General features: G+C 47.9%; 53 protein-coding genes (1 of these 53 running past the window's edge). 14 read left to right on the top strand and 39 right to left on the bottom strand.

Going from position 1 to position 57,671, the window contains the following annotated elements:
- Positions 1-890: the 5' portion of a fumarate hydratase gene (locus BBG47_RS13460; RefSeq protein WP_065292136.1), read on the bottom strand. 661 nt of this gene lie to the left of the window's left edge; only the first 890 of its 1,551 coding nucleotides appear in the window; the start codon lies at positions 888-890; its stop codon lies off the left edge, out of view.
- A 241-nt stretch (positions 891-1,131) separates the two neighbouring features.
- On the opposite strand from BBG47_RS13460, the gene yfbR reads away from it, so the two are divergent.
- Both yfbR and ytvI (BBG47_RS13450) read left to right on the top strand, forming a co-directional pair.
- Complete coding sequence (yfbR, locus tag BBG47_RS13455; protein ID WP_065292126.1) at positions 1,132-1,761, top strand: 5'-deoxynucleotidase; 630 nt, start codon at positions 1,132-1,134, stop codon at positions 1,759-1,761.
- 108 nt (positions 1,762-1,869) lie between these two features.
- On the top strand, positions 1,870-3,018 hold the full coding sequence (ytvI, locus tag BBG47_RS13450; RefSeq protein WP_065292125.1) for a sporulation integral membrane protein YtvI: 1,149 nt from the start codon (positions 1,870-1,872) through the stop codon (positions 3,016-3,018).
- A 105-nt stretch (positions 3,019-3,123) separates the two neighbouring features.
- On the opposite strand, the gene BBG47_RS13445 is transcribed toward ytvI (BBG47_RS13450), so the two are convergent.
- The 4 genes from BBG47_RS13445 to BBG47_RS13430 all read right to left on the bottom strand — a co-directional run bounded on the left by BBG47_RS13445 (position 3,124) and on the right by BBG47_RS13430 (position 7,235).
- Complete coding sequence (locus tag BBG47_RS13445) at positions 3,124-3,567, bottom strand: hypothetical protein (protein WP_021258995.1); 444 nt, start codon at positions 3,565-3,567, stop codon at positions 3,124-3,126.
- A gap of 158 nt (positions 3,568-3,725) precedes the next feature.
- Positions 3,726-4,676 (bottom strand): malate dehydrogenase, encoded by a 951-nt coding sequence (gene mdh / locus BBG47_RS13440; RefSeq protein WP_065292124.1) that lies wholly within the window; start codon positions 4,674-4,676, stop codon positions 3,726-3,728.
- Positions 4,677-4,690: 14 nt separating this feature from the next.
- The gene (icd, locus tag BBG47_RS13435) at positions 4,691-5,989 is read right to left on the bottom strand and encodes an NADP-dependent isocitrate dehydrogenase (protein ID WP_065292123.1); all 1,299 of its coding nucleotides are present in this window, start codon (positions 5,987-5,989) and stop codon (positions 4,691-4,693) included.
- 133 nt (positions 5,990-6,122) lie between these two features.
- A complete protein-coding gene (locus BBG47_RS13430) occupies positions 6,123-7,235 on the bottom strand; it encodes a citrate/2-methylcitrate synthase (RefSeq protein WP_065292122.1) in 1,113 nt (370 codons plus the stop codon).
- A 349-nt stretch (positions 7,236-7,584) separates the two neighbouring features.
- Between BBG47_RS13430 and ytvI (BBG47_RS13425) the strand changes: the two genes are divergently transcribed.
- Positions 7,585-8,700, top strand: coding sequence for a sporulation integral membrane protein YtvI (gene ytvI, locus BBG47_RS13425; protein WP_065292121.1), 1,116 nt, complete (start codon positions 7,585-7,587; stop codon positions 8,698-8,700).
- A 78-nt stretch (positions 8,701-8,778) separates the two neighbouring features.
- On the opposite strand, the gene BBG47_RS13420 is transcribed toward ytvI (BBG47_RS13425), so the two are convergent.
- The 8 genes from BBG47_RS13420 to BBG47_RS13385 all read right to left on the bottom strand — a co-directional run bounded on the left by BBG47_RS13420 (position 8,779) and on the right by BBG47_RS13385 (position 18,285).
- A complete protein-coding gene (locus BBG47_RS13420; RefSeq protein WP_036590083.1) occupies positions 8,779-9,171 on the bottom strand; it encodes an FxsA family protein in 393 nt (130 codons plus the stop codon).
- Positions 9,172-9,323: 152 nt separating this feature from the next.
- Positions 9,324-9,824 carry an acyl-CoA thioesterase gene (locus BBG47_RS13415; RefSeq protein ID WP_065292120.1) on the bottom strand — a complete coding sequence of 167 codons (501 nt, stop codon included), beginning with the start codon at positions 9,822-9,824 and terminating at the stop codon, positions 9,324-9,326.
- 122 nt (positions 9,825-9,946) lie between these two features.
- The gene (gene pyk / locus BBG47_RS13410) at positions 9,947-11,377 is read right to left on the bottom strand and encodes a pyruvate kinase (protein WP_021252163.1); all 1,431 of its coding nucleotides are present in this window, start codon (positions 11,375-11,377) and stop codon (positions 9,947-9,949) included.
- 220 nt (positions 11,378-11,597) lie between these two features.
- On the bottom strand, positions 11,598-12,563 hold the full coding sequence (locus BBG47_RS13405; protein WP_065292119.1) for an acetyl-CoA carboxylase carboxyltransferase subunit alpha: 966 nt from the start codon (positions 12,561-12,563) through the stop codon (positions 11,598-11,600).
- On the bottom strand, positions 12,553-13,434 hold the full coding sequence (gene accD, locus BBG47_RS13400; protein WP_021252165.1) for an acetyl-CoA carboxylase, carboxyltransferase subunit beta: 882 nt from the start codon (positions 13,432-13,434) through the stop codon (positions 12,553-12,555). The genes BBG47_RS13405 and accD overlap by 11 nt, the downstream gene beginning before the upstream one ends.
- 137 nt (positions 13,435-13,571) lie before the next feature.
- Entirely contained in the window at positions 13,572-13,760 is a 189-nt protein-coding gene (locus tag BBG47_RS13395) for a hypothetical protein (RefSeq protein ID WP_021252166.1), read from the bottom strand.
- 169 nt (positions 13,761-13,929) lie between these two features.
- Positions 13,930-14,454: a phosphatidylglycerophosphatase A family protein gene (locus tag BBG47_RS13390; protein WP_065292118.1), complete on the bottom strand. Its 525-nt coding sequence runs from the start codon at positions 14,452-14,454 to the stop codon at positions 13,930-13,932.
- 120 nt (positions 14,455-14,574) lie between these two features.
- Positions 14,575-18,285, bottom strand: coding sequence for a DNA polymerase III subunit alpha (locus BBG47_RS13385; protein ID WP_065292117.1), 3,711 nt, complete (start codon positions 18,283-18,285; stop codon positions 14,575-14,577).
- Between the two features lie 123 nt (positions 18,286-18,408).
- Between BBG47_RS13385 and BBG47_RS13380 the strand changes: the two genes are divergently transcribed.
- From BBG47_RS13380 to BBG47_RS13370, 3 genes are all read left to right on the top strand, one after another.
- Positions 18,409-18,735, top strand: coding sequence for a YtrH family sporulation protein (locus tag BBG47_RS13380; protein ID WP_028532392.1), 327 nt, complete (start codon positions 18,409-18,411; stop codon positions 18,733-18,735).
- Between the two features lie 104 nt (positions 18,736-18,839).
- Positions 18,840-19,334: a sporulation membrane protein YtrI gene (locus BBG47_RS13375; RefSeq protein ID WP_021259007.1), complete on the top strand. Its 495-nt coding sequence runs from the start codon at positions 18,840-18,842 to the stop codon at positions 19,332-19,334.
- A gap of 124 nt (positions 19,335-19,458) precedes the next feature.
- Positions 19,459-19,764, top strand: a complete 306-nt coding sequence (locus BBG47_RS13370) for a YtpI family protein (protein WP_021252171.1) — start codon at positions 19,459-19,461, stop codon at positions 19,762-19,764.
- Between the two features lie 189 nt (positions 19,765-19,953).
- On the opposite strand, the gene BBG47_RS13365 is transcribed toward BBG47_RS13370, so the two are convergent.
- The 5 genes from BBG47_RS13365 to BBG47_RS13345 form a co-directional block, all read right to left on the bottom strand.
- Complete coding sequence (locus tag BBG47_RS13365) at positions 19,954-21,288, bottom strand: DRTGG domain-containing protein (RefSeq protein WP_065292116.1); 1,335 nt, start codon at positions 21,286-21,288, stop codon at positions 19,954-19,956.
- 141 nt (positions 21,289-21,429) lie between these two features.
- Positions 21,430-24,105 (bottom strand): YhgE/Pip domain-containing protein, encoded by a 2,676-nt coding sequence (locus tag BBG47_RS13360; RefSeq protein WP_065292115.1) that lies wholly within the window; start codon positions 24,103-24,105, stop codon positions 21,430-21,432.
- A gap of 296 nt (positions 24,106-24,401) precedes the next feature.
- Positions 24,402-24,707 (bottom strand): hypothetical protein, encoded by a 306-nt coding sequence (locus tag BBG47_RS13355; RefSeq protein ID WP_065292114.1) that lies wholly within the window; start codon positions 24,705-24,707, stop codon positions 24,402-24,404.
- Between the two features lie 112 nt (positions 24,708-24,819).
- Positions 24,820-25,155 (bottom strand): YlbF/YmcA family competence regulator, encoded by a 336-nt coding sequence (locus BBG47_RS13350; RefSeq protein WP_065292135.1) that lies wholly within the window; start codon positions 25,153-25,155, stop codon positions 24,820-24,822.
- Positions 25,156-25,233: 78 nt separating this feature from the next.
- A complete protein-coding gene (locus BBG47_RS13345; protein ID WP_065292113.1) occupies positions 25,234-26,412 on the bottom strand; it encodes a DUF445 family protein in 1,179 nt (392 codons plus the stop codon).
- A 152-nt stretch (positions 26,413-26,564) separates the two neighbouring features.
- Here BBG47_RS13345 and BBG47_RS13340 point away from each other — a divergent pair, with 152 nt between their 5' ends.
- From BBG47_RS13340 to BBG47_RS13320, 5 genes are read left to right on the top strand one after another with little or no spacing between them, the layout of a single operon-like run.
- Positions 26,565-27,932: a YheC/YheD family endospore coat-associated protein gene (locus BBG47_RS13340; RefSeq protein ID WP_065292112.1), complete on the top strand. Its 1,368-nt coding sequence runs from the start codon at positions 26,565-26,567 to the stop codon at positions 27,930-27,932.
- Between the two features lie 13 nt (positions 27,933-27,945).
- A complete protein-coding gene (locus tag BBG47_RS13335) occupies positions 27,946-29,112 on the top strand; it encodes a YheC/YheD family endospore coat-associated protein (protein WP_065292111.1) in 1,167 nt (388 codons plus the stop codon).
- Entirely contained in the window at positions 29,109-30,485 is a 1,377-nt protein-coding gene (locus BBG47_RS13330; protein ID WP_065292110.1) for a YheC/YheD family endospore coat-associated protein, read from the top strand. Before BBG47_RS13335 ends, BBG47_RS13330 begins: the two co-directional genes overlap by 4 nt.
- Positions 30,482-31,588: a YheC/YheD family endospore coat-associated protein gene (locus BBG47_RS13325; protein ID WP_021252180.1), complete on the top strand. Its 1,107-nt coding sequence runs from the start codon at positions 30,482-30,484 to the stop codon at positions 31,586-31,588. The genes BBG47_RS13330 and BBG47_RS13325 overlap by 4 nt, the downstream gene beginning before the upstream one ends.
- Before the next feature lie 24 nt (positions 31,589-31,612).
- Positions 31,613-32,779: a YheC/YheD family endospore coat-associated protein gene (locus BBG47_RS13320; RefSeq protein WP_065292109.1), complete on the top strand. Its 1,167-nt coding sequence runs from the start codon at positions 31,613-31,615 to the stop codon at positions 32,777-32,779.
- 62 nt (positions 32,780-32,841) lie between these two features.
- On the opposite strand, the gene BBG47_RS13315 is transcribed toward BBG47_RS13320, so the two are convergent.
- From BBG47_RS13315 to BBG47_RS13305, 3 genes are all read right to left on the bottom strand, one after another.
- Positions 32,842-33,891: a S66 peptidase family protein gene (locus tag BBG47_RS13315; protein WP_254659818.1), complete on the bottom strand. Its 1,050-nt coding sequence runs from the start codon at positions 33,889-33,891 to the stop codon at positions 32,842-32,844.
- A gap of 116 nt (positions 33,892-34,007) precedes the next feature.
- The gene (locus BBG47_RS13310) at positions 34,008-34,559 is read right to left on the bottom strand and encodes a delta-aminolevulinic acid dehydratase (protein WP_065292108.1); all 552 of its coding nucleotides are present in this window, start codon (positions 34,557-34,559) and stop codon (positions 34,008-34,010) included.
- A gap of 147 nt (positions 34,560-34,706) precedes the next feature.
- A complete protein-coding gene (locus BBG47_RS13305; RefSeq protein ID WP_065292107.1) occupies positions 34,707-35,417 on the bottom strand; it encodes an HAD family hydrolase in 711 nt (236 codons plus the stop codon).
- Positions 35,418-35,632: 215 nt separating this feature from the next.
- Between BBG47_RS13305 and BBG47_RS13300 the strand changes: the two genes are divergently transcribed.
- Positions 35,633-36,613 carry a YpdA family putative bacillithiol disulfide reductase gene (locus tag BBG47_RS13300; protein WP_065292106.1) on the top strand — a complete coding sequence of 327 codons (981 nt, stop codon included), beginning with the start codon at positions 35,633-35,635 and terminating at the stop codon, positions 36,611-36,613.
- Positions 36,614-36,660: 47 nt separating this feature from the next.
- On the opposite strand, the gene yfkAB is transcribed toward BBG47_RS13300, so the two are convergent.
- The 4 genes from yfkAB to BBG47_RS13280 all read right to left on the bottom strand — a co-directional run bounded on the left by yfkAB (position 36,661) and on the right by BBG47_RS13280 (position 42,274).
- Complete coding sequence (yfkAB, locus tag BBG47_RS13295; RefSeq protein WP_083189289.1) at positions 36,661-37,824, bottom strand: radical SAM/CxCxxxxC motif protein YfkAB; 1,164 nt, start codon at positions 37,822-37,824, stop codon at positions 36,661-36,663.
- Between the two features lie 69 nt (positions 37,825-37,893).
- Positions 37,894-40,140: an MMPL family transporter gene (locus tag BBG47_RS13290; RefSeq protein ID WP_083189287.1), complete on the bottom strand. Its 2,247-nt coding sequence runs from the start codon at positions 40,138-40,140 to the stop codon at positions 37,894-37,896.
- Between the two features lie 105 nt (positions 40,141-40,245).
- On the bottom strand, positions 40,246-41,340 hold the full coding sequence (locus BBG47_RS13285) for an HD-GYP domain-containing protein (protein WP_065292104.1): 1,095 nt from the start codon (positions 41,338-41,340) through the stop codon (positions 40,246-40,248).
- 109 nt (positions 41,341-41,449) lie between these two features.
- A complete protein-coding gene (locus BBG47_RS13280) occupies positions 41,450-42,274 on the bottom strand; it encodes an undecaprenyl-diphosphate phosphatase (RefSeq protein WP_065292103.1) in 825 nt (274 codons plus the stop codon).
- Positions 42,275-42,505: 231 nt separating this feature from the next.
- Between BBG47_RS13280 and BBG47_RS13275 the strand changes: the two genes are divergently transcribed.
- Entirely contained in the window at positions 42,506-43,576 is a 1,071-nt protein-coding gene (locus BBG47_RS13275) for an HD-GYP domain-containing protein (protein ID WP_065292132.1), read from the top strand.
- An 82-nt stretch (positions 43,577-43,658) separates the two neighbouring features.
- On the opposite strand, the gene BBG47_RS13270 is transcribed toward BBG47_RS13275, so the two are convergent.
- The 8 genes from BBG47_RS13270 to BBG47_RS13235 all read right to left on the bottom strand — a co-directional run bounded on the left by BBG47_RS13270 (position 43,659) and on the right by BBG47_RS13235 (position 51,415).
- Positions 43,659-44,492 (bottom strand): polysaccharide deacetylase family protein, encoded by an 834-nt coding sequence (locus tag BBG47_RS13270; RefSeq protein WP_065292102.1) that lies wholly within the window; start codon positions 44,490-44,492, stop codon positions 43,659-43,661.
- A 277-nt stretch (positions 44,493-44,769) separates the two neighbouring features.
- The gene (gene sufB, locus BBG47_RS13265; RefSeq protein WP_065292101.1) at positions 44,770-46,167 is read right to left on the bottom strand and encodes a Fe-S cluster assembly protein SufB; all 1,398 of its coding nucleotides are present in this window, start codon (positions 46,165-46,167) and stop codon (positions 44,770-44,772) included.
- Between the two features lie 41 nt (positions 46,168-46,208).
- Positions 46,209-46,631 carry a Fe-S cluster assembly sulfur transfer protein SufU gene (gene sufU / locus BBG47_RS13260; protein WP_065292100.1) on the bottom strand — a complete coding sequence of 141 codons (423 nt, stop codon included), beginning with the start codon at positions 46,629-46,631 and terminating at the stop codon, positions 46,209-46,211.
- Positions 46,618-47,844 carry a cysteine desulfurase gene (locus BBG47_RS13255; RefSeq protein ID WP_065292099.1) on the bottom strand — a complete coding sequence of 409 codons (1,227 nt, stop codon included), beginning with the start codon at positions 47,842-47,844 and terminating at the stop codon, positions 46,618-46,620. Before BBG47_RS13255 ends, sufU begins: the two co-directional genes overlap by 14 nt.
- On the bottom strand, positions 47,841-49,157 hold the full coding sequence (gene sufD / locus BBG47_RS13250) for a Fe-S cluster assembly protein SufD (RefSeq protein ID WP_065292098.1): 1,317 nt from the start codon (positions 49,155-49,157) through the stop codon (positions 47,841-47,843). Before sufD ends, BBG47_RS13255 begins: the two co-directional genes overlap by 4 nt.
- 40 nt (positions 49,158-49,197) lie before the next feature.
- Positions 49,198-49,980, bottom strand: coding sequence for a Fe-S cluster assembly ATPase SufC (gene sufC, locus BBG47_RS13245; RefSeq protein ID WP_021254151.1), 783 nt, complete (start codon positions 49,978-49,980; stop codon positions 49,198-49,200).
- 346 nt (positions 49,981-50,326) lie between these two features.
- Positions 50,327-50,770 (bottom strand): Dps family protein, encoded by a 444-nt coding sequence (locus BBG47_RS13240; protein WP_065292097.1) that lies wholly within the window; start codon positions 50,768-50,770, stop codon positions 50,327-50,329.
- 342 nt (positions 50,771-51,112) lie between these two features.
- Positions 51,113-51,415 carry a YunC family protein gene (locus BBG47_RS13235; RefSeq protein WP_021254153.1) on the bottom strand — a complete coding sequence of 101 codons (303 nt, stop codon included), beginning with the start codon at positions 51,413-51,415 and terminating at the stop codon, positions 51,113-51,115.
- A 177-nt stretch (positions 51,416-51,592) separates the two neighbouring features.
- Between BBG47_RS13235 and BBG47_RS13230 the strand changes: the two genes are divergently transcribed.
- Entirely contained in the window at positions 51,593-52,219 is a 627-nt protein-coding gene (locus tag BBG47_RS13230) for a hypothetical protein (protein WP_065292096.1), read from the top strand.
- An 88-nt stretch (positions 52,220-52,307) separates the two neighbouring features.
- On the opposite strand, the gene BBG47_RS13225 is transcribed toward BBG47_RS13230, so the two are convergent.
- From BBG47_RS13225 to map, 6 genes are all read right to left on the bottom strand, one after another.
- Complete coding sequence (locus tag BBG47_RS13225; RefSeq protein WP_254659817.1) at positions 52,308-54,281, bottom strand: sensor domain-containing protein; 1,974 nt, start codon at positions 54,279-54,281, stop codon at positions 52,308-52,310.
- Positions 54,282-54,320: 39 nt separating this feature from the next.
- Positions 54,321-54,689, bottom strand: coding sequence for a DUF423 domain-containing protein (locus BBG47_RS13220; RefSeq protein WP_021254156.1), 369 nt, complete (start codon positions 54,687-54,689; stop codon positions 54,321-54,323).
- Positions 54,690-54,818: 129 nt separating this feature from the next.
- Positions 54,819-55,373, bottom strand: coding sequence for a nitrous oxide-stimulated promoter family protein (locus BBG47_RS13215; protein WP_368072449.1), 555 nt, complete (start codon positions 55,371-55,373; stop codon positions 54,819-54,821).
- A 240-nt stretch (positions 55,374-55,613) separates the two neighbouring features.
- Positions 55,614-55,997 (bottom strand): ArsR/SmtB family transcription factor, encoded by a 384-nt coding sequence (locus BBG47_RS13210; RefSeq protein ID WP_065292095.1) that lies wholly within the window; start codon positions 55,995-55,997, stop codon positions 55,614-55,616.
- 1 nt (position 55,998) lies between these two features.
- Positions 55,999-56,424: an SRPBCC family protein gene (locus BBG47_RS13205; RefSeq protein ID WP_021259039.1), complete on the bottom strand. Its 426-nt coding sequence runs from the start codon at positions 56,422-56,424 to the stop codon at positions 55,999-56,001.
- 263 nt (positions 56,425-56,687) lie between these two features.
- Entirely contained in the window at positions 56,688-57,431 is a 744-nt protein-coding gene (map, locus tag BBG47_RS13200) for a type I methionyl aminopeptidase (RefSeq protein WP_065292094.1), read from the bottom strand.
- Between the last annotated feature and the right edge of the window lie 240 nt (positions 57,432-57,671).

The raw sequence follows: 57,671 nt of genomic DNA, 5'->3' as shown, positions 1-57,671 counted from the left end.
TCGTATATCCATTCGCGGATAGCTCCCGAATCGCTGTCGATAATCACGCCCTGGCGACGGAATGCCCAGCAGTTGTACGCAACAGATACGAAGAAGCTTGCTGGGAGACGGTTCATCACGCCAATTTTACATCCGAGCAGGGTGACCTCACCGCCGAAGCCCATCGTTCCAATCCCGAGTTCATTAGCTTTCTCCATAATATACTGCTCCAGCTGTGCCAAATCAGAATGGGGATTCACATCATCTGCCTTGCGGAACAGTTGATGCTTCGCAAGCTCGTATCCAGTCGTTCGGTCGCCACCGATACCAACACCGATGAAGCCTGCACTGCAGCCCTGCCCTTGAGCCTGATAGACAGCATGCAGGATACACTTGCGAATGCCGTCCAGATCACGGCCTGCCTTGCCGAGCCCTTCCAATTCCGCAGGGAGGCTGTATTGAATGTTCTTATTCTCGCATCCGCCACCCTTGAGAATCAGCTTCACTTCAATATCTTCACGTTCCCATTGCTCGAAGTGGATGACCGGCGTGCCCGGTCCTAAGTTATCTCCGCTGTTCGCTCCTGTTAGGGAATCAACAGAATTCGTACGAAGCTTGCCCTCTTTCGTTGCACGGCTAATCGCTTCGCGAATGTCTTTCTTCATTTGGATTTGATTCGCTCCAATGGGTGTATGTACAATAAAGGTTGGCATGCCTGTGTCCTGACAGATCGGCGACACATTTTTCTCAGCCATGGTGATGTTCCGAGCAATTGTGCTCAAGGACAAGCCGGAACGCGTTGCAGCATCCTCTTGTGCCTGTGCCTCTTGAATCGCGCGCCTTACATCCCCTGGCAAATTTGTAGACGTTTCTACAATTAAATCGTACACACTCTGCAAAAATGATGTCATCATGAACTTGCTCCTCTCATCTCTAATCATCCCGGGAAATGAGTGTTCTTGATGCAGATCTCGGAAGCAACGGGAAGTAGTCTTTGTTACAATTTCGTCAAATGAGTTCCAATGCTATTATAATATCACAAGGCGTGCACCTAATCGAAGCATTTTCCACGCCTATATCCTGCGACAATCCGCAGTCAACTGATTGCTGCAATTGTAGAGCGTCTAGATATCCCCTGAAAGGAAGGAACCTATGAGTACAACTGAGAATTCAACAACCAAACCCCATCATTTTCTCGCCTATATGTACCGGCTCAAGCATATCGAACGCTGGAGTCTCATGCGAAATACAGACAAAGAGAATGTTGCGGAGCATACCTTCCATGTTGCTATGACTACCCATATGCTGTGCACGATTGCTAATGAGGTGTTCCATAAGCAAATAGACACCGGGCAAGCTGTAGCATTGGCCTTATTTCATGATGCTACCGAAGTATTTACAGGCGACATTCCTACTCCTGTCAAGCACCACAACAGCCGACTGCTGAACAATTTCCGTGAAATTGAACAGTTGGCCGCCGAACGCTTAGTCGGCATGATTCCTCCCGAACTGCAAAGCATCTACACGCCCCTCATAGATCCGCAAGGAGATCATGAGTTGCGGAGTTATGTGAAGGCAGCCGATCTACTGGATGCCTACGTTAAATGCATCAGTGAGCTAGCTGCAGGCAATCGCGAGTTCGAAGTCGCCAAGCGCCAGACGGAACAGAAGCTGAAGCAGCTGAATATGCCAGAGGTACAATATTTCCTGACTACGCTCGCTCCGAGCTTCAACATGACTTTGGATGAAATATCTCTATCGGATGAAGAAGAGCATACCTAAGAGCTGATGTCATAGACACATATGTGAAGTCGAGTATGAATTCATGTGTTTGTTACAATAATGGAAATACCAACACCACAGATTGATTTCATAGAAAGGAAGTCATGAATGCCTATTTTTAATCCTACTCTCGTTCACCGCATCTTCCGAGCAACATGGGTGCTACTGATCATTGCTGCGTTTACAGCGGTATTCTATTTCGGTTTTTCGATCATTTGCCCGTTTCTGATTGCCTGGCTGCTTGCATACATGATGAATCCAATCGTTCGTTTTTTGGAGAAGCGTTGGAAGTTCCGCCGTGGATTTGCCGTGATGACGGCCCTACTGCTTTTCGCAGCCATCATCGCAGGAATTCTGTACCTATTCACGACGAAGATCATTTCCGAATCATGGCATATTATGGGGATCGTACAGAATCAGATTGTGGAATGGAGAATACAGGCTGAAGCCTATTTCTATTCTGCGGAGTTCCAGCATTTTCTCACCGACATGAATGATACATTCAATTTTGCAGATTTGAAATCATCGCTGTCAAAATACACAGGAACGATTGCTAGCGGAGGCACGTTAATTGTCGCCTACTTGTTTCATTTCTTGAAAGCTACCGTCTTATTCTTGCCTAAGCTTGCGGTTATCACAGTCATTGTCTTGGTAGCTACATTCTTAATCAGCAAACAGTGGAATACGATTTCATCCAAGGGCAACACACTCATTCCTAAACGGGTACGCCGCTCTCTTGGCGTCGTGACAAGTGATTTGCAGAACGCCGTGTTCGGATATATTAAAGGCCATATTATTCTCTCCAGTATTACCGCATTTGTCTTCTTTCTTGGCTTGCTTGTACTCGGAGTAGAATATGCATTCACCATCGCCCTTATTGGCGGCATTGTAGACCTGATCCCATTAGTCGGCATCCCTGCTATCGTTGTGCCATGGGCTGTATTCACCTATGTTGAAGGAAATGTATTTTTAGGAACAGGACTGCTCATTATGTGGCCTATCATTCTCGTTACTCGGCACGCCTTTGAACCGAAAGTATACGGGGACAGCATTGGACTGAATTCGCTTCTGCTTCTCATTTTTCTTTATGGTGGTTTGAAGCTGTTTGGCGTACCCGGCATCATTATTGGTATCCTCGCCCTCGTCGTGCTTACTGCGTTGCAGAAAGCTCATGTGTTCCGGGATGTATGGCGCTATATTATGACCGGCTCCTTTTTCAGTAAAGAAGACGATCAGGCTGTATCACTCATTGACTAAGGTTGGATAAGTACGCGTAAACGATTTTAGACCATTCATCAGGTGATTCAATCAAAAAAACAAAAAAATCGCCCGGCTAGACGTAAGTCTGACCGGGCGATTCTATTATCCTGCCGTTACCGTAATGAACTTATAGCTATAAACCATCAGAAGCACAATGACGATGAATAATACGAAGATAAGCGTACTGAAAGTGCGAACCTTGCCTGTAGCTGCTGCATCCGCTTTACCGCTTTTTGCGGACTGCGCTGCAAGCTTAATTTGCTTGCCCATGATGCCGCTAAATGCAGCAATCGCCAGGAAGACAACCGTTGTCAATACCATCCAGAGCACACTATACTTCGCTTGGCTCATGAGATAACCGCCTGTAATGAACTGAACGATTAAGAAATACTGTCCCAGACGATTCGCCGTTCCCACGCCCACGAGCAGCCCCTCTTGTCCTGCTGTAGACAGCTTGTTTAATTTCCCTACGATAAATGGAACAATGGCATAGAACCCCATTGCTACTGCACCTAAAATGTGCAAAAGACTAAAGGCACTGTACATGAAATACATTCCCTCCATAGACATGATATGGTTCAATCTTCGTTCCATTATACTAAAATTTACTTACTAACACAAAGAAAGACACCGAAATATTCGATGTCTTTCTTGATATTTCTATGATATTTGTCACAATGTTCATAAATAATGGAATTATTGCATTATACACGTTCTCCAGCGACCACTTGAATAACGTTGCGGACAGATTCGGCCGACTTATCCAGTGCAGCCTTCTCTTCTGGCGTCAGTTCGATCTCGATCACTTTCTCTATACCATCTCCACCGAGTACAGCCAGTACGCCCATAAATAAAGCGTCATAACCGTATTCCCCTTCGAGGTATGCGATGACCGGGAGAATCCGTTTTTTATCTTTCAAAATGGCTTCCGCCATTTGCACGATGGAAGCAGCTGGTGCGTAGTAAGCACTTCCGTTGCCAAGCAAATTGACAATCTCACCGCCGCCTACACGTGTACGCTGTACAATTTCTGCAATGCGTTCTTGTGGAATGAGGCTCTCAATCGGTACTCCACCTGCGCTCGTATAACGAACGAGCGGTACCATATCATCCCCATGACCTCCAAGCACGACGCCGCGCACATCTTCTACGGATACGTTCAACTCTTCTGCAATGAATGTACAGTAGCGAGCGGTATCCAGAACGCCGGATTGGCCGATTACGCGATTTTTAGGGAATCCAAGTGCTTCAAAAGCAGCAAATGTCATTGCATCTACTGGATTACTCAAAATAATCACGTAGGCATTCGGGCAATAAGCTTTCACATTCTCACATACCGACTTCACAATGCTCGCGTTCGTAGTCACCAAATCATCACGGCTCATACCAGGCTTGCGAGCTATCCCTGCTGTAATGATGACGATATCGGAATCTTGCGTGTCTGCATAGTTCGATGTTCCTGTAATTCGGCTGTCAAAGCCTTGAACCGGGCCAGCCTCCAACATATCAAGCGCCTTGCCCTTCGTCGGATTCTCCAACTGAGGAATATCTACTAATACAACATCTCCAAGTTCTTTCTGAGCCAACATAAGAGCAGTTGTCGCTCCAGTGAAACCAGCACCAACGACTGTGATCTTGTTGCGTCGAATAGCCATTCGGATTCGACCTCCTAGTTCAAATGATTGATGATGTGGTCAGCAAACTCCGAGCATTTTACTTCTGTCGCGTTGTCCATCAGACGCGCAAAATCATAAGTGACAGTCTTGCTGTTGATGGCGTTTGCCATGCCTTTATAGATGAGGTCTGCAGCTTCCTGCCAGCCGAGATGCTCAAGCATCATAACACCAGACAGAATAACAGAACCTGGGTTTACTACGTCTTTATCCGCATATTTCGGAGCAGTACCGTGCGTTGCTTCGAAGATCGCATGTCCTGTCACATAGTTGATGTTCGCTCCAGGTGCGATGCCGATGCCGCCAACTTGAGCAGCCAATGCATCAGACAAGTAGTCGCCGTTCAAGTTCAATGTCGCGATGACATCGAATTCCTTCGGACGAGTCAATACTTGCTGCAATGCGATATCTGCAATTGCATCCTTAATGATGACCTTGCCAGCCGCTTCAGCTTCTGCTTGCGCCTTGTTAGCCGCTTCCGTGCCTTCAGCCTCTTTGATGCGGTCATATTGTCCCCATGTGAATGTGTGCTCTGCGAATTCTTGCTCCGCCACTTCATAGCCCCAGTTCTTGAACGCACCCTCGGTGAACTTCATAATGTTCCCCTTGTGTACGATCGTCACGCTCTTGCGGTTATGCTTGATCGCATATTCGATCGCAGCACGGACAAGACGCTTGGAGCCATCGGAGGATACAGGCTTAATGCCGATACCTGATGTCTCAGGGAAGCGGATCTTCTTCACTCCCATTTCTTCTTGGAGGAATTGAATCACTTTCTTCACGTCTTCCGATCCGGAAGCATACTCGATGCCAGCGTAGATGTCTTCCGTATTCTCACGGAAAATAACCATATCAACCAGCTCAGGATGCTTAACAGGAGAAGGAACACCATCGAAATAACGTACTGGACGCAAGCACACGTACAGATCAAGCTCTTGGCGAAGTGCAACGTTCAGAGAGCGAATGCCGCCGCCGATTGGCGTCGTCAATGGACCTTTAATCGCTACAATATACTCACGAATGGCTTCCAGCGTATCATTCGGCAGCCATTCACCGTATTCATTGAATGCCTTCTCGCCAGCGAATACTTCATACCATGCAAGTTTGCGTTCGCCGTTGTATGCCTTCTCAACAGCTGCATCCAATACACGCTTGGCTGCGCGCCAAATATCACGACCTGTGCCATCCCCTTCAATGAACGGGATAATTGGATGAACAGGAACTTGAAGCTTGCCATCCTCAATCTTAATTTTCTCGCCTTCGGTTGGTGGTGCAAATTTGTCCAATTGAATCACAGATGTTCCTCCTTCAATTTCATTGTCACACAAACAGCTAACGGGAGCTACTCTTCTATTGTAGCAACCCGTCAATTTGTAAGACAACCTATGTTTTCAAAAACTTCTACATTTATCTCAATTGAGTTGATAATTACCGTTCTTGAATCGGGATAAATAACTGACTGGATGGGCCTGTATACTCTGCACGCGGGCGAATGATACGGTTATTGTCCAACTGCTCCAAAATGTGCGCTGTCCAGCCGGATACGCGGCTGATTGCAAAGATTGGCGTAAACAAATCTCTCGGAATGCCCAGCATGGTATAGACAGATGCTGAATAGAAGTCAACGTTCGGCTTAAGTCCCTTCTGTCCAGTAACAAGAGACTCAATGCGTGTCGACATATCATACAGCTTCATATCTTGACACGCTTCTCCAAGCTCACAGGACATCTTCTGCAGATGCTTCGCCCGAGGATCTCCGTTCTTATATACACGGTGCCCGAAGCCCATAATCTTCTCCTTGTTGTCAAGCTTGGACTGAATATAATCATCAACACGATCAAGGTCAGCAATCTCCTCCAGCATCACCATAACCGCTTCATTGGCTCCCCCATGCAGCGGCCCCTTCAGCGCGCCGATTGCCGATACAACACCGGAGTACATATCCGACAAGGTGGCAACCGTAACCCGGGCAGCGAATGTAGAGGCGTTCAGTTCATGATCCGCATGAAGGACAAGCGCCTTGTCCATAGCCGATACAGCGCTATCGGAAGGCTCTTCGCCAGTTAACATATATAGGAAATTATAAGCGATGGAATGACCCGGTTTCGGAGAAATCGGCTCCTTCCCTGCACGAACGCGTGCAAAAGCCGCGACCACAGTTGGTAGCTGTGCTTGCAGCGCAATGGCTTTATGTACATTAGCGTCATGCCCCGTGTCATTCGCTTGTTCATCATATAAAGCCAATGCAGAAATCGCAGTACGGAGAACAGCCATCGTATTCGCGTCTGACGGATACAATTTCATTTGTTCAACAACGGCTGAAGGAATTGCAGCGCTCTTCTCCAGACGAGTGCGTAACTCCGAAAGTTCCTCTTGATTTGGCAGCTTGCCGAACCACAATAAATGAACAACTTCTTCGAATGTCGAATGATCGGCCAAATCGTCGATATTATAACCGCGGTATGTTAGCACACCATCGATGATTGAGCTAATAGAAGAAGTCGTTGCAACTATGCCTTCCAAACCTTTCGTTGCTGTCATCTGCCCTCTCTCCTTTGCATATGTAACCTAATACCATCCCATCTTTCTTTTCCCTGTGTTATCTCGATGTGTTTCGAAGTATTCCGCCCCGGAAAAAAAGGCAAGTTTTCCTATTAAGATGATAATGGATAATGTCGGAAATGTGAACGGTTTCAGTTGAAAAATATGGATAGAAATGCTTTATCAGAGGTATAAACGTTTTTTAAACTCCTTGAAATCATTGAGGATAAAAAGAAAAAATCAAGGAAATTGGGTATGGCGCATAGCATATAGAGAGGGTCGTCCTCCCAGATCGGACGTGCTGGGAAACCGAGGATTTACAGTAGGATTCATGGAGGTGATTGAGATCATGGAGCAGCACATCATCAAGCGTATTCTTCGCGGAGGGTGGGTATTGACCGTTGGTATACTTATACTCTTATCCTGCTATCTATTAGTCCCCCTGCTCTATCCGTTTCTCATTGCCTGGCTGATCGCTCTAATGCTCAATCCCGTTGTTGAGTGGATGTCAGAACAGTTCCGTATGCCGCGCTGGCTAAGTGTTACGATATGCTTGACCCTGTTCATTACGTCGATGCTAACGGTTGCGGCAGCGGTAGTTACGCGTGTGGTGAGAGAGGTTTATAATCTTTCCAATTCTATGGATCATTTTCTCCGTCTATGGAGGGAATTCTTTATTCAGCTGTTCGAAAATGATAAGGTTCGCACATTTCTTGAAACGCTTGGCTCCTTATACAAAGATAATCCAAATCTTCAAGGCTCGATCAACAGTAACTTATCGAGCACTGCAGAAAAGATAACGACAGTGATCACCAACTTCATCACCTCTTTTCTGGATGCGATCGTCCGTCTCTTGTCCAGCCTTCCAAATGTGGCATCCATTTCAATCATCATTCTCTTATCCGCCTTCTTCATAAGCAAGGACTGGTCGCGTTGGATGGGCATCCCTGCACGTGCCATGCCTGCCTCCATTAATCAATCCATGCGTACGATCTGGGGCGATCTGAAGCAGGCCCTATTCGGTTACTTGCGAGCCCAGTTATTTCTGATTTCCATTACGATGTTCATCATTACAACAGGACTCATTGTTCTGCGCGTGGATTATGCAATCACCATAGGCCTTCTCGTCGGCATTATCGATTTGCTGCCGTACCTTGGTGTCGGTGCTGTCATGATTCCATGGATTGTATACTGCTTAGCCGTTGACCAAGGTTCGCTTGGCATTGGCTTACTTATCGTATATGCCATCGTCCTGCTCACGAGGCAGATTATGGAGCCGAAGGTACTGGCGTCAACAGTCGGTCTTGATCCGCTCCTCATGCTAATTGCCATGTTCGTCGGCATGCAGTTGTTCGGCTTCCTCGGACTTATTGTCGGTCCCGTCTCCCTCGTTCTGCTGTCTGCCATGAAGCGAGCAAATGTCTTTCTGGATTTACAGACGTATATTATCAGCGGCAGAAAATAAAAAACGCACTGTTCAAATGTACACAAAAACGCCCGCCACATGGTTCTTCACCATACAGCGGGCGTGTATATTTCAAGATTAGAAACGGCGGAAATAAATAAAATTTCCGTCCTTCATCTTTTTCTCCAACCACTTAAGCAGATAGTGCCGATAGATCGGTCTAGTCAGCGGAAATACAAGTGTGAAGCCAATAATATCCGTAAAGAATCCCGGTGTAAGCAGTAAGATTCCTCCTGCAAGAATACATAGGCCTTCTACCGCAGAACGTCCTGGAATTTGCCCTGCCTGCATCTGCTTCTGAGCTTCTGCCAACACTTGATTCCCTTCGTAGCGCGCAATTACTGCTCCGATAACCCCGGTAAGCAATATCAACAGGAACGTATTCCAGCCCCCTACCCAGTTGCTCATCAGTACGAAACCGTACACTTCCAGTGCAGGAATTAATGTCAGAGTAATGAGTACCCATACCATCGGATTCAAGAACCATTCCCTCCCTTGCATAATGACTTATGCATTGCATCTTGCATTACAATCATGCAACTCTCATGGATGACATTCTAAGTAGAATCATTCCCATCCATCTCTTGAAATGGAGAAATCAACATCCTTCATATGAAGATGAATTAAGAGGTCGGGCGCATTCGCTCCAGCAATGACCATACATCTTCCGCTTCCCGCTCAAGACGAATAGGCCGCCAATCCGTATTCAGCCAAGCAAGAGTAGTTGTTCCTTCCACGAGCAGCTTGCCGGATGGCTTAGAGACCCAGCCTGCTTCAGGCAGGCCTGTGTCTGTACCGCCCTCTATCCTGCATACTTGTGACTCAAATGTCAACCGGAGAGGCGACAGCTGCATCAAGCGCGTATATACCATCACTCGATCATCATAGTATGCGGGACGCTTGAACTTCACCTGCAAATCAACCACAGGGAGCAGCAGCCCTCTTGCCTCAAGATCCCGATAGTTCATGCCGAGAGCTCGAATCCATTCCGTTCTTCCGACTTCGAACCACGTCACATAGTTGCCATGGAATACGACATTCATTCGATCTGTCTCTTGATAGCGAACACGGAGCGGATAACCAAACCATACCGATTGATCTTCTTCCCTAATGTCATGATACATCTTCACTCCTCCTCCATTGTAGCGCATTCGAGGGTACGTTCACAAATACAGCAAGAGCAATGGTTCAACCATTGCTCTTGTCTGGTATTGCTTCTATATTCAATTGGATAGGCTCATTCTTACTAGCAACGGCCTTGTCCGATTTGGCTTACTTTAACAAGGTTTGTAGAACCTGCACAGCTTGTAGGAACACCAGCTGTGATTACAACCAAGTCGCCTTCTGCAACGATGCCTGTCTTCACGCCGCCTGCAACAGCAACGTCAAACATTTCGTCTGTAGAAGTAGCTTGATCGACTTTAACTGGAGTAACACCCCAAGTCAAGGACAAACCACGCATCACTTGCTCAGAAGGAGTCACAGCGATGATTGGAGCTTTCGGACGGTATTTGGAAACCATACGCGCTGTGTAGCCTGTTTGTGTAGAGCTGATGATTGCTTTTGCATCCAGATCAAGAGCTGTGTTAGCAACTGCTTGGCTGATTGCATCAGTAACTGTAGCTTGCTGTCTCGAGCTTTGTTTTACCAAGATTTCACGGTATTCAAGCGCAGATTCAGCTTTTTCAGCGATACGGGACATTGTCAATACGGATTCAACTGGGTATTTACCAGCAGCTGTTTCACCGGACAACATGATTGCATCCGTACCGTCGAAGATTGCGTTTGCCACGTCACTTGCTTCCGCACGTGTAGGACGTGGGTTGCGTTGCATGGAATCAAGCATTTGTGTAGCTGTGATAACTGGCTTGCCAGCCAAGTTGCACTTCTCGATCATACGCTTCTGAACGAGTGGAACTTCTTCAGCTGGAATCTCAACGCCAAGGTCACCACGAGCAACCATCAAGCCGTCAGACGCTTCCAGGATTGCATCCAGGTTGTCTACGCCTTCTTGGTTTTCGATTTTGGAAATGATTTGGATATGAGTTGCATTGTGCTTCTCAAGCAATTCACGAATTTCCAAAACGTCTTGCTCTTTACGAACGAACGAAGCAGCGATGAAATCAACACCTTGCTCGATACCGAAGCGGATGTCGTTCGCATCTTTTTCTGTAATACCTGGCAAGGAAATTTTCACACCAGGAACGTTAACGCCTTTTTTGCTCTTGATTGTGCCGCCGTTAACGATTTTACATTTGATTTCTGTACCTTGAATCTCAACAACCGTCAAACCAACGAGGCCGTCATCGATCAAGATTGTGGAACCGACTTCAACGTCACGAGGCAAGTTCTCGTAAGTTACGGAGATGCGGTCTTTATCGCCAAGGATCTCTTCTGTTGTCAATGTGATGAACTCGTCTTCAACGAGGTCAACGGAGTCAACAGCAAGCTTACCTGTACGAATTTCAGGGCCTTTCGTATCAAGGAGAATTGCAACCGTTTTGTTCAACTCTTGGGATGCTTGACGAATGTTTTTGATTCGGTTGCCATGCTCTTCAAAATCACCATGTGAAAAATTGAGACGAGCAACGTTCATGCCAGCCATAATCAATTTTTTAGTGTTCTCTAAAGATTCGCTGGAAGGACCGATAGTACAGACGATTTTTGTTTTACGCATATGGGCTTCCTCCAATTATGTGTGTCTCTCTGTATCTCTATATTGTATTGCTAAAAACAAGGCTCTCAACTATCTAATTTACTATACTCAATAAAATTTGTATATGAAGATAATCATATTTATAAGTTTTACCAGTGAACGATATTTTAAGTCAATTGACTTATGAAAACCGTGTCATCCCTGTCAGGACGCGGGATTCAGGACACAGACACCACTGAACTTATCCGTGCTGCAGAATGCCGAACTCGCCAATATTGCGAAATTTGTCATATCTATCTTCGCGAAGCTGCTCTGGGGACATCACCATCAGCTCGGTCAGATGACGCCAGAGCGCATCTTTCATGTTGGCAGAGGCCGTTTCAACATCCTTATGCGCACCACCTTGAGGCTCTGGAATGATCTCCTCGATAACATTGAGTTCCTTCAGGTCAGAAGCTGTAATCTTCATCGCTTCTGCTGCTTGGTCGGCTTTGGACGCATCCTTCCAGAGGATAGATGCAGCACCGTTCGGGGAAATGCATGAATAGATTGCATTCTCCAACATAAGAACTCGGTTGCCTACGCCGAGCGCGAGCGCGCCGCCGCTTCCACCTTCACCGATGACGACGCAAATAATTGGCACGCCGAACATGGCCATATCCCGCAAATTGCGTGCAATAGCTTCTGATTGTCCTCGTTCCTCAGCTGTATTGCCTGGATATGCACCCTTCGTATCGATGAAAGTAATGATCGGACGACCGAACTTGTCCGCTTGATGCATGAGCCTAAGTGCCTTACGGAAGCCTTCTGGATGCGGGCTGCCGAAGAATCTTGCAATGTTGTCCTTAGTATCCTTGCCCCGCTGATGTCCGATTACCGTTACCGGCACCCCGTTCAGTCGCGCCAATCCGCCCACAATAGCAAGATCATTGCCGAACAGTCGGTCACCATGAAGCTCAATGAAATCAGTAAATATATGCTGGACAAAATCCAGTGTGGTTGGTCGCTGTTGGTGTCTCGCCAAGTGCATTTTCTGCGATGGGGAGATGCTAGCATAGATCTCTGCCGCTAACTTGGCGTAACGCTCCTCCAACCGGGCGATTTCTTCAGTAAAGTCAATTTGCTTCTCGTCGCCGAACCGTTTTAATTCAGCAATCTTCTGCTTCAACTCCACCAAAGGTTGCTCGAACGGAAGTTCATTCGCCATGAGCTACATCCCCTTTCACCGTATGCAGATCGATAAGTTTCGCCAACGTGGACTTCATGTCCTTGCGCTGCACGACCAGATCGATTTGTCCATGCTTCTGATTGAATTCAGCCGTTTGGAATTCTTCCGGAAGCTTCTGACGAATCGTCTGCTCGATTACGAGACGGCCAGCAAAGCCTACTCTTGCCCCAGGCTCAGCTATAATGATGTCGCCAAGCATAGCGAAGCTTGCAGACACTCCACCCATAGTCGGATCCGTGAATACCGAAATATAGAACCCGCCTGCTTCATGGAATTTCCCAAGCGCTGCACTTGTCTTGGCCATCTGCATCAGACTCAAGATGCTCTCCTGCATTCTTGCGCCGCCAGATGTAGAGAAGATGACTAACGGATATTGTTTCTGCATAGCAGTTTCAATAGCTCGTGTAATTTTTTCTCCTGTTGCCGAACCCATGCTGCCAGTGAAGAAATCGAAGCTCATCACAGCTACGACAACCGGAAATCCTCCAATTGTCCCCTCGCCCGTAATAACAGCTTCATCCATGCCGGATTTCGCTCTTTGCTGTTCCAGCTTGTCCTTATATTCTGGAAAAGCAAGCGGATCTGCGGATACGATATCCGCATCATATTCAAAAAATCGGCCTTCATCCAAAGTCATCTCAATGCGCTCCCTTGCATTCAAGCGCATATGATGCCCGCATTGCGTACATACCTTCAGGTTTTTCTCCAGCTCTTTATGATATTGAATCGAGCCACATTTTGGACATTTATTCATCAAACCTTCGGGTATTTCGCGTCTGGGACGGTCATCGTGTACAGATCCGGACGGCACCGTTGCGTACTTTTTCTTTTGAAATAAGTCTTTAAACACCCGATACACCTCTTTAGGCGTGATTTCTCCAGTTGAAATACAGGACATCATCCTATTTCTTCAAACTAGAGATTGTCCTAACCATAGACAACAAAAATCGGCTGTTTGAACGATAACATCGTCATTCATCAGCCGCATCATGCATGCAAGATCGAATTAAGCACTTCCTGAACCTCTTCAACTTCTCCGGAAGGCACTAGAATTTCAAACTGTTGTTTAGACAGATGGATTGGACGGATCTGAATAAGGAATCCTTCCTCGGTCAGCTTGCGCTGAATTTTATCTGCTAAATTGGCAGTCGGTGCGATGTAGATAACAGTCCACACGCGCGATTGACCCCCCTAACGTTCCAGAAACGGCTCATATAATGCCATTATGATATCATAATTGTCAATTTCATCGCAACAAATTCCAACAGACTTGCTGCAATGCGCTGCCTAATAAGCAATGATGAACCAGCGCCAAGCCTTATCCTATCTCGGCTATTCGTATTCTTTAAGAATTTGCATTCATATCGTCAAGCTTGCAGGCTCCACCCTCGCCATACTGCTGAGCACGCTTATCGTGATGGGCAATTCTAGCTGACGCAGCAGCAGCTAATCCGGCTACAATATCATCTAGGAAAACATGAATTCGCGTACGGTCCGAATTGAGCTGATTAATGATGCCAAGTTTGGCCTTATCCAAGTATCCGAAGCTGGTGAGGCCAATCATTCCATATACGCTCGTAATGCCAAGTGCAAGTGTCTCATCAACACCATACAAGGATTCATCCGTCTCCATAATCGCTTGGAGCGGCTCCGGCAGCAGCTTCTGCTCGGCTAGCAAATCCAATGCAATGCCTGTAATGAGCGTGTATTGAACTTCGCGCTTGCGAGTTACGGCTCGTACGCTGTCCAGACAATCCTCCAGCGTCAACGCTGCATTGTATGGCTGCTGAAGATGGAGCACAATCTCCGCGATGGATTCAAGTGATACGCCGCGCTTAACAAGCCATTGTTCCGCCATATTGAATGTCATGGCGTCCCCTCCCTTCGCCCCTTCAACTTCACCTACCCGTGAATAGGGCGTATGACCACTCTATGCGGGATGATAAGGAATTGTGCTACTTGCGGGAGGAGATTCGATCCCTGACGATTGTTATTTGACGCGTACGGTTCCAGCGCCGAACATTGATTCGATCCGCTTGAACAGATCCGGCGACGGTTTCAGCGAATATGCCTCGCTAAGCGCCCGCAATTGCTGTTCGCGCTCATAGAACAATACAGTCGGCAGCGGCCCGGGCTGCGACTTCAGGAGTTCCTTCAGCTGTTGCAGCAGGTCTGGCCGCTCATGATCGGCTGTAATCTTAATATATACTCGCTGTCGCTGTGGCGGGCGCCCACTCGTTCTGGAGGCAGGAGCTTCGGTTCCCCCACCCTGTGCTGTGTTCCGCATACGAGCTGCAGATGAACTCCTATCCGTCCTATCCGCAGACATGCTGCCCGCATCTCGGTTCATGCCGGCGGCCGCTTCGGCACCACGTTGTAGGTTGAGCGCCGCCTCTCGTTGATTCGGGCTTCGTCCAGACGGTTGTTCGCCGGCCATGCGCGACTGAGAAGCTTGCCCACCACGCGTCTCAGAGGAGCGTCTGCGATGGGCAGCACGCTTCGTCAACGCAGCAATCGCATGGGGCTCAAGCGGTACAACCTCGTCAGCAAGCAGCTTATAGCCTTCATCCTGACGCTGCACCTTCGCCCGCAGCGCAATCAATGCTCCCTTCCCAATCAACGGTTCTGATCGGCGCCACACTTCGGGGAACAGCACCACTTCAGCCCGCTCGATCCGATCCTCAATTTCAATGAATGCCATCGGCTTGCCCTTCTTCGTCATTATCGTTCGAAGCGACACGACCATCCCAGCAACGGTACACTCACTCTCGTCCGGCACCTCATGCAAATCAACAAGCCGATCCGTCTCGGAGGACTCCAGCAGCTGCGCATGGTCATCCAGCGGATGACCGGATAAGTATAATCCAAGCAGCTCGCGCTCCAGCTCCAGCTGCTCTGCCATAGCGAACGGCGGTATATTCGGATAATCGATCGTCCAATTGTTTACTTCGACGAAGCCGAACAATTGAATTTGAAGATCCTCTCTTTCCTTACGCCATTTCGCAGCCGCATCCAAGGCCTCATCCAGCATGGCCAATAGCTGTGCCCGATGACCTGGAAGTGAATCGAATGCCCCCGCTTGAATAAGCGATTCAATGACTCTGCGATTGCACACCCGAAGATCAACTCGCTGACAGAAATCGAGCAAATCTGCAAATGGCTTTTCCTTCCGCTGTTTCAATATGCTTTCTATCGCAAGCGTACCCACATTCTTAATCGCGCCAAGGCCGAAGCGAATTGCGCCATCAACGGGCGTAAAGCGAACATAGCTTTCATTAACATCCGGAGGCGATACCGTTATGCCTATTCTTCGACAATCCTCAATGTACTCTGCAATCTTCCGATGGCTTCCCATATTCGCTGTCAGCATGGACGCCATAAATTCTGTCGGATAGTGAGCCTTCAAATAGGCAGTTTGGAAGGCTAGCACGCCGTATGCAGCTGCGTGAGCCCGTGGGAATCCATAATCAGCGAAGCGAACGATCATATCGTACACCCGATTTGCTTCCACTTCCGTATACCCTTGATTCAGACTGCCTTCTACGAAATGACGCCGCTCTTGATCAAGCACTTCCCGCTTCTTCTTCGAGACCGCGCGCCGCAGCAGATCCGCTTCTCCAAGAGAGAAGCCTGCCATTCTGGAGGCGATATGCATAATCTGCTCTTGATAGACAATAATGCCGTACGTATCCTGCAGGATCGGCTTCAGATCGGGATGGGGATATTCGACAGCTTTCAACCCATGCTTGCTATGAATATAGTTCGGGATGAACTCCATTGGACCCGGACGATACAACGCAAGCACGGATACGATATCTTCAAATACAGATGGCTTCAGTTCTCGCAGAACACGCCGTACGCCGGCTGATTCAAGCTGGAACAACCCTGTCGTATCCCCTCGGCACAACAGTTCATAGGTCGCCTCATCCGCATCATCAATCATGCCTAGATCAAGCGGTTCATCGCCGCGAAGATTGACCCATTCTAAGGTTCGTTCAATAATCGACAATGTTCGCAAGCCGAGGAAATCCATCTTCAGCAAGCCGATCGATTCTAAATTTTCCATCGAGTATTGGGTGAGAGCAATATTCTCGGTCCCTGCCTGCAGGGGGACATAATGCGTCAACGGCTCCTCACTGATGACAACACCTGCTGCATGGGTTGATGCGTGACGCGGCATGCCTTCTACCTTAGACGCCATATCAATAAGCTCGCGTATGCGCGAATCACGTTCTCTCCAACTGCTTAGCTCGCTGCTTGCCCGCAATGCCTTCTCAAGCGTGACTCCGAGTTGATTCGGAATCAGCTTCGCTACCCGATCCGTATCGTTATAAGGCACATTCAATACCCTGCCGACATCCCGCACCGCTGCCCGCGCAGCCATCGTACCGAACGTAATAATCTGCGCCACGCGGTCATGGCCATACTTATTCGCAACATAAGCAATAACCTCATCACGCCGCTCATCGTTGAAGTCAATATCGATATCAGGCATCGTCACACGTTCCGGATTCAAAAATCGCTCGAACAATAAATGATACTTGAGCGGATCGACATTCGTAATCCGCAAGCAGTACGCCACAAGACTACCCGCTGACGAGCCCCGTCCGGGACCTGTCATAATGCCTTGTTCATGGGAGAAGCGAATGAAATCCCACACGATAAGGAAGTAATCAGAGAATCCCATATTATCAATCGTATTCAGCTCATAGACAAGCCTCTCTCTCGCCTCTCGCTGGAAGGCTTCATCCTGCCATTCCGGCAGTGCTTGATAGCGGCTCGTCAGCCCCTCTTCGCACAATTGTCGCACATACTGTCCTGCATTCATGCCTTCAGGGAGCGGATGATAGGCGGGAAGGACATGCCCTCCGAAGTCCAGCGTCACATTGCACTGCTCCGCAATACGAGCCGTATTCGCAACCGCTTCCGGGACATGACGGAACAATGCCGTCATCTCTTCCTGCGACTTAAAGTACATCTGGTCGGTATGCATGCGCATCCGCCCCTCATCCTCAACCGACTTCCCCGTACCTATGCAAATAAGGACATCCTGCATCGCTGCATCTTCCTGCTGCAAATAGTGCACATCATTCGTTGCAACGAGCGGAACGCCCGTCTGCTCACTTAAAGCTATAAGGCCAATGTTAACCTTCTTCTGTTCTGGAAGGCCATGGTCCTGAAGCTCAATATAAAATCCATCACGGAAAATATCCTTATATCGTTCAACCGCGCTGCGCGCTGCCTCTTCATTGCCGTGAAGCACATGCTGCGACACCTCGCCGCCAAGACAGGCGCTTAGCGCGATTATCCCATCTGCGTATTTGCGGAGCGTATCCATATCTACACGGGGCTTATAATGAAATCCCTCCAAGTGCCCTACGGAGCAAATCTTCATCAAGTTGCGATATCCCTGCTCATTCTTCGCCAGCAATATGAAATGATAAATAGGCTGTTCCTTGCGCGATACCTTCTCCTGGAGCGCTCCTGTCGTTACATACGCTTCCACGCCAATAATGGGCTTAATGCCATGCGACATACATGCTTTATAGAAAGGAATGATTCCGTACATCACCCCATGATCCGTGAGGGCTAGCGCCTTCATTCCGCATGCGGCTGCTCGTGCAGCAAGCGCTTCAATACGCGCTGCTCCGTCGAGCAAGCTGTATTCACTATGCACGTGCAAATGCACGAACTGATCCATACCATTCACTCCTTCAACCTGCCATGTTATACGAACATATTTTCGTCTCTTATTGTATCATAATTCCGCCAGCAAGTCCTATACATGTACAAAGGGCAATTCTATGTGAAAAGGGGCGTTACGATGGGTTCATTTCTCTCGAAAGCACTTCTCGATTTTTTCATCGCCTTCGGCATTGTGCTCGGAGGTGCCATACTGGCGGGCATAGGGTCCGTCATCGCTCTTCAACCCCCTTCTGATACGATGCGCCATATTGCGGAGCATCTTAAAATATGGGCAGTCGTAGCTGCTGTAGGTGGAACGATCGACCCGATCCGAGTCATCGAGAGCAACTTCTGGATGGGCAACTTGAATCCAGTATTTAAGCAGCTTATCTTCATTTTCGTATCATTCTTGGGAGCTCACCTCAGCACAGAGCTCATTCACTGGATTTGCCGGGATCGCGTATAACGCAATACGCCACCAATTTCATTCTCATTCCCATCAACCACTTCTTACGCCGGAGTCGCGCATAACATCGCGTAATTAGTCAAGGGAAGGAAGGAGCTTGCACGATGCGCCAGCGTAAAACCCCATTATGGCTCAGCAATCTCGCACTCATCATTGTCGGCAGCGTCATCGGTGCGGGAATCTACCATGCGGTCTATTTGCGTCAATTTAATGAGGTCATGATGATCAATATTGATCTGCGCGATCGCCTTGCCCATTACAAGGCTGAAACGGAAGACTTGCTTCGCTACAAAAATCGGAAAACCATTATTAAAAGCATCGACCTGCACATCTACAAACAGCAGAACGACACTAGCATCCCGCAAGCAGATGAAATGGAGCTGCGACGGCGTTTGCTCAAGGACTTAGCCGTATTGAAGGGACGCAACGTATTCAAAATTGATGAGTACAGTAAGCTTGTGGAAGGGCTATTGTCCCGTAAAATATATCCCGACGTGAATGACAAGGACTACACGGTTCAGCTCCGAACAATGCTCGTCACCGAAGGAGTGCTTCATGTGTGGATTGATGTACATACTTATGTACCAACATCCCCTTAAGGGAATCATCGCTCGCTTAGGCAGCCACTAAATCTTGTAGGACAGCCCCCTGGAATATGGTAATATAAAGGAGTTTAGATTGTAGTCGTTTCCATATTGTCAAAGAAGGAGAGTTGCTTAATCGATGGAAACTATCCAATGGGTGCTCATTATCCTGATTTGTGTGACTTCAGGAATGTCTGTGTATTACAGTTTTCGTTCAAGACGTGAGCAGGCCACAGCGCTTCGTGGCTTGTATGCGGCTAGAATGAATATGTGTATGGGAATTATGCTGCTGCTCATCGCAACGATCCAAATTTTCATGTTCACAGCATCGACAGTTAGAGTCATTGTAGGAGCTGTACTGCTCGTAATCGGATTATTCAATTTGTTCGCTGGGCTGCGCAATCACAGCCATTATCAAGCCATTTATTCCGCAGGTAAAAAATAATCGCCACATCAACAAAATGGGATTGCCTCTCATATGCCGCGTTACAGCAGCAGAGGCAATCCCATTTATTTGCTCTTCGTGAAGTATCCCTATCCATATATGCTCTTTGCGTATTCATTTGGATTAGACAACTAGACATACATTCTCTCTCCGAAACATTAAGTCCCTACTGCGGTGCATAGCTGTACGCTAGTCGTGATCGATCGACTGTGCGGTCATCATTGCTTTGGCGACGAGATGCTCTCCGTGGCGGATGGACAGTTCCAGTTTGCAAAATTTGCGGCTCATCTCGATAAATTCCGGATGCAGCGTAACGATATCCTCGATTTGAAGCGGGCGGACGTAATAAGTTGTCATATTCTCCATAACGTGATCGTAGCTGCGAACGTCCTTCACCGCCCGCAAAGCGGCCTGCGTCATAACGGTGGATAAGATGCCCTCCGATACAGAACCGAATCCATTCACCATCTGCGGTGTGATGACACCACGGAAATAGAGCTGCCCCTTATCGTCCCGCTCTTCCTCGAACCCATTCCATATCAGGTCATCGAACGTCTCCCCGAGATGCGGCTCCTTGCGGGCATCACGCATCGCCTGCAGCACCTGCCGTCTGGTCACTACAGCAATGAGCTTGCGGTTGCGATCGACGATCGGGAGCAGTTCAACGCCCTCCCACACCATCGTATGCGCTGCCGAAGCGAGCGTCGTCTGCAGCGTAGCCGTGATCGGACTCCGCGTATAGAGCTTATCAATGCTCGTGTCTGGTTCAGCCCCCAGTACATCCTTGTATGTAATCATACCAATAACCCTATACCACTCGTCTACGACGGGGAAGCGAGTATGACTTGTCTCATCACGCAGTCGTTGGAAGTCGCTTACTGTGCTGGATGGACGCAGCACAATCATTTTGTCTTTCGCTGTAACGATGTCTTCAACGATCATAATCTTCTTCTTAATTAACCGGTCGAACAGCGCGCGGTTGATCATAGAGCCGACCGTAAATGTATCGTACTTCGAAGAGATAATTGGCAAGTCCAGCGCATCGGCCAGCAGCTTTACCTCTCGACTTGTTCCGAATCCACCCGTTATAAGTACACCTGCTCCATGCTGAAGCGCAAGACGATGAGCATCCTCGCGGTTCCCGACAATGAGCAAGCTCCCTGCATCAATATAACGAGCCATGGCATCCAGCTTCATCGCGCCGATGACGTATTTGTTCAGTGTCTTCATCAGACCGCGGCTTCCGCCAAGAACATGACCGCCTAAAATATCAACAACTTCACCGAATGTCAGCTGTTCGGACATATTGCGCGGCTTCTTCTCTACCCGAACCGTGCCAATACGTTCCTTCGTGACTACGATCCCGATGCTCTCTGCTTCCTTCACGGCACGATAGGCGGTTCCCTCACTAACGCCCATTTCCTTCGCCAGCTTACGAACCGATATTTTCGTCCCCGGCTTCAAACTTTCAATATGCTGCAGCAATTGTTCGTGCTTCGTTAGCGTCGCATCATGGCCATCCATCTGTTACACCCCTATATCCCGAACTGTTGTATTCTGTGCTTAGTTTACCATATATTTATAGGTAACTGCAAAATAAACAAGCTGGCATCTGACGATTCAGATACCAGCTTGTTAGCTAAGCATACGAGGGAATTCACAGCCTTATCCCGCAATCACTGCGGATGAATCTGCTCTCTCCTTTTTCACTAGCTTGCGATAGAACATCTGGAACGACAAGCTGCTTGCTGCCAGTGCGAGTCCAATGTACACCGACAGAAATCCGAGGTTCATCCATACATAGCCCATATCACCTAGTGAGATAACGCCACGGAAAGCCCGTATTGTGTACGTCATCGGAAGCCATGGATGAAGCATTTGGAAAAATGGCGGTGTCAGCTCAATTGGGAACGTTCCTGCCGTTGAAGACAACTGCAGCACGAGCAAAATAATAATGATAAACCGGCCTACATTGCCAAACGTCGTAATGAAAAATTGGATCAAGGCAAAGAAGGTTAAGCTCGTCGTCAAGCATACAAGGAAGAACATCGGTATATTGGTTACAGGCAGATTAATGACCGTCAGTACAACTGTACCGCAGATGATCACTTGCAGAATGCTCTCGACTGTCATAAAGCCAAATTTACTTACCATCCAAGCCATACCAGATGGAGGCCTCCCGCTTGTTTGTTTCAACGGATAGACCATGGAGAACATAAGTGCACCCACGAAGAATCCAAGCGACAAGAAATACGGGGCCATACCAACGCCATACGTTGTGACGTCATGATTATCCAGCTTGTCACTGCCTACCGGAGATGAGATCATCTCATACGTTTTATCGGTCGGGTGCTGCATCGCCTTCTCTGCACCTTCTCTCAGCTTGTCGCGCAGCTCTGCGCCTCCATCTTGCAGTCGCTTCTGACCATCTAAAAGCATCGCAAATCCGTCGTTAATCGAGGCCTTGGCCTTCTCTACCTGATTCAGCATATTACTCATCTTCTGGAACATAACCTTCTGCACATGACTGGCTGCTTCATTCAGCTTCATATCCGCCAAATTATGCAGCATATCACGCGCCATAGGCTCCATCGCATTTACTTTGTCGTCTGCAGCCTTATGCAGCTTCTTCGTAATCTCTGGCGCCAATCGGTTCAACTCATCATTTACTTTATGATGAATGCCGTTAATGACTTTCGGCTCGTATTCCTTCCATTTCTCATCAACAAGCGTATGCAGCGTATCGACTAGCTGCTTCGACTTCTGCTGATACATATTTTCTGCAAGCTCATGCGCCTTGTCTCGCAGTTGAGGAGCCAATTCATTCGCCTTCGCAATCACCATGCGGTTCGCCATGGAGCGTATCTGTGGGAAGACTTCATCGAACTTCTGATCCGCTGCCTCGTGCAGCTTCTTCACAAGCGAACTTCCCACCTTGCTCAGTTCTCTATCCGCAAGCTCCGTTAGATCCTGCTTCACCTTATTCTTGAGCGCCAACAGATTCTCGCCGTTCAGCCGATCCTCAACCTTCGCACGAGCATCCCCTAGCTTCTTCTTCAACTCATCCCACTGCGGTTTCATAGCAGGCGGAATCTGTTCTTCAAAGGGCTTAAGCTTCTCCTCAAGTATTTTCAAATCCTCGTGGATCTTGTTCATCTCATCCTTGCCACGCTGAATTGCGCCGTCAAAGATGGCATCGACCTTCTCATCAATATAGCGATGAATGGAAGAACGAATCGTGCTGTCGAGCTTGCTGTACTCATTATCGATGATGGTATGCATCTTGGCTCGAGCTGCAGGCTCCATCTTCGTTATCGAATCATCAAGCTCCTTGCTGATCTTCGCCAGTACATTGTTCAAGTTCGCCTCATATGCACGATCAATTTCTTTATGCATATTCTCCCGAATTTGCTCACCATACTTGTTAGCTTGCAGATCAATTTGTTCATGTACTTTTTCCTTAGCCGGCATAGAATTGGTGCGAACAAGCTCGTCAATTTTGATATGCAGCGAATCGTGCACGATATCATAATATTTATCAGATTGCGTATCTATTTCACGATGAATCTTATCCATCATCTTCGGTTTATTGCTGCGGATCGCTTCATCGATTTCCTTATGAATCATCTGATCAAGCTTCTCTTTGTTCTCCTCCAAGGCACGTTCCACCATCGTTCCAGCCTGAGAGGTCTTCGAATCGACCGCCGCATTCAATTCATCGCGGAACCTCTCAATCCCCTCACCTAGCTGGCCTAAGCCTTGCTCAATCTGACTCGCACCTTCACTAGCAGCATTCAATCCATCCGCTACTTTATCAATCGCATTGAACATTTGCTCAACATACGTTTCCGTTACCTTTTGCGACAATTCTGCCTTGATGTTCTGCACTACTTTATCTGAGATCTGTCCCGAAATAAAGTTATAACTGCTGTTCTCTGTGTATATCAGGTTCATCGGCTGCGGGTGCGGATCAAGGATCGTCGTTGCATTATGCGACATTTGTTCAGGGATGCGGATCATCAAGTAGAACTTGTTCTCGCTTAATCCCCGTTCCGCTTCCTGCCTGCTTACAAAATGAAACTCTACCTTCTCATTATCGCGCAGCTTCTCGATCAGCTCTCTGCCGATGGCAATCTCTTTCCCTTCGTACATCACCGGTCGATCCTCGTTGACGACAGCGACAGGCATATGCTTGACATTGCTATAAGGATCCCAATTCGCAACCAGATATACGCCGCAATACAGCAGCGGGATAATGAGCAGACCCAAAACGGGTACAAGCACATCTTTGGTACGGATATTCGCCACGAATTCCGACCAGAAAAAACGAATACTATGCACGCTGTCACCTCCTTATTGACCGAATGACCATTTTATTAATACGGTTCTAATTTGACAGATGTGAGTATTATATCTTAGCCTTTTTCAAATTTCAATTTTTAAATTTTCTCCCAACGAAACCCATTTCCCATGACAAATATTCCAAATGCCAACTCAAAAAAAACAATGCTGTTCCCAACGCTTCAGCGATGCTTCTCCTGCCCCACAATGTCACAATTATGACCGTAATCAGCGGTTCAGAACCAAAAAAATAGAGCCTCTCCTAATGGAGAGACTCTATTCCTCAGCTATTGTGCTTACTTCAACCTGGCTGGCTGCCGCTTCATACGCTCTTCAAGGCGTCTATATTTCTCACGCTTAATCTTCTGCAAACGCTGTTCCGTCTCCTCATCCACCCGCAGCAAGCGGTGCAAATGAGCAGCAACAATCAACAATGCAAACGCAATCCATACAACGCCGAACGTCGAAGCTGCTGTCCAGCCATCCTTGAAGCTCAATGTAGGCAATACATAAATCAGCATCGCTACAACCAGAATGATGGATATGACATGCTTCCAGTTATTCCGTGGCTTCACAATAGCCGTATGACGTTCCGTTTTCATCCCGTTACGCTCCTTACTTGAGACGAGCCGTGACTCTGAAGCATCATCTCTATTCTTGTCCTATACTAGAGCGTATGCCGGTTATATGAATCCCATGACTTCTTTCTTGTCCTTATTGATACAGGTGGCCTAGCGATTCGGAGACGATCTTGTTCACATCTTGAATGACAACGGCAAGGCGGCGTTCAGCATCGAACAGCTTCGCAATATCTGCATTCATGCTGATCACTTGGAACAATTTCTCCATCTTTTCCATCTCTTCTTGATCTGGCATTTCACCTGTCATCATCTTTTGCTGCATATTCATCTGACGTGCACGGAAATCATCAAGCATCTGCTTGCCTTCAGGGTTCGCATCCACTGCTTTCATTGCTTCTTCTACAGCTTTGGCCTCTTCAGAGGACTGCAATGCACGTGCTAAGTCGTGCGCTTTGTCGTATACGCTCATCATTCATTACCTCCCGCAAAAAATACAATCTTCAGCATATCATAGTTCCATATTACTGTCCTCATCCAAATATGACGTTTATCCGACAGCTAATAGAACAAAAGCCTGCACCAATCCAATAATGCCCCCAAGCAAAGCCCCCAGCCATGTAATTGCTCGGAACTCCTTGCCCGACACACTTAAAATGATCGTCTCCAGACGTTCAATCGGGAATTGCTCCACCTGAGTGCGTACCACTTCCTGCAAACGGGCTGCGCGAACAATAGCGTCCAGATTGCGATCCAAGAGCGCAATTGCTGCCTCTACAGCTCGTGGAATATAACCACTCCACACTGCTTCATACTTGCCAACCAGATGCGCCGGCTGAATCTCGCCAAGTCGATCAATCCGCTTCGGCCACTGAATCATCGCAGCGGCTTGGCTCACAATATAATCAAGGGAATTCGTCTCTTCGGGTATATCCGTCCACGATCGAACAATCTGAGCAGGTGTCTCTTGTAGCCATTCACCAAGTTTCGATAAAATGAAACCTGCAACGGCCGCGCGAACTTTAGGCGAGCGAAGCTGTTCGACGAGCACAGGCATCATCTTGGTTACGAGCTTATCCTCATCCACAAATATCGCTGCCATAGCGCCAAAGAAACCTGAGGCACGATCAATGACATCCTTCGCCAGCTTCGTCATGAGCAGTTGTCCCTGCAACGAGGTCAATTCCTTCTCCAACGATGACAGCATCACAGCTGCGGCTTTGTCTGCCCATTTCGCAGATGACTGCTCCCACCCTTCAGGAAGCCATTCAACCAGAGGGCGCTCATCCCAGCCTTTCCCCTCGAGCCACTTCTTAACCCCATTTGCCGTCCATTCCTGCAATCGATGCGCAGATTGATCCCGAATCTCATCCCATTCCTTATCCGGAAACAACTTGACCGCCCACTCTTTGACCGTTCTGTCATCTTCCGACCAATTCTGAGTCATGCGCAGAACCGTTTCTGTCGCCTTCTCACGAGTATCGGGCCTATTCAGCATCGTACGGAGCCCATCACTTGTAACTAAATATTCGGCTACAACATCACCGAAAGAAGCGGCAATATCCTCTCTGCGCTTCGGAATAAGTCCTGGTGTAAATGGTATGCGCCAGCGGCCAATATACATGGCTTTGCGCGGATGAAAAAGCATTTTGATCGCAAAATGGTTGGTAACCCCACCTACGATAGCAGCAACGACAACACTAAAACTGATAAACAGCCATACCGGCATGTCTATTCCCCCTTTTTATTTCCTTCAATAGGTCAATCACCAAGGGAAATATGTCCTCATATGATGAATTAACGTATACGGTCTATCTGTATCGACCCATGCAGATGGGATCGTATGAATGACTGCAAGTTGTTGTTGGAAGGAGAACCTCCATGTCTAAATCAAAAGTGACGCTCCAGTTGATCAGCTCCAGCCTCTTGCAAGACGATGTGCTCATGTTGGGAGAGGCTTATGTCAAGCTGTGGAAGGTTCCTGTCAACCAGCCGCTGACTCTGAAGTTCGGTTCCTTCAAGCAGCGCGTGACAGTAATATCCGTCTCCCGCTTCGACGGGCTACGAATGAATCACTCACTTGCACGAAAGATGGGGCTGACGAACGGCCAGTCACTGCGTGCGGCCTTCAAGACATCGAGCCAAATCTTGAGCCTTGGACCGCTTATTGGTGTATTAGTAAGCCGTGATTATCCGAGCATGCCGGATAAGCCATTCGGTTCTATTACCTCTTTCTGCAAGGAATTGGTCGATGCATGCCAGCTCCAAGGAGCATGGGTATGCTTCTTCACACCCGATCATATCCAAGACCTCCACAATGTCAAAGCGTGGGTCAATACCAATGGTAGCTGGCAACGAGTTACGATGCCGATACCGGATATTATCAACAACCGATTGACGTCACGCAAGCTGGAGAACAAACCTAGCGTACAGCATTTTATGAAAGAAGTAAAATCCCGATATCAGTCCGTTGTCTTCAATGAAAAATTCTTGGATAAAACAGAAGTGTTCGAAGCACTCAGACCTCATGCAGAGCTATCCAAGTATTTGCCGGAGTCTTACTCGCTCCGTACCTTCTCCACCTTAAAAAGCATGTGCAGCCGTTATACCACTGTGTTCTTAAAGCCCGCACGCGGCAGCCTTGGCAAAGGCATTATTCGCATCACTCGGCTCCCGGATCACAGTTATCAAGCCTTATATTCCACCTTAAACGGAACAAAACGGCAGCAGTTTAGCAGTCTTACTAAGGTCTTCTCCAGCCTATCTGGCAAGTTGAAGACGAACCACTACCAAATTCAGCAGGGACTGACACTGATCGATCACAGCAAGCGTCCCGTGGATTTCCGAGCACTCGTCCAGAAGAACGCTTCCGGCAAATGGACGATCACTTCGATCGTCGCCCGCATAGCGAGCAATCAGCACTTTGTATCCAACCTGGCACGCGGCGGCTCACTCAGTACCGTGAAGGAAGCCATATTCCGCACGAACCTGCCTTCTTCGGTGAAGAATGATGTAAGTGCACGGCTGAGGCGAGCTGCACTTGACATCGCTCAAGGTGTAGACACTTATATTCCCGCTCATTTCGGTGAGCTCGGCATCGATCTTGCTGTAGATAACTCGGGGAAGGTCTGGCTCCTCGAGGTCAATTCCAAACCATCCAAGAACGACAACACACCTTTAGGTGATCGAAAAATACGGCCCTCTGTGCGCAAAATCGTGGATTACTCTCGATTTCTAACCGGGATCTAAGGAGGTGGCAGCAATGAACATGTCAGAACCTTCTGCGCTGACGCTTGGCGTTCTGCAATGTGAAGGCACAGGAACGCTGCCATTCGCGGAAGCGGACTACTGCCGCAAACTTTGCATTGCCGGTCGCAAGCACGGTATCCGTGTTATCGTGTTCTCCCCGTTATGGATACATTGGGGTGACTGCACCGTTCATGCATTTGTATATGGGAAGTCCGGATGGGAACAGCGTACCTCCCCCCTTCCTCGGCTCGCTTATGACAGATGCTCCTACAGCAATCCGCAGCAATACCGTAAAACACAAGCTGCCATCATCCGTATGAAGCAGTTGGCGAATGTCACGCTTCTCGGCATCGGCTTACGAGGAAAATGGGATATCTATCGTTCAATGCGCAAGGATTCATCCCTGTCCCCCATACTGCCTCCCACTCGGTTGTTCGCAGGCATCTCCAGTCTCGCTGCTCTGTTGAATCGTTATCATGGCGGCCTATTTCTGAAGCCACATGGCGGCACTCATGGAAAGTCTACACTTCATGTACGCTACCGCGACAACGATAAGGAGAAGACTGATTCGATATCAGCTGCTCTTCCCGGCACTTTGGAGCTTCGTGGAAGGGACGACGATAATCATCCCATACAACACAGCTTCTCCCGGCCTCAGGAAGGATTCGCTTGGATCGAACAATTTGTCGGCAAGCGCAGATTTGTCATACAACCCTATTTATCATTGGTTACCCAAGAAGGAGAGCCGTTCGATGTCCGTGTTCTTATGCAAAAAAACGGAAACGGCCGTTGGGTTCTAACCGGTATGGCAGCAAGGGTAGGCCAGCCTGACAGCGTCACATCTAATCTGCACGGAGGCGGTCGCGCCGTCTCGGTCATACCATTCTTGGAAAGCCAATTCGAACCGAATCATGTTCATCGGCTTATAGAACAATTGAGTACGTACAGCGAATACATTCCACCGCTTCTGGAAGCCCAATATGGGCGAATATGCGAGATCGGCCTCGACTACGGGATTGACCGCAAGGCTCGCCCTTGGCTGCTCGAGGTCAATTCCAAACCTGGCAGATCCGTATTCAGACACACCGGAGAATACGAAGCTGCCCTGCAATCAGTGGAAAATCCCATCTTGTACGCACGCCATGTGTTGGTTCGGTACCTTAGGAGGGTCAGTTCATGAGTTTGACGGTATGCAACGTCCATTTGACGCCAAATTCCGAAAAAATTTTATATGTATCCAACTCCTTATTAAAACAGCTCAAACTTGCCGGCAAAAGATCGGTACGGCTCAGGCTCGGAAAGACGATCATTCCAGCTTCAGTCAGACCGATCCAGAAGCCCGGCAAGCATCTCTATGTAACGGCAGGATTACGGTCAGCCGTACGAGTCCCTAAATCTGGATCTGTATTTCTATTGAACGAAACTGAAGGCGACATTCACATCGGCCCTCTCATTGGCATAATGTCTGAAGGAACGTCCCGCTCATCTTCAGCCCCCTTCGGCAGCCGTACCGGGTTTATTAGGCAGATCCTTCGCACTGGCAATAAGAAGGCATACGTGTTCGCATTCTCTCCCCGCGACATTAATTGGAATAACGATACGGTGCTTGGCTATTTTCTTGGCCCTTCGGGAGGCTGGATAAGGCGAACCGTACCGCTGCCTGATGTCGTATACAACCGTTTGCCTAGCAGACGCGCCGAAACATCCGGCTCTTACAATACGCTTCGTGAACGGTTCATACGCAAAAAAATCCCGTTCTTCAACTGGAGCTTCTTCAATAAATCGGATGTATATGCACTGCTCAAGAATGAATCAGAAGCCAATCAGTATGTTCCTGAATCCGTCATGAATCCTTCATCGGACACGATCCGAACCATGCTGGAACGACATCAGTTTGCCTATTATAAGCCTTCTGGCGGCAGTCTTGGCATCGGTATCTATCGGCTGACCTACTTGCCGAAGAAGGGGTTCTTCGCCCGGTATACTTCAAATGGCAAGAACGTACTCCTTCGCTTCCGCACCTTCTCCAGTCTGATGCGCATGCTCGAAGCGAGACATGGACGCAGCCTGCGCAATTATGTCATTCAACAGGGCGTCCGCCTGATCGAGATTGACGGATGTCCAATTGATTTCCGTTTCCATATGCATAAGAACGGAGAAAACAAGTGGGCGGTGGTGGGCATAGGCGCCAAGAAGGCCGGCAAAGGCAGTGTAACTACTCACGTGAAAAATGGCGGCAGACTCATGACTCCTTCCCAGGCACTTCAACGTGCATTCGGAGAACGTTCAGACGAAGTGCTCGACAAGGCGAGGAAGATCGCCATCCAGTTGGCAGAAGCAATTGAGCGCAATCATCCGCATTTGATCGGAGAGCTCGGCTTCGATATTGGGATTGACCGTGATGAGCAGGTCTGGATGTTCGAGGCAAATGCGAAGCCGGGACGCTCGATATTCAAGCACCCTTCCCTTAAGAATGAAGGGCAAGCTTCCATTGAACATATTTTGGATCACTGCCTGTACCTAAGCAAATTCCGCAGGGGGGAGATCACGTGAGTGGGAACGAGCAAACGACACAAACACCTGTCATTGCAATACTAACGATGGATGATGACAGAGAGTACTTCCGCGGCAACCGAGATAATTTTGCCGATATTATCAAAAAGGGCCGAGAAATGGGGTTTACTGTTTTTCTTCTAACAGTTCGGGATTTGAAGCTTCACGCGAAGCGTGTCATCGGTTATTCCTATGAGAATAATGTGTGGAAGCAGGAGTGGTTCCCGCTTCCGCACGTTATCTATAATCGCATCCCCCTTCGTGAGGATGAAAGTCTTCCAGCGGTTCGCAGCAAGATTAAAGAGGTGCTCGCACATCCTTCGATCAAGTTGTTCAACCCATACTTTTTCAATAAATGGCACTTATTCGAATGGCTTAAAAAATCAAAAATTACGAAAAAGTATATCCCTTCAACCAGACGGCTGAAAACCTCGGCCGCATTAGGTAAAATGCTGCATAAACATCCTTACTTGTTCTTGAAGCCGGAATCCGGCAAAGCAGGCGCAGGGATTATGACTCTTCGCGTGAATCATACCAAGGCACTCAAGTACCGTCTGAAGATCCAGGAAAAAAAGAAGAGCGTATCGTATAAATGCGCTACGATCTCGAAGCTATGGAGCCGTATCCGTAAGGAAGCCGGCGCCCACGACTATATTGTGCAACAAGGCATCCCACTTGCAGCCAGCAATCGTCGCCCCTTCGATCTTCGTGTCCTGATTCAGAAGAACGGCCGGGGACAATGGGAGGTTACAGGCGTGGGCGCACGTGTCGCAGGTACAATGAGCATTACGACACATGTACCCCGCGGCGGTAGTATAGACGACCCGGAGAAACTCTTAATCTCTGTGTTCGGTAATGAGCAATCTAAGCGCATCATGATTCGTGCCAGACATGCTTCGCTGATTATCGCAAGACAGATCGAGCGTGCATCCGGGCATCTACATGGAGAGATGTCTATGGATTTAGGTGTCGATGCTGGCGGAAGCATTTGGTTCTTCGAAGCAAATGCCAAACCGATGAAGTTCGATGAGCCTCATATCCGCCAACGTTCGCTCGAGCGTATATTTCAATACTGCCAATATCTTGCCAAATTAGGCGGATAAGGGACGGGAAGAAGGTGATACAGCTTGAGTCAACCGACACTCGGTATATTGACGCTATACTTGAATGAACGAAAGCATCTAGAAGAGCGCCTCATCTATCAGCGCATGATCACAGCCGGCAAAAAAATAGGACTCGACGTGTATGTGTTCACTCCACAGGATGTTGATGACCAACATCGACGCATTCACGCGATGTGTTATCATCCAGAAACGAGGCGCTGGACACGGAAATGGACGCGTTTTCCGAATATGATATTTGATCGATGCCGTCTCCAAAACAGCCATCGCTTCACTCAGCTTCGCCGATTCCGCAGCAAGTACAATCACCTGCTGTTCTTAAATCGGCCGCTGCGCAACAAATGGACGATTCACCAGGTGCTGTCGACTGTCCCTTCGGTCAAGGGGCACTTGCCAACTACCCGCTTATATCAGTCCATGCAGGATCTGCAGAGTATGCTGCGCTCTCATTCCTTAATCTATTTGAAGCCGATAAACGGTACAGGTGGAAGGGGCATTATGCGTATCGAGCGTTCGTCTCTCAATCCCACCACCGTATTCGTACAAGGGCGTGATCATCAGCGTCGGATTATTCGTCCGCAGAAGCTCACGATTGGCCAACTAGCAAGGAAACTGGCTGCCTGGAGAGCTAGAGACCGTTATCTCGTCCAGCAAGGGATTGCGCTGAAGCTGCCGAACGGACGCGTGCATGATTATCGCATGCTCGTGCAAAAAAATGGCGAAGGCAAATGGGAAGTGACAGGCTGTGCAGGTCGGGTTGGAGCAAATAAAAGCATCACTTCCAACCTGCATGGCGGTGGAGAGGCGGTTCGGATGGATGAACTGCTCCGCAGATGGATAGGCGATGAGCATCGAATTGCAGAAGTGAAGGATGACGCAGAGAGGATCAGTCTCGAGATCGCACAGTTCCTAGAAGAGAAATATGGGGCCTTATGTGAATTGGCACTGGATCTCGCGATCGACCGCAAGGGGCATGTATGGCTGCTCGAAGTAAATCCGAAGCCTGCACGGGAAGTGTTCCATCGAATCGGGGATCGAGATACTTATCGGAATGCAATCGCACGGCCAATGGAATATGCATCATGGCTATATCGCCAGAAGGGGAAGCGTCAAGGCGATGCGGCGATCTCTATTGTTGAAGGAGCACTCTCATCCGGTAAAGACCAGAAATGACATAATAGCGCTCAACCCACACCACGCGTACCTAAGGATACGATGATGTGGGTTGTTCGCATCTAGTCACGAAATGGACTTTCAAGAAGCACAACCTCATTCGTATGAGGGCGAAGTTCCACTCTTCCGCCTAATGGCAGGATAAGCTTCGGATCCGTATGGCCGAAGTCGAAGTTCACAACAATCGGCAGATCTCCGGCACCGAATTCCTCTTTTACAATATTGACGATAATGTCGTACAATTGTTTATTTTCTCCCTCACTATAGTCTTTGGCTCTACCGAACACGATCCCCTTCGCCTTCTCATACACACCCTGCATCCCATAGTTGCGCAGCATGTAGCCTACATGCATCGGTGAAGGCTTCTCCTCAGAAGTTTCGAAGCAGAGAATCTTATTGTCCCAGAACGATGGATCAGGCCAGTACGCTGTCGATTTCATAAATTCCAGTACTTCAATACAGCCGCCCCATACTTCACCCTGCTGGGCAGAACTTCCTTGCAAAAATGTCCATCCATTCTCATTCGAGTAAAACTCCTGGCACTCTCCAAGCGTATCGAGATTGCCCCAATCCTTGTATCCGTTGGTCCACCGACGATATGGGACATAGTTGTATGGAAATTGATCCGAGAAGAAGAAATCACGAAGATGCTCCGAATACGCTTCAGGCAGATGCTGCAATTGGGCTATCCCCGCCAAAATCGATGGACCGTAGAAGGTGATCATTCCGAGCTGGTTCAAGTAGGAGAGGAACGTCGTTGCATCGGAAAATCCCATAATGAACTTTGGATTGTTCATTATGATTTCCGTATTCAAATAAGGCAATATTCGAATCGATTCATAACCGCCAATGGAACAAATGATGCCATCGATGCTCGAATCACCGAAGCATTGGTTGATATCCTGCGCTCGCAGCTCAGGATGACGATACAGTTCAGTCGGCTCCATCCTAGCTGTCGGCATTTCGACTATGTCAAATCCGAACATCTCCCGCAGATTGCTCAGCCCGAGCTCGAAGGTTTCTGGAAATAAGTATGGGAGTCCACTCGATGGAGATATCACCGCAAGTTTCGAGCCTTGCTTCAATCTTTTAGGTTTCATCATACGAATCATTGCATCTGCCTCCCTAAAGTTTCCATCCATCTTACCCCTACTCACCACTTGGGTCAACCCTATTTATGCTCACATACATGGCAAAGATGCCGCACAAGTGTGCGGCATCTCCTCTCTTACTTCGTATACAGTTGATACATCATCGTATCTTCGTCCGCGGCACGAGCGAGTTCATAAGCCTGCTGAACGCTTCGTTTGTTCTGGATCAGTTCATAACAGAAACGGGTGACAAACATCAACGTACTGTTCCCATATGGATAATCATCAGGTCCGATATAAGTCTGGCAGCCGCCATCCAAGAATGCCTCAGCCATCTCCTTATTGCCCAAATCACATCCGTTGCAGACGACTGTCCGGCCACCGAGCTTGGCAAATTGCCGAACTGCCTCGCTTCCGAAATCACCGTGCGGCTCCCCTTCCTCATATGCCTCGTGCCCAATCTCAGGCATCACGAAGCGGCCCTCGTCCCCGTGAAAGTTCAAAATGACGAGATCCGTATTAGGGAACAGATCCTTGCCGGACAATACATCGATAAAGTCATTCGGTCTTCCTACCCAATACATAAATACCCTTGCCCCAAAGTACTCCAAGGTAGCTCGAAGCGCTTGCGTCTCCATATCACAATCCGGTCCACATACGATAGCAACATCCATCTCAGGTTTACTCATTCCAATCAGCCTCCACATGTTTTAAGTTGTTACGCGCGTACGCATTTGTCCAACTACTATAAACGATGGAGGCGGTCTGGCCCACCACGGTACATGCTTACGTTACTTCTTCATTATTGTCTTCCCTTCAGTGATTATTAATCGTTGTTATTGTTCCGATGAAGCATACAATTCCAGCAGCTCATCGAAGTTATGGATAAGAACGTCCGAGCCCTTCAATTCTTCGTCCGCACCGAAACCTGCATATTGACAGCCGATAACCGTTTGTCCATTTCCTTTGCCGGCCTCCACGTCTGAAGAGCGATCTCCAACCATCCATGCTGAGGAGATACCATGCTCCTTCAACAGAAGCTCTACAAGCTCCACCTTCGTCGAAGTCTGCCGTCCTCCAGCACTATACAGCTCCGTGAATAGCTCGGTCAATCCGTGCGCAGCAGCTACACCTTGCACATATTCTTCCAACCCATTACTTGCCACAAACAACTTTACACCAGCTTCTCGCAATTTGGCAAGTGTTTCCACCACTTGCGGGTACAGCTCTGTTCCACCCTCTTGCAAGCCCTTCAACTCATATTCGAGCAGCAGATCATCCGCGCGCAGTCTTGCCTCTTCGCTGGACTCTGGCATAACACGCTCCCAAATATCTGCTAGCAGCATACCAAGAGAGCTTAAGATACGCTCCTCCGGCGGGGTTGGCCCTTCGAACAGTCCCTCATTGCGAAGCTGGTCAAATGTTCTGTGGTAGGCTGGAATCAACAGTGTCTCTGTCTTGAACAGCGTTCCATCCATATCAAAAATCATCGCCTCCGGGCGCTTCAAAGTGCTCGCAGCTCGAGATACGTCAGAATATGTAGTCATTATTTCCCCTCCAATTCTATGGTTGTCATTGCACAGACTATACATCATTGTACACAACATCGATCGTCGAATCATTAGTAATATTGTAAATGTTTTGTAATCAATATGTCAGGATGAGGATAGCCATTTCCTTTCACGTTCGATATGATAAGGATGTTGAATATACTAGGCACTGGATTACACAGCAACCAACTAGTCATACGGAGGCGAATCAATTGGAACAGGCGATCATCATCGGCGCGGGTCCATGTGGACTGTCCGCTGCTATAGAATTACAACGGATTGGTATGAATCCGCTCATCATTGAGAAGCACTGTGTTGTGAACTCAATATATCGTTATCCTACCCATTTGCAATTTTTCAGTACACCGGAAATGCTAGAAATCGGCGGCATGCCATTCGCCAGCCCGCACGACAAGCCTTACCGGGATGAAGCACTTGTCTACTACCGCAAAGTTGCGGAGCGATATGAGCTGCGAATTCGATCTTATGAAGAAGTGAAGCATGTTTACAAAGAAGAGGATGGCACGTTCACCGTTCATTCTACGACACGCAGCGGCTTATCCAGCTCGCACCGCGCGCGTTATGTAGTCATTGCAACAGGGTATTTTGATCATCCGAACATGCTTGGGATCCCAGGGGAGACACTTCCGCATGTTTCGCACTATTTCCAAGAAGCTCACCCTTATGCCGGAATGAATGTTGTTATTATTGGCGGCAACAATTCAGCCGTTGATGCTGCACTTGAACTTATGCGAGTTGGAGCTAAGGTGACGGTTGTATACCGCGGTGATGAGTTAACTGCTCATATTAAGCCATGGGTACGTCCCATTTTCGAGAGTATGATCGCGAAGGGACATATTGACATGCACTATCATTCTCGGGTCGTACGCATCGAACCTGATAAGGTTCATATTGAGCGTAATGAGGGGGGCACGGATGTCATCGAAAGCGACTTCGTCCTCGCCTTGACCGGATTCAGACCGGATCGAACGATGCTGACTGCTAGCGGAATTGAGCTGCAGAGCGATCGCGAGAAACCGGTATTCGATCCTGATACGATGGAGACGAATGTCCCTGGATTGTATGTAGCTGGAGTCATCTCATCAGGCCGGGATGCCAATGAGATATTTATAGAGTCTGGCCGCCATCATGGTAAGCTGATTGCGAATCATTTGGAGCAGCAATCCCGTTAAGAGCAGCGGGTGGGTACAATGAACCCACCCGCTTCCTTATGGATGAACTAAGACATCACAGCTGTCCGTTCTTTGAAATTAACACCTCGATAGTACATATCCGCAACGAGCAAGTTCGGCCCGCAGCAGGATGCTTGCGGACAATGGCAATCCACCGTTCTGGAGAGTGGATGCTCATTCAGCCAAGCATTGAATGTATCGTCAAGCTTGCCTGAGTAGATGCTGCCGAACGCCGGAATATCTGCAAAGTCCGTAACATAGATATCCCCGCTAAACAAGTTGACATTCAATCGATTGCGGCCATCCGGATCGTTGCGCACAGTCACCATTGGTTCTCTATGGAGGCGGCGGAGCAGCGCTTGATCCTCCTCATTGGAATTACAGGAGAAGAACGGCAGCGTGCCGAACAACATCCACATGTCCTTATTGCGAGTATCCAGCAACCGATGAATAGAGGTACGCAATTGTTCGATTGGTAGCACCGGCAAGTTCTCCGCGAAGGAGCTCGGGTACATCGGGTGAACCTCATGTCGCTTGCATCCCATTTCATCGATGATCTGATGAATTTCGCTTAACTTGTCATGCGTCCGATAGTTGACCATCGATTCCGCGGAAATATACATGCCTGCCTCACTCAGCTTGCGTGTATTCTCAATCATGCGCTCATACAGTCGACCTGCGGCCCCAGATTTGACTTCGTGGCTGCTGTGCGTGAAGCCGACTGCATGGAAGTCCTCCATACATGTGTAGTTGAATGAAATATGCATGACATCCAAATAGGGAGCAACCATCTCGTATCTGCGCATGTCCATCGTCAAGTTCGAGTTGATCTGGGAACGTATCCCGCGCTCACGTGCGTATTTTAACAGAGGAACGATATACTCCTTGACCGTCTTCTCGTGGAACATCGGCTCACCGCCGGTAATGCTTATCGTCTCCAAGTGCTCAACCTCTTCAAGCCGTTGAAGCATTAGATCAAGCGGCAGCTTGGGAGGCTCATTTGCGACGAGTGTGTGTCCTACTGCGCAGTGCTCGCAGCGCATATTGCATGCCTGGGCCACAGTCATTTCCACACTCGTCAATAGATGACGGCCATATTGCTGCAAAGAACGAATCGGATCCCATGGATCGTAGGCTGGACTAATTGTTTTAAGACCTACTGTTCCTCTTTGCTCCGTATTCGCTGCCTTCTCCGCTTGCAATTGATTCATGATTCATTCCACCTAACTTTCTAGTTGCCTGCTTACAATCTTTATTGCAGAAAATAATTGCTTACTTATTTATAGCATACTTCGCCCTTCCTTGCGTCGAAACATGCTCGGGACCCACCAATTGGCATGCCCCATCAGCTTCATAAATGCGGGAACGAGCAGAACTCGTATGAGTGTAGCATCCAAAAATACAGATACTGCAAGCCCAAGCCCGATAGCCTTCATCATCTCGTTATCGGTGAAAATAAACGCACCAACAACAACAATCAAGATGAAGGCAGCACTTGTAATAATACTGCCTGTCTTCATCAGCCCTTGAGCGGTGCTGTGCTCATTGTCCTTCGTTCGATCATACTCTTCCGCAATCCGTGACAGCAAGAACACCTCATAATCCATAGATATGCCGAACACGACACAAAAAATGATGACAGGAAGCATCGCCACCACCATTCCTGTAGACGTTACATGCAATAGATCAGCTAAATAGCCATGCTGGAAGACAAGGACGACAATGCCAAGACTTGCGCCAAGGCTCAGCATGTTCATGATGACCGCCTTCAGCGGCAGAAGAACCGAGCGGAATGCGACGAAGAGCACGATGTAGGTCACGATAAGAATAAACGCGATCACATACGGAAGCGCAGTCGTGATGCGTTCAATGATATCATGCTGAACCGCAGGCCCACCGGTTACATACTTCCTGCTCAATCCCGAACCTGAATCTATCTGGCGCAGCTCGTCCACTAACTTGAACGCAGCATCACCCTTCATGTCGAGCCTCAAAATCACTTGCACCACAAGCATCTTGTCATGAAGCGGCATCTTCGCCTCCATCTGCGTACGCACCTCTGGTCGGGACAACGCCGCTGCCTGCGCTTCAGCTCCTGTAATATTCAACTGAGCCAATGCATCCACATAGCTGTCAACACGCTTTACACCTTCTATAAGTCGAATACGGGATGTTAGCCCCTGTATCGCTTGTATCGTCTCGATAGAAGAATAGGGCTTGTCCGTCTCCACAACGATTTGAATTGGATTCAACGCCTGCTCATCATACGCTTCTCTCATCAATTCTGCACCGTAGCGCGATTCGTACTTCGGCGGTAGCATCTCTGCATCCGGTATCCCAATCTTCATACTGCCTATCGGCCATGCACAAGCAGCCAATGCAGTTGTGAGCAGCAGAACGATCCCTACGGGATGCTTCATCACTCCATGTGCAATACGGCTCCATAGTTCACTGCCACTCGTCTTCTCGGCACTCCTCCACCGGGCAGGAATGATAGGGAACTTGTTCACCTTATCGCCGAGTGCACTTAATAGTGACAGAAGGAGCGTGTTCCCCGCTGTGACTGACATCATGACTACGATAACTCCACCAATGCACAACGAGCGGAACAATGATAAATCAATAAACAGCATAGCAATTAAGCCGATCAGCACCGCAACACCAGAAAATAAAATTGACTGACCCGCGGTCTGCGCCGTCATGGCGACAGCCTGCTCAACAGAAGATTGCTTGGCAAGCTCCTCTCGGAACCTGCTTACAATGAAGAGCGCATAATCAATGCCAACAGCTAGTCCCAACATGGACACCATATTCGGCAAAAAATTGCTTAACGTATCTGTTAGCTGAGCAATTCCATAAATAATCCCGAGCGTAGTTGTCACACTGAACAGCCCGACAATGAGCGGAAGGAATCCCGCAAGCCATGTTCCGAAGACGAACAATAAGACGAGCAGCGCGATTGGAAGTCCGATTAGTTCCGACTTCACAATATCGTTCTTGCTCGCAGTCTGAATATCATAGTAGACCGGTGTCGCACCAGTCACATAGGCCTTCGCGAACGGAATGTCGGATATAAGCTTACGCAGATCGGTATACCGATCCAGCGCTTCATCCGTATCCATATTAAGACGGACATGTGCAGCAACTACATCGCTACGCACTCCCGTTCTATCCTGAGTCCGCAGCTGAACGTCACCGACGGATGAATTCTGCTTCAATTCAGTAAGGGAACGTTCAATCTGCTGTATCGATTCTTTCGTCAATAGCGACCTGCCGTCGCTGCTCTCATAGACAATATCCATCGTCGTAGAAGAGAGACCAAGCCCATCGCGCAGCAGCTCATATCCTACATAAGATTCGCTTCCTGTCGGCGTAAACCCATTATCCTTAAGCATGGAAGGCACTTGTATAGCCAATACCGAAGCCATTGCAAATAGAAGCGTCCATATGATCAATACCCCATGACGCCAACGATACATCCTCGTTCCCCAGTGCCACAACCAACCTGTTCTGGCTGTTTCCCTCACGTGTAGAACCCCCTGCTCACTTGTAGACTGAATAAAGGGAATATGATGATAATAATGAATAATTGCAGAGCTTACTTGCTTCGTTTGTGTGTTGCCTACGCGCTATTAATCAGCTGCGTGATAGCCCACGATCATAACGTGGAGTTTCTTGGATAGATCGATCTCATGAGGGGTCTTCAATGGATTGCCATCAGCGTCGTACAGTACTCTTACAACTGGTCGTTGTGGACACTCAGCATGAATGCGGGCAACAACGCATGTCTCGCCTGTATTCAAATGAATGGACATTCCTATCGGATAGACAGCCATACGGTCTCTGAACAATTCCAGCATACCCTGCTCGTATTGTGTCCCTGATCCGGTATACAAAATTTCAAGTGCTTCATGTGGAAGCATTGCCTTACGGTATACACGATGGGTTGTCATCGCATCATATGAATCCGTAATCCCAATCCACTTCGCATATTCATGAATATCCGGCGACTTAATGCCGCGCGGATAGCCAGAACCGTTCAACCGCTCATGGTGCTGATAAGCACAGTGCGCTGCGAGAAGCGGAATGTTCGGCTCATCCTTCAACATGCGGTATCCTATCTCCGCATGCTGCTTCATATGTGCAAATTCAGCATCAGACAATGAACCTGGCTTGTTCAATACTTCGAGATTAATCTGCGTCTTGCCAATGTCATGAAGGAGCGCCCCCATGCTCAATGTCCGCAGTTCATTGCGGGGATATCCGTGATGAAGTCCTAGCAGGGTCGTATATACACACACATTAAGGGAATGTCGGAACAAATAATGATCAGTTGTCTGCATATCATTCAGCATTACCATCGCCTTATGGTTGCCATACAAATCGCCAATGATGGCATCCAATACATCGAAAAACTCGCGATTCAATGTAGAATTCGAGGCAGCACGCTTCCGTGTCATGCCTTCATCAATCAATTGCTTGAATTGCTTGCGAATCGTCATATTAGCCAGCCTTCGTGTCTCATCGCTCAACACATCCGGCGCATGAATACCTTCTGTCCGATCATCTTCTACATATACGTATGATACGCCCATCGCTTCCAAGCGCTGAATATACGCGGTATTAAGCTCTACTTGCTCCTTGAGCAGCACTAGACCTTCTTCATTATATATTTGTTTTGCTAATCGCATGCCAGCCCGGCACGCTTGTATAGGTACCCATCGCAAGCAGAGTCAACCCCTGAAGTTATGATATTTACATTCACTTAAAATGCATCGAATTAATCATATCAAATTCTCGATAGACTAGCGAGTCACTACCGTACATTCCTTTCTGCTACATCATGAAGTACCAGAACAATGCTGCGAGAACAAAGCGATAAATCGCAAAGTGACGAAGCTTAATCCGCTGAATATGCTTGAGGAAGGCAACAACAATCACATAGGCTACAACAAAGGATACTAAGAAACCAAGTACAAAAAAAGCGAAAATATCGAGTGTAAACATCTTATAATTTTGGAGCAGTTCATAGCCGCTTGCCGCACACATAATGGGAATCGCAATGAGAAAGGAAAAATCAGCAGACGCCCGGTAGCTGACACCGCTCAGCATACCACCTGACATGGTAGAGCCTGATCGGGAAAACCCTGGCCACAGCACAGACAATATTTGAAAGAGTCCTATTGAAAAGGCCTGCTTATAATTAATTTCATCGATCGTGTTCGCCGAGGGTTGTCTGCGAGACCCATACCATTCTGCGAACCACATAAATGCACCGCCGACTACAAGCGCCCATAACACCGCTTCCGTGCTGTCAAATAATTGCTTAATATGGTCTTTCGCTACATAGGCCACCGCTAATGCAGGCGCTATTCCAATAATGACATGGAGCAGATTCAGACGAGGACAGATGACATGTCCTTGCTGTACGGTTCGCTTGCGCAATCCCAGCATCTCCAATATGCGATCCCAATACACAACCGTCATGGCTAAGGTCGCCCCCAGTTGAATGACAATTTCGAATGTCTTGAGCCAGTTGGCCTGCTCCTCAATCCCCATCAGCTTCGTCGTCAATATCATATGACCTGTTGATGAGACAGGTATGAATTCTGTCAGTCCCTCCACGATGCCCAGTACAATTGCAACAATGACATAGAACATGGCTAAACCCCTCATTTCCCCCATACGTAGAAATACTCAGCATGATGATTTGAATGATTGCGAGCATTTCACGTTCGGACAAAGTATCTTGTTCTTTGTATACGAGCAGAGGGAACATTTCAGCACCAATTCTTCACATTTTCCTGGAAAATGTTACTGTTATCTTGGGACTGGCTTTGATATGATAAATGATACATGTAGTACAAAATGACTAGAAGGGTGAGACATTTGGTGCGGATTCATGTCACGCAAATTCACGAAGGGGACACTCTCACGAAGGATATTTTCAATGATAGAGGGCTGTTGGTTCTGTCTGCTGGAACCGTTATGAAGCATAGGGACATCGCCCTACTTATTCGTCATCACATGGATATGGTAGACATCGAAGCAAGACCACTCACCGATGAAGAGGCTGTATCCCCATCCCAGATCAATGTGCCGCCAAGTTCAAATCATATCGTTCATGAGGAAATGCAGAAAGGCTACATGGAGGCAACTCGAAATGTGGAGAGCATCTTTCAGGATGTTATCCAGCACGGATTTCTGCAGGATGAGCTTGTACAATCGTCCATCACACCGCTTATTCAACAGATGGAGAAGCAGCGTGATGTTGTATCCCTCTTGCTTCTGCTGGACTCGAAGGATAATTATACGTACCAGCATTCCGTACAGGTCGGCATGCTGTCTTACTATTTGGCCAAGTGGATGCATTACGGAGAAGAGGATGCGGAGCGCATATGCAAGGCAGGATTTCTGCATGACATCGGCAAGAGTCGCATTCACAAGTCGATCCTACTCAAGCCTGGACAGCTGACGAGCTCGGAGTTCGAAGAGATGAAGTCGCATACTGTGATCGGCTATGAAATCGTCCGTTCCTCCTATAGCGACAATTGGCTCGCGATGGCGGCCCTCCAGCATCATGAACGCTTAGATGGAAGCGGTTACCCTTATGGTGCTGCTGAGCAGGAGATCCATCCGACAGCACGTATCATCGCAGTTGCTGATGTGTATAGCTCCATGACGTCTACACGAATTTATCGGGACAAGCAGGATTTATTTACGGTTCTGAAAGAGCTTGATTCGATGAGCTACAGCGGACTTGATCCCCACATTGTTCATACCTTCATTCGCCATATGCTGCCTAACTTCATCCATAAGCAGGCACGCCTAAGCGACGGGCGAACCGGAACAATCATCATGAATCATCAGACTGAATTTTTCCGGCCGCTCGTGCAAATTGATAATCGTTTCGTTGATTTGACACAATGCCGCGATCTTCATATTGAAGAAGTGTGCATGTAACTTACTGTGTGCCTGATGATGAACACACTTACGGCGTCTTTCGCTGGGTATGAACCCTTCTAGCCTGACTGAACAAATGAACTTAGGAAGTCTTCGCCTTAACCCGATATGCCATTAATTCAGAAACGGTGACAAATGAATAGCCCCGCCGCTTCAATTCGGGCAGTATTTTCTTCAGCGCCTGAATGGTCTGTGTGCTTCCTTCTACTAAGTCGTGCATCAGTACAATGTCACCGTTTCTTGCATGTCCAAGCACCTTATTGACAATTCGATCTACTCCTGGCGAACGCCAATCCTTCGTATCCTGATGCCACGACCATAAAATAACGCGGTACCCCTTCTCCCGTGCAATTTCTACAAGCCGCTCATTATAATACCCGCCAGGTGGCCGGAACAATTGAGGCGGCGTACCTGTTACCTCTTCAATCACTCGATGCGCCTTCATAATTTCCTCTTCAATCTCGGCCTTCGTTACACCTTTGCGAAAATATTTATGATGATACGTATGGTTCGCAATTTCATGTCCCTCACGAACTGTGCGCTTCACTATTTCCTGGTGCGACTTTACTCTCCATCCTACGACGAAGAAGGTAGCCTTGGCATTATACTGCTTTAACAGGTCTAAGATAACCGGAGTGCGAGTTGGATCAGGACCATCGTCAAATGTGAGTGCAATCCGCTTGCCGGCAGACGGCACTTCCCGGACGATATCTCCTCGCCCTTCATAATAGGCACGATCTCTGCGAGCTGGCGCACTCTCATGATGGGTGTCGATTTGTGATGCTACGGACATAGAATGTGCATTGGCTGGTGCAAGCAGACATACTACCATACAGCCTAATAACATCATGATACGGAATCTGTGCTTGCGACGAATGTGCCGCAACTTTCGCTCCTGTTGGATAGGGTCCACCATTTCCAATCCTCCTGTTGCGTAGTGAGATAACATAGATGCGAACCCGCTGCAAGCAAGTTGAACATCAGCATAGGGATTAGTATGCCATATTTGGGGTGTACCATGCGGATACAGCAAAAACGGGAACAGACAATGAGGAATGAAACGCAATAAGGCCGATCAGCACACAAAAAAATACGTGCTCCTGCCTGCTGTACATGTACAGCAAACAAATGAGCACGTATGTGACTTCAATCTTATGAAGGTTAGGCCGATTTGCAGACTGCAGAAGCAGTCATTAACCGATAGAGCCTTCCATTTCGAATTTGATCAATCTATTCATCTCAACGGCATATTCCATTGGGAGCTCCTTCGTGAACGGCTCGATGAAGCCCATAACGATCATTTGAGTCGCTTCATCCTCAGTCAAGCCGCGGCTCATCAGATAGAAGAGCTGATCCTCGGATACCTTGGATACTGTCGCTTCATGCTCCAATTGGATATTGTCGTTGCGAATCTCGTTGTATGGAATCGTATCGGACGTAGACTCGTTATCCAAGATCAACGTATCACATTTTACGTTTGATTTTGCACCATCAGAATCACGACCGAACGAAGTCAAGCCGCGATACGAAACCTTACCGCCATGCTTCGAGATGGATTTCGAGATGATTGTCGACGTTGTATCTGGAGCCAAGTGAATCATCTTCGCACCCGCATCCTGATGCTGGCCTTTACCTGCTACCGCAATGGACAACACAGAGCCTTTTGCCCCGCGGCCTTTCAAGATGACAGCTGGGTATTTCATAGTCAGCTTGGAGCCGATGTTGCCGTCAACCCTCTCCATGTTCGCATTTTCTTCCGCAACGGCACGCTTTGTAACCAGGTTGTAGATGTTTGGCGCCCAGTTTTGGATTGTTGTATAACGAACACGCGCATTTTTCTTCACGATAATCTCAACAACCGCACTGTGAAGGGAATTCGTGCTGTAGATAGGCGCTGTACAGCCTTCAACGTAGTGCACGAAGCTGTCTTCATCAGCGATAATCAGCGTACGCTCGAACTGACCCATGTTCTCGGAGTTGATACGGAAGTAAGCTTGCAACGGAATTTCACACTTCACGCCTTTAGGCACGTAGATGAAGCTTCCGCCCGACCATACTGCACTGTTCAATGCAGCGAACTTGTTGTCCGCTGGAGGAACAACAGATGCGAAGTGCTCACGGAAAATCTCCGGATGCTCACGAAGCGCTGTATCCGTATCCATAAAGATTACGCCCTGCTCTTCGAGATCCTTCTGCATGCTGTGATAGACAACCTCAGATTCATACTGAGCAGATACACCGGCAAGGAACTTCTGTTCCGCTTCCGGAATACCGAGCTTATCAAATGTTTCTTTAATTTCAGTCGGAACTTCTTCCCATGTCTTTCCTTGCTTCTCAGAAGGACGCACATAGTATTGAATGTCGTTGAAGTCCAGCTCATCCAAATCGCCGCCCCAACGAGGCATTGTCATTTTGTTAAATTGCTCAAGCGACTTCAAGCGGAATTCCAGCATCCAGTCAGGCTCACCCTTAATACGGGAGATCTCGGTAACGATCTCCGGCGTCAGCCCTTTACCGGATTGGAAGACTGCTTGGTGATTATCGCGAAAGCCATACTTGTATTCTTCCATTTCAGGCATTTTCTTCGCCATTGTTGTTGTACCTCCTTCGTGCGAACCTCGCACTTGATCGCCTATTCAGGCTTCTCGATCCCTTTGCGCAGCGCGTTCCAAGCCAATGTCGCACACTTGATGCGAGCCGGGAATTTGTTCACGCCGGACAGAGCCTCGATATCTTCATATTCATCAAACGCAGCGTCCTCGCCTTTTACCAGGGCAGAGAATCGCTCAGCCAATTCATGTGCCTGCTCCAACGTCTTACCTTTAACCGCTTCTGTCATCATTGACGCACTAGACATGCTAATCGAGCAGCCTTCGCCTGTGAATCTGGCATCCTCAACAATGCCATCGTTCAGCTTAAGCTGCAGTGATATGCGATCTCCACAAGTCGGGTTGTTCAAGTCAACCGTAACCGTGTCATCCTCGAACGTGCCGCGATTGCGCGGCTTCTTGTAGTGATCCATGATGACTCGGCGATACAGATCATCCAATTGCATCGCTGAAATACTCCTTCGTTTCCCGCAAGGCTTCCGCCAACCGGTCAATGTCTGCTTCCGTGTTGTACAAGTAGAAACTTGCGCGCGCCGTTGCACTTACCTTAAGCCAACGCATAAGTGGTTGGCAGCAGTGATGTCCGGCACGTACCGCAATCCCCTTCGCATCCAGAACAGTAGCTACATCATGAGGATGGACATCATCCAAATTGAATGTAACGAGCCCGATCCGTTCGCTGCGAGGACCGTAGATCGAGATTCCCTCAATCTCAGACAAGCGCTCGACTGCATAGGCACCCAGCTGCATTTCATGCTTATGAATATTGTCCAGCCCTACTTCGTTCAGGAAATCAATCGCAGCGCCAAGTCCAACAGCACCCGCAATGATCGGTGTTCCTGCTTCGAATCGTGCAGGTACATCCTTCCATGTCGAATCATACAACTCGACGAAGTCGATCATTTCACCGCCGAATTCGATTGGTTCCATCTTCTCGAGCAGCGCCATCTTCCCATATAATGCCCCGATTCCGGTCGGCCCGCACATTTTATGCCCTGACAATGAGTAGAAGTCGCAATCCAGATCCTGAACATCAATCCGCATATGCGGTGTGCTCTGTGCGCCGTCAACTACGATTACAGCACCGTGACGATGTGCAATCTCCGCGATCTGCTTCACTGGATTCACGATTCCGAGCACATTGGATGCATAAGCAATCGATACAATCTTCGTCCGATCTGTAATCGTCTGCTCCACATCAGACAGCAGGAGTGTGCCATCTTCCTGCATCGGGATAAATTTCAATGTAGCCCCTGTCGCCTTCGCGACCTGCTGCCACGGAATGAAATTGCTGTGGTGTTCCATTTGCGTAATTACGATTTCATCGCCTTCACCGCATACGCTGCGTCCATAGGACGATGCAACGAGATTAAGCGCAGATGTCGTCCCGCGTGTGAACACAATCTCTTCCGTGCGTGCCGCATTAATGAACCGGGCAACTTTCTCCCGCGCACCTTCGTAAGCGTCTGTCGCCCGGGAACCGAGCGTATGGACGCCGCGATGTACGTTCGAGTTGTCCTTCTCATAATACGCTTGTATCGCATCAATTACGGACCTCGGCTTCTGTGAAGTTGCCGCACTGTCTAAATACACCAACGGATGACCATTAATTTCCTGATTTAGTATCGGAAATTGCTCACGAAGCTCGCGTCCAATCATTGTCCCAGCTTCCTTTCAATGTAACGCTTCAGCAATTGCTGCAGATGCTCGCTTGGCAGCTCAGCTACAACTGGCGCCAAGAAGCCGCGGATAATCAGGTTCTCCGCCTCTTCACGAGCAATACCGCGCGACATCATGTAATGTACTTGCTCCTGATTCACTTGACCAGCAGAAGCAGCATGACCCGCTGTTACATCGTCCTCATCGATAAGCAAGATTGGGTTGGCGTCACCACGAGCTTTCGGGCTCAGCATGAGCACGCGCTCGGTTTGCTCACCGTTCGCTTTTGTTGCTCCCTTCTCGATCTTCGTAATCCCGTTGATGATCGAAGAAGCAGATTCGCGCATAACCGCGCGCGTAATCATTTGGCTGTCAGAGCTCTTGCCGAAGTGTACGGCTTTCGTCGTAATGTTCAGCTTTTGCTCGCCATTTCCTACGCATATTACTTTTGTATCGGAAGTAGAACCGTTCCCCTTCAGGATCGAGTTCGTCTCGGACGCAGCGTTACCGTTGTGCATTTCGCCAACAATCCACTCAATGCGGCCGTCATTCTCAACAATTGCACGACGAATCGTGATATCTGTAGCCTTCTCATCCAAATGATGCACAGATGCGTAAGTTACTTTCGCACCGGATTTAACAAATACTTCTACTACACCATTATGAACATAAGCATCAGTGGAAGAACCGGATACGTAGTTGTCTACGTAGTTAACTCGGCTGTTCACATCCGCCACGATCAATACATGCGGTGCAAATGTAGCTTTCGCATTGTCTGTATAGAATACAGCCTGAAGCGGAATATCAACTTCTACATTTTTAGGCACGTACAAGAATACGCCGCCATTCCATACTGCAGCATGCACAGCTGCCAGCTGATGCTCATCAGCCTTCAGAGCTTGCATCAAATGAGGCTTCACCAGATCCTCATGCTCACGAACTGCTGTCTCCAAGTCTGTGAAGATAACACCCTTCGCTGCCAGTTCAGCTTGCAGCTGACGATAAATAACACTGGAATTGTGCTGAACCAGCACGTTGTCAACCTGCTCGGAAGACTCATCCCCTGTCAAAATATTGCGAGCTTCTGCTGGAATAGTAGCAAATGTAGATGCCAATTGACCCTCTACATGTTCACCATATGCACTAAGATCCCAACGTTCAATTTTTGTTTTCTCAAATATCGGATAATCCAGTCCCGCTGCTTGATCCAACGCCTGCAAGCGCAGTTCAGCAAGCCATGCCGGCTCACTCTTGCGGCTCGAAAGCGCTGCGACCGCTTCACGGCTCACTGGCAATGTCGTATTCGTGCTCATCGGTCTATCGCTCCTCCTGTCAATCGTTTGCTAGAATGAATTACTCGTCTTGTCCAACTGTTTCGTCTGTAATGCCGAGTTCTTCCTTCACCCAGTCGTAGCCTTCTGCCTCAAGGCGCTCAGCCAGCTCAGGTCCGCCGGATTTAACGATGCGGCCTTGCATCATAACGTGTACGAAGTCAGGCTTCACATAGTTCAGCAAACGTTGATAGTGCGTAATAACCAAGAATCCACGTTCTTCGCTACGCATCGCATTTACACCATTTGCAACGATTTTTAAGGCGTCGATATCCAAACCGGAGTCGATTTCATCCAATACTACGATTTTCGGATCGAGCATCATCATTTGCAAGATTTCGTTACGTTTCTTCTCCCCGCCGGAGAAGCCTTCGTTCAAGTAACGATGAGCGAACTCTTCGTTCATCTCAAGTTCTTTCATTTTGCCTTCCATTTGGCGAATGAACTTAATCAAGGAGATTTCGTTGCCTTCGCCGCGGCGTGCATTGATTGCACTGCGCAAGAAGTCGGAGTTCGTTACACCTGCGATCTCGCTTGGATATTGCATAGCAAGGAATAGGCCGGCGCGAGCGCGCTCGTCAACTTCCATCTCAAGCAAATCTTCACCGTTCAATGTAGCAGAACCTTCTGTTACTTCATATTTAGGATGGCCCATCAAAGCAGAAGCAAGTGTACTTTTACCAGTTCCGTTAGGACCCATGATAGCATGTACCTCGCCGCCCTTCATTTCAAGGTTGATTCCTTTCAGAATCTCTTTACCTTCAATGGTCGCCTTCAAACCATTAATGACGAATTGAGTTGACATTGTGTTGTAACCTCCAGATTGATGGATTTGTAGAAAAGATGTATACTGAAAGAACAAGTAATCTTTATCCACGCTATAAGATTTATCACATTATAATCATTATAAAATGATTATCATTGATTCTCAATATAATTTTAAAACAATCATTTGTATAAATCAACCAGTGCCCTGTCCTCTCTCTTTATACCTCTTGAATAACAGCCCCTTATTTCTAGATAGAAGCGCCCTATTTGCTAGAGCATCATCGTTTCCCAATTTTATATATAATTTCAGTAAAAAGCGCACCCTTTTCAGGATGCGCTTATATGATTTTCATTTACGTATCGAAATTTGTATTCGCCATTCCTTACGCGAGGAATGCATTCAACATCCATACATGCTTCTCTAGGTCAGATTGAATGCCGATGAACAAGTCATTTGTAGGCTCGTCCCCTGCAGCTTGCGCTGCTTCTTGAGCTTCGCCGCATTCTTCAATCAATTGATTGAAGTCTTTAACAAGCTGCTTCACCATTTCTTCTGCTGTTTCGCTGCCTGTCGCTTCTTGCAATGTTGTATGCTCCAAATACTGCTTCACAGTAGCATATGGTCTGCCGCCAATTGTAAGCAAGCGTTCCGCAACATCATCCATTTTCGCTGTGATTTCATTATAGAACTCTTCGAACTTCTCATGCAGAGTGAAGAACAGAGGACCTTTTACATACCAATGGTAGTTATGAAGCTTCACATACAATACATTCAAGTTCGCTACTTGTTGATTCAACAGAGATTGAAGTTTTTCGTTATTTGCCATGATCAAAACGCCTCCTAATTGATATCAATTTCTTATTAATAATAATTCTAAGTTAATATTAACTATTTTTCAAGTCTTTCTTGAACAAATGGTGTTTGCCAATCTTTTCTACCCTATTTCTCATCGATTCCTTGCAACTTTATTCTGCTGGCCTACTATATATATGTACCCGTGTCCACGTGAAATGAATCATCGCAACACGGCGTCCCATAAGGACTAGAGGTCATAAGTGTAACGCAAGCTGCTTCAAATCAGCTATGACGCTTGATACATAAAACATCGGAATACTTCAATATTATGCGTCCCCTGCGCATTGATCATACAGCTTAATTTAGAAGTGCCTTAGAACATGAGGTTCAAAGCATCGCTGCCCTTCATGCCAACTGTAATACCGAGACGCTCAGCTTCGTGAGTGATGGATTCAAGCGGAGCTTCAAGCAACTGCTCCAGTGTCCGTACCCCGACTGCGCGTCCTGCGATGATCCCTCGATCATGCAGCTTCGTATTGAGCAGCCCTACATCAAGCGCACCGCACATAATATAGCCTTTATCGGTTGAGATCGACAAAAGTGTCGTTTTGGGCAGCAACACTTCAACGCCTAGCACGGTTCTCTCACCAATTTCCATGGGTATCAACCGTATCACTTTGAATGCCTCCTTCTGACTCACAGGATGGTATCATCTTATGCAGTCGCCGTCTTTTTGGCGCGTATGAGCCCGCAAAATGATATTTAGTTCTAAAGAACTATATTTGTCGGAATTTATACCGTATTATAATGTATTTATCTAGGCAAAATGTCCAGGTTGGAGGAATTACTGACAATGCTTTATCCTACTTCATCTCAACAATCCGTCTTCAAGTTCAATGTTGACATCCTTGTACAAGGCGAATCCAACGTGGCTGCGCTAGAAGCTTTGCTGCAATTGCTGCATCAACACCCCGACGTACTGGACTCACGCGTTCAATCCGGTAATGAGCTCGGTTCCTTGTTGGAGCTTGCCGAAGCCATGCAGCAGCGCAATATCAAGCAGTCACCGTTTGGCAAGCTGGCAGTTCGCGCAGCCCATTCAAGCTCCGCAGCTGCTGATCATCGTGTGGATAATTCCTCACCGAGAACAAATAACAAGCGGGGTGCGGCCGCACAATCACCAGCATCAATGGCCACTATGAACAAGCCAGCACGCACCGCAGCTACCGAATATAAGAAGCCGAGCCAACAGCAATCCAATGATGCCAAGCTTCAAGATGTCGAGAATCAGCTCCGAAGCTACATCGAACAGAATCGTTTATTACGTTTGCGCATTAACAAAGGAAAAGGCATCACATTGAATCTCCCCTGCCGTATCCTCAATTATGACGCCTCAAATCAGCTGCTGAACGTATACCATGTTGATGAGAAGCAAGTGTACGCATTCAACCTGAATGAGATCGAAGATATGCAGCCCTAAACTCAATAACACATGAACAAACAACAACAGCCGCAATGAAGTCAGATCAGTCGACTCCTATTGCGGCTGTTGCATATCTGTTATTCACTTATGTACGAAGCATTGCATCGCTTCCTGATTGCAGCGAATATCTGCGGAACAGAGATTCGAACCCACTGCGTGGCAGCGGAGGGCTGAAGTAATAGCCCTGTATATTGTCACATTGATTATTTTGCAAGAAGACAAGCTGTTCCTTCGTCTCTACACCTTCTGCAATAACTTGCATATTCATATTGTGCCCAAGTGCAATAATCGCCGATACGATGGCAGCATCATTCGGATCTTGCTGCAAATCACGCACAAAGGAGCGATCAATCTTGAGGCGGTGTATCGGAAAGTTCTTCAAATAATGCAGTGAGCTGTAACCCGTTCCGAAATCATCAATACTAATCGCTACGCCCATATCTTTCAACTTGCGCAAGGTCTGTGACGCACGCGATACTTCCATCGTCATGCTCTCCGTAATTTCCAGGTCAAGGTATTGCGGTTCGAGCCCTGTTCGCTGCAGTACCTCCTGTACCGTCTCCGTCAAATTGTTCATTTCGAACTGCCTTACTGACAAATTAACGGATACCGGTATACGTTCAAGGCCTTTATCTTGCCACTGCTTATTCTGTCTGCAGGCTTCTTCCATAATCCATGTCCCGAGGGCTACAATGAAGCCATTCTCTTCAGCCAAGGAGATAAATTCTCCTGGCGGAATGAGACCTCGCTCCGGATGGTTCCAGCGCACAAGTGCCTCCATCCCGACAATTCGGTAGGTCGACATATCTACCTGCGGCTGGTAATAGAGCTCGAATTCCCCTCTTGTCAGCGCCTTGCGCATGTCATGCTCCAGTGTAATACGCTCAAGCGGACGATCATTCATCTCTGGAACGAAGAATAGATATCCGTTCTTCCCCAGTTCCTTCACCCGAGACAAAGCGTAGTCTGCCTGCTGAACGGCCAGACCTGCATCATGAATGCGCATATCTTCATGAATAAGCTTCACGCCTATGCTCATCGTCACATGAACGGGGATATCGTTCAATTCGAACGGCTCCTCGAACACCGACAACAGTTGGCGTACACGCCCCTTCACTTCCTCCTCTGATCCTGCGTTCGTCATGAAGCAGATGAATTCATCCCCCTCCATGCGAGCAATGACATCATTCTCAGTCATCGAGCGCAGCAGTCTGTCGGCAATCTGCATGAGGAGCATATCGCCGAAATCAGTACCAAATGTATCATTAATGCGCTTAAACCGATCAAGATCCATGTACAGCACCGCAATAGAAAACGAGGCATGAGCAGCCATCTCTAGCGCTTCTTCCAGCCGTTGCATGAACATTCGACGATTCGGCAAGCCGGTCATATCATCATAATAAGCCATGTAGCGAATCCGTTCTTCCATATATCGATTTGGACTCGCGTCTCGAAGACTTACTGAGAAAATGGCTTCCTCTTCTGGGCAATGAGTCAGTCCGGGAAGCTGCGTCATTCGAATGAGCCAGTCTTGCGGGAAGCCATCCTTCGAGCATCCGACCAATTCCAGCTCGATCTCGCCCCCGCTTGTTACTTGATCCATGGCCTGAATCAGCTTCGAGCAAGCTTGTTCCTCCATCCATTGTCCGATAGTGATGAGCGAGCCATCGAACCCGGTTACCTCTTGGAACGCTGGGTTCATGCCGACAACCTTGCCATCTTGACGGACAAACAGCATAGGAACAGGCAGGTGATCGTAATAAGACTTCCATGTTGGCTGAACAGAGACAGCTTGCGGCTCAATCGTGCTAATCAGATTATGTGCTACTCCAAACCGTTGATAGTGTGAGGATCTAATCTTAGCAGCTGCAGCATATCCAAGCATCGCTGTAAGCAGAATCAGCACCCACAATCGCGCCAATCCCTCCAACTGCAGCACAGCCCACCCCGTACATACGATTGCCGTAATTAAAGAGACAGCCATTACATATAAAGCATATCGAATTGAGCGATCCCGCTTCTGCAATTGCCGTTCATTCTGTACTTTACGGTCACTCACTAAGTATCTTCCTTCCAGCGTTGGAGTCAGTACGAACACTCATCGACGAGCAGCAAGAGCAAGCATCAACCAACCAGCGATGAATGCCACTCCTCCAATCGGTGTAATCGCTCCTAACATTTTAATTCCTGTGAAGCACAGCAGATACAAGCTACCAGAGAACACAATAATACCGATCCATATCAGCCGAGCTGACAATGCGACCTTCTTCTGATCCGCCAATTTATCCGCCAATATCGCAATAAGAAGCAATCCAAGCGCGTGCGCCATATGGTATTGAACAGCTGTTTCAAAAGTAGCCATCCGCTCAGGTGTCAACAACCCCTTCATGACATGCGCTCCGAATGCACCGAGAGCGACGGATAACAGCATATTTATACTTCCTATAATCGTATAGCGTCGCAACATGACGTTCGCTCCTTCAAGCCACATTTCGGCAATTTTTAACTATATTCGATACGATTATATATTATCTGAATTATTGCTGTTTTTCCACTAACAAATATGATCCTATAGGGCATTCTGAGGTGGGGGATTTTATTTACCACCTTCAGGGGCGCGAAGGTTATCCCATACATGACGGAGTGCAACAATCGGATGCTTAACCAGCATTTTAGGGCCTACTTCCCGCATGACGAGTTTGATGGCATCACGCTTGTCTTGCTTATAGCAATGAACCGCACACCGTTCACATGTCGTCTTGCGCTCTCCGAAGCGGCAATAGGTAAGACGCTTCCAAGCATAGGCAAGCAATTCAGCGCAGCTAGGGCATAATCCGTATTGCTCTGAACGGTTCTCGGAATGTGAATTCATCTCCAGTGTATGATGATGACAATATATGCGGAGCATGAGCAGAACAGTCCGTTTTTCTCGTGTGATTCTTGGCCCTTCCTGCTTGTGGTTCTCTTTACGGCGCGAAGGTGATGGCAGCATTTCACCTTGCCCTTGTTTTATTTCCATCTCAATCGACCTCATCATTAGGTTTTTACATCTAACTAATGATGTAATCATATCGAGAAGCAGGAATGCCGGATATGACTTTGATAACAGAACATCCAGCACAGTACCCACATCCACAAGATAACGATCCATGTAAATGAATCGCTCCCATTGGGACAAAAATAAGTGCACACCACCCCTCAAAGTCATACATTGTATATATCGGTTATTTTCAAATTTTTGTTAGAAAAAGTCTATTTTAGATTGTCAACAAAAAAATAACCGCAGCATCCTGCTCGCTACTTAGCAGGTCACTGCGGTTGATGATGTTCTTTCCTTCATGCAGAAATTACTTGTAAGGAATATCCTGCATTAGCGATCTAACCAATAGTATTATTCCTCACTGCTGTCTAGTCGCTCCTGTATTCCGACATTACCTTCAGAGCGACCTGAATCACCTGAGCTTTCCACATAATGCTGGAGCATAGACAGCTTGTTATCCCAATAACGATCATAATAGGCTAGCCAACGCTTCAATTCCAGCAGTGGATCCGGATCCAGCCGGTATCTAACCTCTCTGCCAATTTTCCGATCCTTAACGAGTCCCGCTTCGGCCAGAATACGCAAATGCTTGGATACGGCAGTCCGGCTCATCGGGAAATGTCCGCTAATCACCGTGACAGGAAGTTCCTGATCTGCGAGCAGCTGCAGCAGCTTGCGGCGTGTAGGATCAGCAATCGCTTGGAACACATCATGCTTCGGTGCAGATGACCCCATCTTACGCCTCGATGATGGAACGAAGTTTCTGAACCAATCCGTCCCAGCCATTGTTCATGCGCTCGCGTACAACTGTATGCGTCTCGCCGAACTCCGTAATCCCCTCCGGATCCCATCCAGAATGAATGAGCGTAAATTCCGTCTTCCCATCAACTTCAGCCAAGGCAAATGTCAATGTCCAATCCTTCCCCCAGCGGAATGACAAGCGGTTCGGAGGATCGAGTTCTGTAACCTTGCATGGCGAGTTGCCAAAGGGGCCCGCATTCAGGTGAAATTCGTAGCCAAGCTCAGGCTGGAAATCATTCGGCATGAACCAGGCTGCAATGCCTTCCGAAGTAGCTACCGCATCCCATACCTTCTGGATCGGTGCTTGCAATGTAATTGTTTTTTGAATATCGAGAGATGATTGAGAAGCATGATTTGTCATAGATGTTATTCCTCCAACTATTCGATATCTGTCAGCATGTGCTAACGAGATCGACATTATTACGAAACCATTTGGTTTCATGTTAGTGTTCATTATATGACACCTATTGGTTTCATGTCAAACACGCCTTCCTTGTCCTGCTCCCCCTCTTCTTGAAAAACACGGATTGTGTCACAGTCAGAACCTACTCTACGAGTAAAAACAAAACCGATCCAGAACTATCGTCCTCTTACCGGACGAAAGTCTAGATCGTTCTGATGCTTCTATGCAACTGTGATAATGATCGGATCTTGCTTCGTAATAATAATCGTATGCTCGAATTGCGCAGCTACACTGCCATCAGGCGTGCTTAATGTCCAGCCGTCTGCCTGCTTCACCGCATAGTCCGCGCCTGTAGAAAGGAATGGCTCGATCGTAATAACCATGCCTTCCTTCAGGATTCTTGTATCGAGTCGATTGTAAATCGGCAGAATACTTGGCTCTTCATGCACAGCTCTCCCCACACCATGGGAGCACAAGTTTTGAATTACGGTATATCCGCCTTGATCAGCAGCTTCCTCGAACATTTTCCCAATCGTGTTCAGCTTTACTCCATGCTTCAATGAAGAGATGACCTTCATCATCGTATCATGCGTGTATTGACACAGTTCCGTAATTTCCGTGCTGTGAGGAGCAAGTTGGAACGACTGGCCCGAATCCGCAACATAGCCGTTCTTTTCCGCGCATACATCTACATTAATTAAATCACCAGGCTGCAGCACTTTCTTGCCTGGAATCCCATGGGCAACCTCTGTATTCACACTGATGCAAGAATGCCCAGGAAATTTAAAAGCCTTCATCGGTGCGGATACAGCACCATGACGCTTTAGCACTTCCCCACCGATCTCATCCAGTTGCTTTGTCGTCATGCCTGCACGTGCATTCTTCCTCATCTCTTGGATGGCCAATGCTACAATCCTTCCAATCTCCTTCAGTCCTTCTACGTCTTCCTTGGAGCCTGCTGTCATTGCATGCACCTCCCTTTCTACTTCCTCAAGTTACTCATGAAATAAGAATTAAGTACCTTGTATTGTATCACATCCTGCTTGCCAGACCTCAAACCTAAATGAATGAGCCGATCTTCAATCTGCTTCCTCAGTTCAATGAGCGCGTGCATCTCTCGTTTCATTATCCCAGCAACCCGTGAATATAGTGATCATAACAAGCAGCAAAGGTCATTAGAGGTTGTTCAAAAAGTCCGCTTTTGA

The sequence above is a fragment of the Paenibacillus sp. KS1 genome (assembly GCF_001680695.1).
Taxonomy (GTDB): domain Bacteria; phylum Bacillota; class Bacilli; order Paenibacillales; family Paenibacillaceae; genus Paenibacillus_B; species Paenibacillus_B suaedae.
The sequence above is the reverse complement of the archived record's forward strand: the minus strand, read 5'-3'. Positions and strand labels throughout refer to the sequence as shown.

Excerpts from the sequence above, each read along its gene's own strand:
- BBG47_RS13445 (WP_021258995.1), bottom strand. The coding sequence starts at position 3,567 with ATGTACAGTGCCTTTAGTCTTTTGCACATTTTAGGTGCAGTAGCAATG.
- BBG47_RS13405 (WP_065292119.1), bottom strand. The coding sequence starts at position 12,563 with ATGGCGAATGAACTTCCGTTCGAGCAACCTTTGGTGGAGTTGAAGCAG.
- BBG47_RS13370 (WP_021252171.1), top strand. The coding sequence starts at position 19,459 with ATGGAAACTATCCAATGGGTGCTCATTATCCTGATTTGTGTGACTTCA.
- BBG47_RS13305 (WP_065292107.1), bottom strand. The coding sequence starts at position 35,417 with ATGACTACATATTCTGACGTATCTCGAGCTGCGAGCACTTTGAAGCGC.
- ytvI (WP_065292121.1), top strand. The coding sequence starts at position 7,585 with ATGGAGCAGCACATCATCAAGCGTATTCTTCGCGGAGGGTGGGTATTG.
- map (WP_065292094.1), bottom strand. The coding sequence starts at position 57,431 with ATGACAGCAGGCTCCAAGGAAGACGTAGAAGGACTGAAGGAGATTGGA.
- ytvI (WP_065292125.1), top strand. The coding sequence starts at position 1,870 with ATGCCTATTTTTAATCCTACTCTCGTTCACCGCATCTTCCGAGCAACA.
- BBG47_RS13255 (WP_065292099.1), bottom strand. The coding sequence starts at position 47,844 with ATGATTGGACGCGAGCTTCGTGAGCAATTTCCGATACTAAATCAGGAA.
- BBG47_RS13355 (WP_065292114.1), bottom strand. The coding sequence starts at position 24,707 with ATGAAAACGGAACGTCATACGGCTATTGTGAAGCCACGGAATAACTGG.
- BBG47_RS13230 (WP_065292096.1), top strand. The coding sequence starts at position 51,593 with ATGCTTTATCCTACTTCATCTCAACAATCCGTCTTCAAGTTCAATGTT.
- BBG47_RS13280 (WP_065292103.1), bottom strand. The coding sequence starts at position 42,274 with ATGTTCTATGTCATTGTTGCAATTGTACTGGGCATCGTGGAGGGACTG.
- BBG47_RS13335 (WP_065292111.1), top strand. The coding sequence starts at position 27,946 with ATGAACATGTCAGAACCTTCTGCGCTGACGCTTGGCGTTCTGCAATGT.
- BBG47_RS13365 (WP_065292116.1), bottom strand. The coding sequence starts at position 21,288 with ATGGATGGCCATGATGCGACGCTAACGAAGCACGAACAATTGCTGCAG.
- BBG47_RS13220 (WP_021254156.1), bottom strand. The coding sequence starts at position 54,689 with ATGTTGCGACGCTATACGATTATAGGAAGTATAAATATGCTGTTATCC.
- BBG47_RS13430 (WP_065292122.1), bottom strand. The coding sequence starts at position 7,235 with ATGACAGCAACGAAAGGTTTGGAAGGCATAGTTGCAACGACTTCTTCT.
- BBG47_RS13390 (WP_065292118.1), bottom strand. The coding sequence starts at position 14,454 with ATGACATTCAATATGGCGGAACAATGGCTTGTTAAGCGCGGCGTATCA.
- sufD (WP_065292098.1), bottom strand. The coding sequence starts at position 49,157 with ATGAGCACGAATACGACATTGCCAGTGAGCCGTGAAGCGGTCGCAGCG.
- sufU (WP_065292100.1), bottom strand. The coding sequence starts at position 46,631 with ATGCAATTGGATGATCTGTATCGCCGAGTCATCATGGATCACTACAAG.
- yfbR (WP_065292126.1), top strand. The coding sequence starts at position 1,132 with ATGAGTACAACTGAGAATTCAACAACCAAACCCCATCATTTTCTCGCC.
- BBG47_RS13240 (WP_065292097.1), bottom strand. The coding sequence starts at position 50,770 with ATGGCAAATAACGAAAAACTTCAATCTCTGTTGAATCAACAAGTAGCG.
- BBG47_RS13315 (WP_254659818.1), bottom strand. The coding sequence starts at position 33,891 with ATGATTCGTATGATGAAACCTAAAAGATTGAAGCAAGGCTCGAAACTT.
- BBG47_RS13205 (WP_021259039.1), bottom strand. The coding sequence starts at position 56,424 with ATGACAAATCATGCTTCTCAATCATCTCTCGATATTCAAAAAACAATT.
- BBG47_RS13385 (WP_065292117.1), bottom strand. The coding sequence starts at position 18,285 with ATGGATCAGTTCGTGCATTTGCACGTGCATAGTGAATACAGCTTGCTC.
- BBG47_RS13345 (WP_065292113.1), bottom strand. The coding sequence starts at position 26,412 with ATGCCGGTATGGCTGTTTATCAGTTTTAGTGTTGTCGTTGCTGCTATC.
- BBG47_RS13420 (WP_036590083.1), bottom strand. The coding sequence starts at position 9,171 with ATGGTATGGGTACTCATTACTCTGACATTAATTCCTGCACTGGAAGTG.
- BBG47_RS13415 (WP_065292120.1), bottom strand. The coding sequence starts at position 9,824 with ATGTATCATGACATTAGGGAAGAAGATCAATCGGTATGGTTTGGTTAT.
- BBG47_RS13310 (WP_065292108.1), bottom strand. The coding sequence starts at position 34,559 with ATGAGTAAACCTGAGATGGATGTTGCTATCGTATGTGGACCGGATTGT.
- yfkAB (WP_083189289.1), bottom strand. The coding sequence starts at position 37,824 with ATGAATCAATTGCAAGCGGAGAAGGCAGCGAATACGGAGCAAAGAGGA.
- pyk (WP_021252163.1), bottom strand. The coding sequence starts at position 11,377 with ATGCGTAAAACAAAAATCGTCTGTACTATCGGTCCTTCCAGCGAATCT.
- BBG47_RS13270 (WP_065292102.1), bottom strand. The coding sequence starts at position 44,492 with ATGGTGGACCCTATCCAACAGGAGCGAAAGTTGCGGCACATTCGTCGC.
- BBG47_RS13380 (WP_028532392.1), top strand. The coding sequence starts at position 18,409 with ATGGGTTCATTTCTCTCGAAAGCACTTCTCGATTTTTTCATCGCCTTC.
- mdh (WP_065292124.1), bottom strand. The coding sequence starts at position 4,676 with ATGGCTATTCGACGCAACAAGATCACAGTCGTTGGTGCTGGTTTCACT.
- BBG47_RS13340 (WP_065292112.1), top strand. The coding sequence starts at position 26,565 with ATGTCTAAATCAAAAGTGACGCTCCAGTTGATCAGCTCCAGCCTCTTG.
- sufC (WP_021254151.1), bottom strand. The coding sequence starts at position 49,980 with ATGTCAACTCAATTCGTCATTAATGGTTTGAAGGCGACCATTGAAGGT.
- sufB (WP_065292101.1), bottom strand. The coding sequence starts at position 46,167 with ATGGCGAAGAAAATGCCTGAAATGGAAGAATACAAGTATGGCTTTCGC.
- BBG47_RS13330 (WP_065292110.1), top strand. The coding sequence starts at position 29,109 with ATGAGTTTGACGGTATGCAACGTCCATTTGACGCCAAATTCCGAAAAA.
- BBG47_RS13210 (WP_065292095.1), bottom strand. The coding sequence starts at position 55,997 with ATGGGGTCATCTGCACCGAAGCATGATGTGTTCCAAGCGATTGCTGAT.
- BBG47_RS13375 (WP_021259007.1), top strand. The coding sequence starts at position 18,840 with ATGCGCCAGCGTAAAACCCCATTATGGCTCAGCAATCTCGCACTCATC.
- BBG47_RS13215 (WP_368072449.1), bottom strand. The coding sequence starts at position 55,373 with ATGGATCGTTATCTTGTGGATGTGGGTACTGTGCTGGATGTTCTGTTA.
- BBG47_RS13350 (WP_065292135.1), bottom strand. The coding sequence starts at position 25,155 with ATGAGCGTATACGACAAAGCGCACGACTTAGCACGTGCATTGCAGTCC.